The organism is Paraglaciecola marina, assembly GCF_004360155.1.
GTDB classification, from domain to species: Bacteria; Pseudomonadota; Gammaproteobacteria; order Enterobacterales; family Alteromonadaceae; genus Paraglaciecola; species Paraglaciecola marina.
Genome location: NZ_SAIS01000013.1, coordinates 1 through 57,671, shown reverse-complemented (window position 1 = coordinate 57,671; position 57,671 = coordinate 1). Strand labels below are relative to the sequence as shown.

Sequence of the window (57,671 nt, the reverse complement as noted above, 5' to 3'; positions counted from 1 at the left end):
TTCGCCGCAAGCAGGTTTAGCATATAAATCCAAATCCACACCTTTGTCGCGCCACTCAATGCCAAGCGTGACAGGCTGGTAAAAGTCGGTAATGGTAGGTGTTGCTTCACTAAGCGGCTCATTGAAGAGGCTGATATCTGCTTCCACTTCCCGCACCCGCTGCATTTCCAGCTTGCCACTCTTATCCAGTTCATAATTGGCCTTGATAGGCATTGCATTATCCAGCAGTCTTTTGAGTACGATGTCACGGCTATGCGAAAACGTGACTAGCTCACCACCTTGGCGGCGAATATAGATATGCCAGAATCGTTGCAACGCGTGACCGAGCAGGCTGTTATCAATGGTCTTGGGCAATAACCAGTGCACGCGCTTACCTTTTAATTGCGCCTCCAGTCCTTTAGTGCCAAATGGATTGGCGGCAGGACTTGCCAACAGGTAACTATCACTCGGCAGCAAGCCACCTGTCATATCAAGCTTGCCATGATGGGGGTTGGTGTAAAACGGACTACCCAGAATGACAATGTCGGTGATATTACCCTGATATTGCCCAATCTCACCTAATGTGGCGGGCACATCCAGCGCCCCTTGATTTGTCGTGTTTCCGTTGGCTTTTTCCTCGAAATCGTTAACCGGTTTAAGCTCTTTTCGTCTTAACTTCATTCTGGCTTTTGGGTGGTCGTATTTCGGGTTTTGAGGGACATCAAATGTGGTTAACACGCCACCATCCCCAAAGACCATCAGGCTGTCACCCAGAGGTAACCCCTTATATATATCTTTGGTAAACGCAACATGCTGGCTCAATGTCGATGCCTCTTGTTGAGAAGACAATAAAACAGCGGTGTCTGCTGCCGCTGCGTTAAACACAGCGGCAAAAGCTAATGATAAATATTTCACGGTAAGTACCCCTTATTAATTGAAAAATGTTTCGTGGCGCATAACCTCTAAAGCAAAGGCCGCTTCTTGTTCTTTTATAAAGGCCTCACGACTGTTTTTATGATGAGCTTCTGCCGCCACAGCTAACTTGTATCGCTCTTCCAGAGCAGCGACTTCTTCCTTGAGCGTGTTTACCTTCGCGAGTTGCACGCGATAGTGCGGATTAAGGAATTTAGGTTTAGGGAATTTCTCTTCAAGCAGGTCAAAAAGCGCGATGTAGAGAACACTAGTGGCAAGAATCTCAGTTAAAGTGTGAATAAACATGTAAAATTTAGCCGCTGCATCACTGGCGGGTGCTGCCTCTTCGCCTGTGCCGATACCATTGAATACATACGCCCATGAAATAAGCCAAAGAAGCGCTGTAACAGCACTGGTAAAACCCAAGGTGATTTTAAAGCGATACTTGCCTTGCTTTGTTTTGAAAAACTCCAAAATAGCCTTAAATGCCATAGCACTAATAGGTGCTAATAATGCAAGCAAATCCGCTTTGTATGGGGCGTCCAAGAACACTGGCTCGTAAGTTGCCATTAGGTTGCTTTCTAAATTCGCCCAACATGCGACCATAGCCAAAGGGGTTATGAATGCCAGCACTAAGAATTTTCCAAATTCTGGCGGCTCAAAACTGTCTAAAAATGATTTAATAGTCATCTTTGTTATCTCCATCCGGTAATTTAGGTAAGTATTCATCCATGCTCTCAAGCTCTTGCTCTTCGGCTTTGAGAGCCGATTGCGCTTTATCTAAAGCTGCTCGTGCATTCTCAACTTCAAGTGTTAGTGCCTCAATGGGTTGGTATTGTCGGTCATGGAGACTTCCTGCCAGATCCCTCACGAAAGCGGTTCGTTCGGTTTTGTCTAAGGCCACTCCAGACCGCAGAACGGTTTTCATTCGCGCTTCCAGCGCTTTATTTGCAATCAGCTCATCCTTGGCAGATTGTTTTCCTAGTCGGCTCATAATTAACCTCGTCTGTAGCAGTGGAAAGTAATAGGCGGCGGAATAAAGTCACCGCCTTTGTTTTAGCTTTTGATTAGCCTTTCGAGCTGCGGAAAATCTTCGACGGCAATCGCAATTTCTTCGGGATTAGCCGCCCATAGATTGCCTTGCCCAAAAATCTCATCGATAAGAATGTCGTCATCAAGCGGATAGTCGGAGTCCTCTAACTGCTCAATAATTCTGTCTAGATCTAGCTCTTTAATGGTGTAAGGGTCGTACATGATTTTTCCTCGCAATGTATTGATAGTGAGGGATTTATGCTGACGTCTTTTTAATATTTTTCAGTTCTTTAACGGTGTTAAATCGGTTTGATTTTGGATTGGGAATTTGGAGGTTTGAGCAAATAATATCGATATTTATTGAATATGGTTTGAAATCAGTATTAACGTTTGAATTTCGTCTCCCATAGGGATTTGATATCTACAGATAATAAATCAAAAGAGGCCATGATTTCTCATGGCCTCTTTTATTATCGTGAATAATTAAAATTTAATATCCTTTAAATTTAATATTCTGGTTTGAATTTATTATTAATTTAACTTTAAATAATTCAAACCTCCTTTGATAGCCAAGAGATGATGTCAACTATTAGCTTCTTATGTTTTGGAAGTTTTTTTCTATTTTCCATTTTCTCCCCAAGTTCGACAATCGAAGAAGCAGGTATATCAAAACAACTTTCGTATTTTTTTAACATACTCATAGTTATGTTTTTCTTTCCTCCTTCAATCTCGGAAACATAAGATTTGCTAACATTTAAACGATTTGCCAGATCATTTTGAGATAGCCTGTGAAATACACGAATTGATTTTAACGCTTCATTTAGCATACCAAATACCCTCTCTGTCTCATCAAAAAGTATATATTCGCTATCTAAAAACATACATGTACTCATATAATACCTCTTATTACTAGCGACCTGATAAGGCCCCGAAGGGCCGACACAGGACAAATCATTTAGTTACTAGAATCATCATCTAGCAGCCACCAAAGCAAAATTCTTAGTACTCTTGGGAATGTTAAAATTGACTTCAACTTTCCCAGAAAACTTTGTTCTTCCTCTTGCTTCTCTGAGTCCCGTTTTTTCTTTTCGTTAGACATAATGCCTCCAGTAAGATAAAACGACTCAACCCAAGGATAATTCGTGAGTTCGCATATGTCAATCTAAAGTTCGCAAATAGCGACCTTTAGGTTGATGGGTAAGTTTGAAAGAAGCGTGTGCGCTTCTCGGGAAAAGCTGATTATTCAAATGGAATGGTGGAGCGAATACAGAACGAAATATTTACTGGAGCGTATTTGAAAGCAAAACTCGTCCATGAGTGTTAACTAAAAATAAATTACTCTAAATTCAGGCTGCCCATCCGGTAATAGCATGGTGATTTTTTCATCCAGATGAGCCACGTCTTTTAGCCCTCTAATTTTTCTCCACATCTTCAAAAGTTGAGGGTAGCTATTTATATCTATCTTTTCAAAAATCGCGCGATTGCAAACTTGATATTCCCTCACAACACTGAAATTAGCATTATTCGAGCCTTGCATTAATACTACGTTACCTCGCATTTTCCCTACCAACAACATGTAATATTGTGAGTAGCCGCATTCATCAAATGCGTGTATATGCACCCCTGAATTAGTAACGAACGCCTCTCCCCTTAAGCAAAAATAAAGCTTATTATAGTTTTTTTTTGCGCCGGGGAGATGATAGCAAGTCGCTTCCGAATAAAGCAGCTTTTCACCACTATTGTCTAATTCCAACTTTGCTATTGTTTCTACAATCTTGTCGTTATCAATTGCAGAAAAACGTGAAATTGTATAAAAACCAACCAATTCAGATAGCTCAAAAATACAATCATTTGCCCCTTTAGCCCTATCTATTCTGCGAATTGCGCTGTCGGGGCGAGGAAAGGTTTCAAGGTATGCCGTCCTCTCTCTCAAGACAAAACAAATGACGTTAAATTGCAATCGCGTCATTCTCAAGTGTGCTTGTTCCGGATTTTTTCTCCAAAGAAAAAGCGCGTTTTTTGTCACCTCCCTGCACATGGCAGAGCTTATCTTTAATCTGTTTCTTGCATGCTCAAGGTAATAGTTTATATCGCGCCTAAATCCTACCTCAGTAAAGAGCCCACACTTCATTCCCTGAATTACAAATCCTATTTTTTCTGTTACTTGCTCTACGCTAAAGGGCAAGTCATTCTTTAAGAAATTCTCCACTGTCCTAACTCCAGCTTTATCAATTTTTAAGACCAAGCATTTTTAAATGCTAATGAGGTTCCATTTTTTTCTTGTAATTTTCCGTAAAACTATTTAATTGACAGGTAACCCGGTTACCACCCATAACAAGAAAGAAGAGCAGTGTCATATGGACAAAATCGATTATTTGGCTTCAGGAATATTAGAGAGGAAACTCGCTTTCTTTTAAGATGCGCCTCCCATTTTACCTTTTCAGATCCCACTCATAACTCAATCGTCCCGCATATCTTATGCAACTACATTAAGCTACACGTTAAAAATGCTGTTCTTCCTTCATTGAGCTGTAAATTCAACGCCCAACAGAAAAGTCACTTGCGTCTTCTTTTCCGACAAGCAGTATCCTTAAACGAGACCTACGATAGTCATTCGGCAGATAAAATACTTAATATATCCGCCTGCAAAATCATCGATGCACAAAGCCACTCCGGATTATCACGTCAACTCAAGTCGCGCTTTAAAAAACGCGGCCTTGCATCTTCTTCCCATGCTCTGGAAATATAGATTTAAAGGGGTTATCTGATTTTTGTAAAGTCAATTAGTAAGGTTTTGCCTGACTTCAGAACGATATTCATTTAGCATAAAAAACTTGCTGAATTCACCAAGTTTTTCACCAGAAATTAAGGATTTTTTTTATGTTTTGTGAAACGTTGAGAAGGAAATATGCGTTGCTCCAACATTATAACGCGTATTGGCATGCGGCAAAGGCAGGGATAGATAAAAACGCCAACCTAGCAACGAATAGAAGGACTTATTCTGATAAGTATTTTTCTCGTGCTTTTGGTATTACTTTGATTAAGGACTTAAGCCACAAAAAAAATCGGCCATCAGAAACTTCTATCAAAAAAATAATCAAATTCAGTGAAGACTTATATGAAGCAAAATGTATAGACGATAAAACCCCTAAATATCCATATCTAGCAGAACTAGACCAGCTAAGTAAAACAGACTTTTTAAATGAGCCAGGCACAGATGATGATGTCTACAGCTTCGCTTTAAAGTTGGGGTATTGCCTCATGAAAGATGGTAAAACCTATAGTGAGGGTTGTGATATTAGTGAGGATTGTTATGTGAGAAATGAGCATGGAGAGCTAGTCGTTGACCGTATTGCCGTTCTCAAAGCAATAGACGAAGTGCTCTGGTCTGCACCAAGTCAAGGCTCTGTCCACCTCAAAAGTTATGATGAAGCAGAGGAAAATTTAGAAGGCTATAGAGGTGTTTATGCGGTTTATTACCCTGTAAACATAGGAAAAAATAAACGCTACTTTTTTAAGTCGGCATTGAGAATTTCTCATGTTGTAGCCTCTGGTGGTAAAAAAGGAGTGATACGTGCCAAGCTTAATATGCGTAACCTAACAATGGGCGGTGGGGATTATTATCAATATCGCGGGAAGTTCATTCCAATGTGTGAGAACAAATTCGGATATTTCACATTTGAGCTTGATACAAAATCAATTAGTGGTGAAATGCCAGACCATGACTTAAATGAACAGGTGCAAAAAAAGATAACCAAGAAAACAATTAGGGAAGAAATGGAGATTGCTGAGGCTCGCTCAGATAGTGTTCTTATAATGTGCAATGGACTAGACAAAGATTTCGGTTTGACTGATTTTACCGGTGTCATTTCATCGTTAAATCAGCGCGAAAGTGGTAGGGAGTTCCGAAGCCCTTATTCGTCAGTAGCTTTGTTTATAAAGCAGGACTTTGAAGACATGTCTGAAATTGAAAAATCAAAAGCAGAATACAAATTTATGACAGAAGAGATGAACTGTTTTAAAAGCATTAATGAATTAAAGAAAGATAATAAAGCCGCAGCAAAAATATTTAATAGCCGTGATAATAGCTGGGTATTGAAACCACCTAAAAGAGCCAGATAAGAAACTAAAGCAGGCTGTTTCTGCGTTCCGCGCAAGCTGTCCCCTTGTCTTACATTCGTACCTCATTTCAGCCAAGGGGCGAGCTTGGGAGCAAACTCCGTTTACGTCCACTTTTGGTTTTTACTAATTTCAATCACGGGATCGCTCCCGTTCTTCAATAAGAAAAATGTGATGCTGCGCATCAAAAACTGTGTGGCGCAGTTTTATCATCCATCAAAGAAAGACTTCGCTCTCTCTTTGAAATCACATCGAACAACCTTCCGAAGATTGTATGCACGTAACCTCCTCAGAGGTTAATCATGACCAAGGACGTTCCTTGGATGCCATATTGTTAAAATGCAGCGATTTCCAAATTGAGCTTATGCATCATTGAATAGCATTGCTCACGCTGCTGCTTGCTCAAATTTTGGTTGCCAGCCTGATTGAATAATTCAGCATAGAGACCTTTAAGTTCACTTTGTGTTTTGGATTGCAAATTGAAGTGTGGTGACAGCGCCATGAAAATATTCCCGATTTTCTATAGGCTCGCAACGATTGTGAACCTCTCTCGCCCAGCACTGGGAGAGGTTCACAATTGTGGATAGTTCAAGAGTGGGATTAGCGAGGGCGCAATATCGCTAGGGATAAACTCAGGCTCACCAATGGATTGATAAATAGAAGGCTTATTACATTAAAGGGGAAGGCCTTCCCCTCACTGCAACCGCAAGCGTTTTCCGCTACCCCTTTTTAACGGGAAGTATCCCGTAACGCCCTCTGGAGCAGTCTTGTTTGCTCAAAATCAAGAATAATGACGGTTTCCCGCCAGCGTGACCCTCCGCAATTTTTCTTGATTTTTTCACCCCCGCCTTAGTCGCCCTAGTCGGCAGAGGAACATGCGCAGCGCCAAAAGCGCTCGATGAACCTCAAGCCAAGATTAGGAGCAAAAAACATGAAGATTACAGATGCAGCCAATTTATTGGGATTAAGCGGACACGTGACCAAGCAGGATATTAAAAAGGCTTATCGCGCAGCAGCCCTTAAATACCATCCAGACAAGAACCCTGCAGGCGCAGAGATGATGAAAATCATCAATGCCGCCTTTGATGTGTTGAAAGAGTTTAGCGGCGAAATTCCAACTGAAGACAGGCAAAGTGAAACTACACAAAACTACAGTGAGGCGTTAAGTGCAGCCCTCAACATCATTATTGACCTTGAAGGGTTAGCCCTTGAAATCTGCGGGGCATGGCTATGGGTATCTGGTGAAACCTTCAAGCATAAAACGTTATTAAAAGAAGCAGGTTTTAAATTCGCATCTAAGAAAAAATCTTGGTATTTCCGTCCTGAGAATTGGAAAAGCGCCAGTCGTGGCAGCTACAGCATGGATGAGATACGCGATACATACGGCAGTGCCAAGCCTGTTAAACCTTCTCGCCGCAGTCTAACCAGCGATAACGCATAGGAGGGGCAGCGATGAAAACCGTACTTAAAGAAAAGTGGCACAATAAGCGCGTTACAGTGTCAATTGATAAGCACTACCTACTGGATGGGTTCAACTCCTCGTTTACGATGCGTATTAAAGTTGACGAAACATCGGCTTTGCCCAGCCGCTTTATCAAAGGCGCTATTCATAAGGCAAACAAAGATATTGTAGAAACAATGGGCGGCTTACCTAACTTCATAGCGCAATTGCTAAATGATGCGGCAAAACAGGAATATATGCGTCGCACCATACCCATCAAGGAACAATTGAGTTTGTTTTAACCACTTCTTAATCCATTTTCCATACACTATAAGTGTCGATTTTTGGCTTTTGCTAATGGTCGGGCGGGACAAAGGGGCGATGGGGCGATATAGGATTAATGCACAGATTCAGACAACAGCAAGCTATTAAAAATATCCGCTTTAACTACGTTAAAGCGGATACCCCTATAGGGGTAGGTTTTTCAATGGCTATGAGGTGTTCTCATGGCAAGTGACTTAACGAAGCAGTTCGATGTATCCCGCCAAACGCCTTCTGGTCAAAGCATCGAAGAACTGCGTCAAAATTATTTCATTGAAGCCAGCATGAAAGGTGATGATTCCGCCAGTATTGGCGGCCTTCAAGTTAATACTAATGGTCGTAAAGATGCGGCCGCACTGGCACTGAGAAGGCAGCAACAAGCCACGAACGATATTTTGTTGCTTAGTGAGCTATCCAGACAATTAGACGCAATTTCCGACAGTATGAGACAGAAATACGGCCAACACTTTGCCGATGATTTTGCAGCTCAATTCTTGGACGAAGAAACTTGCAAAAAACTTGCACAGATTAAAGACCCGAAAGAGCGTGAAAAGGCCACCGCCAAAGCGATTAATGATGGCATCAAAGATGGCTCTATTGACCCTGCCGATGTGTATGCCAACCCTGACTTTAAACAGTGGTTAGATAAACATGAGGAAGTAGCCGCCACTCAGAGAGACAATGACATCAAACTTGCCAGCAATAGAACTGCGGAGTTAGCGCCAGAGCGTTCCGATATAAGTGAGCATGACATCACCGCAAGTGAATTAGATAACGCACTTGCTGGATTCAATCTAACATAGCTCTAACTTTTGAATATTCAGGCTCGGAACCTTTCACCCACTTGCCGAGTTGTTGCGGTGTGATTTGTTTGTTCTTTAGGTAGATTAACCTTGCTTCATTAGAGGTGTCTTGAACAGTATTCAGTGCGTCAACAATAGTCATCCAATTTGCTGTGTATGATTGACCATTAATAAAAAATGCAACAGCAGAGCCGCCTTTATGTTGCTGCTTTACAAACACCTTGGCGTTTATGAATTGTTCCTTAAACTTCATTTCTAGGGCTTGTATGATGTTTTCAGGTGTGTAACGCCCTAGATCACTTCCTGCATGAAATGTGATGCCTACCGCCAAGTTTCTGCACGAATAATCAATCGCCTGACCAAATGCCGCGTCTTTAAAATCAACGTAATCGTGAAGCATTTTACATCGGTGAGTTGAAAGTTTTTGCTCGTCAGACAATGATAGGTCTTGTTTCGCAGCGCGTAATATTTTTGCGCCAAGTTGCGTACGCATATCTGGTTTAGCTGTTCTCTCATTTGCATACACATCCCCCATATCCACAATAAAAAAGGCTAAAAACAGAAAATAACTGGTAAAAAAACTTAACTTATATTTAGCTGTTGGTATTGGTACACTGAGTGCGGGTTACAGATGGATTTGTGACACATAATACATGGATGGTGATAAGCCAAATGCCTCGTCAATTAAGGGATGTGAGTATTATGCAAACTTTTAAATAAAAGTTGGTATCGCGCCTTTTTTCTCGCAGATGTAAAGAAAGTTCAATGCCATGACGGCGCGTAACACCAACCACCCTCAAAAGGGCGCTGCTATTAAAGTTCACCCCATCCGTGAGCTGGCACAGATTGCAGCCATCAAAGCTAATCTTAAGAGCCAACCTCGCAATTACTGCCTCTTTGTTTTTGGTATTAATACCGCTTTTCGCGCCAATGAATTACTGTCTTTGAAAATAAAACAGGTTGCTAATTTAAAAGTCGGGAGCCGTTTAGAAGTTAAACAATCCAAAACAGGCAAGTACCGCGCAGTGACCATTAATAAAGCCAGCTATGCCGCCATTCAATTCTGGTTAAAACAACATCCCCGAAAGCATGAGCCTAAATGTGCTTTTTTCCTGTCTCAAAGAACACGTTCCGCTATTCGCGTATCAACATTGAACAGACTGGTAAAGTCATGGTGCAGACTGGTCGGTGTAACCGAAAACACAGGCTCACACACCTTACGCAAAACATGGGGGTACCAACAGCGTATGCACGGCAACGCATCAATTCCTGTCCTTATGGTAGCGTTTGGTCACACATCTGAGCATCAAACGCTGGAATATCTCTGTATTCAGGCAGACGAAGTACAAGCATTATACTTTACATTGGAACTCTAAAAGAAAGTCGTACGCGTCATGAATGATGAGCAAAAAGAGATTAAAAAATACAGGCAGCATTTGCGCTCAGTTGCACACTTCTTAATGGATTACGCAGAGGACGACAACTACATCCAAAAGCTCATCAACAATGACGACCTTCTACCAGTGGAGAAAGCTTTGCGGGATATGATTGAAGAAATGGCATTTTCTAGGACGAGGCACTAAGCAATTCAATTAAGTCAACTAAACTAAACTAAGCTCTGTTTACTTATTGTAACTGCTTTGGATTGTGAATAGCGGACATCGAGCTTCAATTAATCATTTAGCGTTTTCATGATTCCGCACCTTTCAACCGTATTGTCAGTGGAGCAAGCTTTCTTCATTAATTGAAGCTCCGTCTTTAATACTCTCAATTCCTTGATGCGTTTGTTGACTAAATCAAGCTGATTTGCGATTAGGTTATTGATTGAAGAACAGCTTTCTTCAGGCTTATTTTTAAGAGCAAGTAGGGTCTTAATATCCGATAAAGGTATATCAAGGCTTCGACAGTGTTTAACAAACTCTAACTCTTTTAGCGCCCTCTTGTCATATAGCCGAAAATTGCCCTCACTACGGTTAGGGGAATTAAGTAATCCTTCCTTTTCGTAGTATCTAATTGTTTGTATGGAACAGCCAGAAACCTTGGATAGCTGACCTATTTTCATATTTATTCAAACCTGACTTGACTCTATAGTAACTATAGATTCTATAGTTGTTTTATGAAAAGTAAAGCTGCGTAAGAGCAAGTAATTATGAACAAGAACCATTTATCAGAAACTAAGATACTTAACTCTAATGACGATACCATTCAGCGTTTGGTTACAGAAAGACGTTGGCTGAACTTAGACGATTACAGCAAGATAGGTGCTGCTTATAACTTTGTTAAAAATGAGATCAAGTTTGGCTACAACCGCAGTGATGATATCACTGCTAGCGAAGTTTTGGCCGATGGCTACGGTCAGTGTAATACCAAAGGTAACTTGTTGATGGCTCTACTACGGGCACTTAATATTGAATGTAGGTTTCATGGGTTTACGATTGACCAGCAGCTTCAAAAAGGCGCTATTCCTACTTACGTGTTTTGGCTAGCACCTAAATATATTATCCATAGCTGGGTTGAAGTTTGCTACGAAAATAGATGGATTAATCTAGAAGGTTTCATTCTTGATGATACATATCTTAGTGCAATTCAGAACCGCTTTCGTACATTCCAACAGTCTTTTTGTGGCTATGGCATAGCAACGAAATGCTTAGCAAAACCAAAGACTGAATGGACTGGAAAAGATACCTACATTCAAAAGGAAGGTATTCATGATGATTTTGGATTATATAACTCACCAGATGAGTTTTACAGCGACAAAGGCACTAACTTATCAGGGATAAAACGTTGGTTCTATCAGTCGATAATTCGCCATCTAATAAACATCAATGTCAGTAAGCTGAGAAACAGCAATTATCATGAGCAAGTTGAAAAAACACAGCGACAACTATAGCAGTCAACATAATTAGAGTTGGAGGAAACATAAAATGCATCAATTTATTAGTTATTTTTTGCTTGTTTATTTTTTACTGTTTTTTGGTATCGCCGTTATCTGGCGAAACTATAAGGTATCAAAGCAGATTGGAAGTAATGCATATAAACTAAACCAAAAATCTGGAGTAGAAGCAATTATTGCGACGTATTTTAAATACTTACCCCTGCTACCTATTGCTATCTATGTTGTTTACGTGCTTTTCCCCACACAATACTTATTGATGGGACCTATAGGTCTCGTTAACCATACTATTTTTAAATGGGTAGGCTTAGGGTTATTAATATTTTCGTTCATTTGGGTTGTGCTCGCTCAATCTCAAATGGGCGCTTCTTGGCGAATCGGCATCGATCACGATCAAAAAACTGACTTTATTCAAAAAGGTTTGTTTAAATACTCCAGAAATCCCATTTTTGTGGGTATTATTATTATCTCATTCGGCTATTTTTTAATTCTACCTAACGCAATCACTCTAGTAACGCTTGCTCTTGACATTCTGTTAATTCAGGTTCAAGTGACAATGGAAGAAGACCACTTAAATGAGCAGTACGGAAAAAGCTATATTGATTACTGTCAAGGGGTTAGGCGTTGGCTTTAGAGGATTTTACCATCATGCTCGTAAAAAGAGCAGGTGGATTGGCTGAATGCTTTTTCTAAATGTAACTTTTACCATTTTTAAGTTCATTGGCTGGACAACTCACAAATAGTACAGTAACCATGGTTGATACAGTAAGTGATATTGTGTAATGGTCTAATGATATTGCAGAGGTGATTAATACCAATGCTGAGAAACAAGCTTACATTTACACCGATAAATTTGTTATTTTACATCCGTCTAGTAATGAGAACAAAGTTTTGAACACTAACGTTGCAATAAAAATGCTATTGATAATATTGATTGTTTTACAATCGGTTGTTGCTGTATCTGCGACTTTAGAAACTCATCAGTTAGACGTTGAGCATTTGCAAAGCGTGCATGATCACAAAGCTGATCATTTAGTCCAGAGTGATCAAGAGCATGATTTAGATGATTGTCATCATTGTGGACATTGCAGTGGCAACCACACCAACTGGATTATGGCAACCGTATTTTTACTAAATTTGTCATTAAACCACTCACAAAATTTTGACAAGTTGACGCTGTCAACCCTTGGTATTTCAAGTAAATTGTATCGCCCCCCCATAGCTTAACTTTGCTTCGTACACGCACATTCTTGTGCAGTCACAATTTGGTCTAACAAAAAGTAAAGAGTAATTATGAATATTATTTTAAGAACCGTAGGCGCGACCCTAGTGGTTATTATTGGTGTAATTTCGATAAACACAGCTTTAGCTAGTGAAAGTCGAAATGCAACTACCCATAGCGAACATTCACACGAGCATGAATCAGAAAAGCCCGTCAAAGAAGATTCTCATACACATGAGCATTCTGAAAGTGAGCACACCGAAGACAAACATGAAGAAGGGGTTTCTTTAAGCGCTGAAAAAATTAAATTAGCGGGCATTAAAGTCAAAGCACTGCTTCCACATAAACACTTAAATACTGTTTACGCTCCGGGAGAAGTTAAAGCAAATGGCTATAAGAGTTACATTGTTTCTCCTCGTACTGACTCTGTGGTGATTGATCGCCATGCAATCTTAGGCGACCACGTAAAAGCTGGACAAGAATTGGTTACCTTGTTCAGTGAGACAATGGCGCAAGCGCAAGCGGACTTTTTAATTGCCTCATCAGACTGGAACCAAGCTAGAAAACTTGACAACAATTCAATCAGCGAGCGCACGCTTGTTGAAACCGAAAATACCTATAAGGCAGCGTACGGTAAATTGGTTGCGTTTGGTTTAACCACTAAAGCTATTAAAAAATTATCGCAGCAAGACATTTCAACTTTTGGACAGTATGCATTAATTGCTAAACGTGACGGTGTGGTTTTGCAGGACGACTTTATGCAAGGTCAGCGCATTGAAGCTGGTGAAACAATTATGTTACTTGCCGATGAAAGCGAGCTTTGGATAGAAGCCAACATCCCCCCAAACAAAAAACTAGAGCTTGGATTAGGGAGTCCAGCCCTCATTGATTTGAATGGCACCAAATATCAAGCCTCAGTAATACAAGAAGCTCACACGATTGACCCCATTACTCGTACCCGAATTGTAAGATTATCTGTTAACAACACTGGGCATACACTGCACTCTGGTATGTTTGCAAAAGTTTATTTTCAGTTTGAATCGAACAATGCAGTATTAGCTGTACCAGAAGAAGCGCTGATAAGGAGCAGTGATGGAGACTGGATGGTATTTATTGAAGACCACCCCAACGAGTTTAAACCTGTTGAAGTTATGCGAGGTCGAGCATTTGGAGAGTATCGAGAAATTTTTGGTATTGAGCTTGGCGCCAAAGTCGTAACACACGGCGCTTTTTTTGTTGCCTCCGAGATAGCTAAAGGCGGATTTGATCCGCACAACCACTAAGGAGGCCACTCATGTTAAATAGAATGATTGATTGGTCTATTGAAAACCGATTGCTTGTGTTAATCGCGTTGGTTGCACTGTTTACAAGTGCTGTTATGACCATACCTAAGTTGAATTTAGACGCCTTTCCAGACGTAACAAACGTACAAGTCGTTGTTAATACCGAAGCACCAGGCCTAGCTGCTGAAGAAGTGGAACAGCTAATCACCTACCCAATAGAAGCTGTGATGTATGCACTGCCAGATGTAGAACAAGTGCGCTCCATTTCAAAAACAGGTTTGTCAGGTGTAACGGTAGTCTTCAATGAAGGGACAGACATCTATTTTGCTAGGCAATTGGTTTTTGAGCGCTTACAGGCTGCAAAAGAGCTTATTCCTAGTGGAGTTGGAATCCCTGAAATGGGGCCTAATACATCAGGCTTAGGGCAAGTATTTCAATATCTTTTGATCTCTGAAGATACCAATAAATATGACTCTATGGCACTTAGAAGCATTAATGATTGGATTATTAAGCTGTTAATTATGCCTGTTGATGGCGTAACAGATGTATTGTCATTTGGTGGTAATGTTCGTCAATATCAGGTCAATATCGAGCCCTCCAAACTATTGTCTTACGACTTAACTCAAGAAGACGTCGTATTCGCCCTTGAAAGTAATAACACCAACGTTGGTGGTTGGTATGTGAATCGAGGGCAAGAACAACTTGTTGTTCGCGGTACTGGCTGGTTTGAAAGCGGTGAGAAAGGTATTGCTAATATTCAGCACGTACCTATAAAAACACTTAATGGTGTTGTCGTCACTGTATCTGATGTTGCTATGGTAGAACTTGGTGCTGAGATCAGACAAGGTGCTGTGACCATGACACGTAAAGCCGACAATGGCACCGTTGACAACTTAGGTGAAGTGGTATCTGGCATTGTATTAAAACGCATGGGGGCGAACACCAAAACGACGATAGACGGTATTAGAGCTAGAACCAATCTAATAAATCAGGCATTACCTGAAGGTGTAAGGTTTGAACCTTTTTATGACCAAGCAGATTTAATTGAAAAAGCGGTGGCAACCGTTGTTAAAGCACTTACCTTAGCCTTTATCTTCATTACCATTGTATTGGCTCTATTTTTAATGAACTTAAGAGCCACATTTTTAGTGCTTATTTCAATTCCAATTTCAATTGGTATCGCATTGATGGCCATGGCTTGGTTAGGAATTTCAGCTAACTTAATGTCACTTGGTGGAATAGCTGTCGCCATTGGGATGTTAGTTGATGGCTCAGTTGTCATGGTTGAAAACATGTTTAAACACCTGAATAGACAACTGGAAAATCACAGTCATGAAGCAAGTGATGCAACTAAGCAAAAGTTAAAACTTGCGGGTAAAGAGGTTGCTCGCCCAATATTCTTTGCGGCGTCTATTATTCTCGTTGTCTTTACACCTCTATTTAGTTTTGAGGGAGTAGAAGCAAAGCTATTTCAGCCAATGGCTGTCAGCATAATGCTAGCTGTAACATCAGCTATTGTGGTTGCTTTATTTATTGTCCCTGCACTTGCCACTTTCATGTTTAGAAATGGCATTAAAGAAAGAGAAAGTCTGATTTTGAAACCTATCGATATTTTTTATCGAAGGTTATTAAAAATTGCTTTAAAGCAAACTAGACTTGTTGTCTTAGTATCATTAGCACTAGTTGGTTCAGCAGTAGCTGTTCTTCCACACATTGGCTCTGAGTTTGTACCAGAATTGGAGGAAGGGACTATCAATCTTAGGGTAACACTCGCGCCTTCTTCCAGCTTAGAAACGGCACTCTCGGTTGCTCCTGTATTGGAAAGAAAGTTAATGGCATTTCCAGAAGTAACTTACGCTCTAAGCCGAATTGGTAGAGCAGAGATTGGGGGCGATCCTGAGCCAGTAAATAATATTGAGATTTACGTTGGCCTTAAGCCTGTTTCTGAATGGACAAGCGCATCTAATCGCTATGAGCTACAGGATAAAATGGAACGCTCTTTGGAAGAATTCCCAGGACTATTGCTTAATTTTTCGCAACCTATTGCCACTCGAGTAGATGAGTTGTTATCAGGCGTAAAAGCACAACTTGCAATTAAACTATTTGGTTCTGATTTGCAGGTGCTGGCTAACAAAGGGCGAGAGATAGAAACGGCTATTAAATCGATTAACGGAGCAAAGGACGTTGCGCTTGAGCAAATTGCAGGTGAAGCACAACTGGTTATAGCGCCTAATCGACTTGAACTTTCTAGATATGGTTTGTCGGTTGGTGATGTTATGGAAGTGGTTCAAGACGGAATTGGTGGTGTTGAGGCTGGTCAAATTATCAATGGTAACGAACGCTATGATATTTACGTGCGACTTCAGGAAGAATTCAGAGCGAATAGCGAAGCAATTGCAGATATAAGGCTTCGTTCCCCTACAGGAGCTTGGGTGCGAATTGGAGATGTCGCATCCGTATCCTTTGAGTCAGGCCCTCCGCAGGTTAGACGTGATGACGTGCAACGGAGGGTGGTCATTCAAGCCAACGTGCAAGGTCGTGATATGGGAAGTGTTGTTGAAGATATTCAAGCAACAATAGCTTCTGAAATTGACTTACCTGCAGGTTATTCCGTATCCATTGGAGGTCAATTTGAAAGCCAGCAGCGAGCGCAAAAGCGCCTTTCTATTGTTGTGCCACTATCTTTGGCTCTGATAGCGTTACTTCTGTACTTTGCGTTTGGCTCAGCAGGACAAGCGATGCTGATTCTGCTCAATGTCCCATTAGCGGTTATCGGCGGTGTATTTTCATTATACCTTTCAGGCCAATATTTATCGGTTCCAAGCTCTGTCGGCTTTATTACTTTATTTGGTGTTGCTGTACTCAATGGCGTTGTTATGGTGGAAAGTATTAATCAACGAATAAAAGGCGGACTTGCAATATCAGAAGCTATATTTGATGGAGCAACGTCGCGTTTACGGCCTGTTTTAATGACTGCTATTACCTCAGCATTAGGTTTGATTCCAATGTTGCTATCAGATGGGATAGGCTCGGAAATTCAAAGACCACTTGCTAGTGTAATTGTTGGTGGCTTATTAACCGCTACGTTACTTACTCTGTTTGTTGTGCCGAGCCTATACCGATTCTTTTCTAAGGGAAAAATAAAAGAGTTTACGTCATAGAAAATTCATGCAGCCCCATTCAAAATGTTTGGGGCTGTTCAAGTTGACCACCCAAAACATTTTGAACACCTAGGGTTTAATTCCTTGGCGCTAGTGGAAGATAAACTGAAGTTGAAAAATACGTAGCGCGCGAAAACACATTAATACCTCGCCCGCTTGCGGCAGTTATGTTTATTAGAAAGTTCCTTTAAGCCATCTGCAAGAATAAGATGATATAGCCCTCCTGCAACCAATTTTATTTTTTATATATATCTGCACAATTCAGTTCTAAATACTCATTCCACTCAGCTAAAATATCGAAAATTTGGTTCGAATTATTTCCATAACAGCCCGCCATATTAAGGTTCTGTAAGAACCGATAAGAAACCCGAAAGGCCTAAATTATGGCTTTATCGGGTTTTTTTGTGGCTTTTCGTTCGGTAACATTCATTGAAAGTCCGAATTATAGTGGTACATTTGGTGGTACAAAAGATTGGAGCTTTAGGTACAAGCACCTAAGTTTTGAAATATACCCAAAGGTTACGCTAGCTAATGCACGAATCTTACGTGAGGGAGCACACAAAAGTGTGCAAACGAGAAAGTAGGCTTGCTCTTTTGATATTAAAAATGATATCTAAATTCAATCTCTTATGGAGAGAAAGCCAGAGTTGTTTTTCACATGCAACCGCAAAGTAATCTTTAAATAATTAAGGCTTGCACTACTACGTACCTGTATGACAAACAAGCGCTTCAAAGTACCTAAGAGTTGGTTAATGAAACCTAGGGTCACAATCAACAGTATCGTAAACTCGACGATGTAAAATATTTTGCTTTAGTAAATAGTCACAACCACCAAATTTTTCGAAAATTAATAATGCTTCTTCCAAGTATTTTCTATGTCCAAACATATTATAATTTAAAATTAATATTATAAATTTATCTCTTGTAATTTGAGTGTTTCTTGTTTTTATCCAAGAGTCATCTTGAGCAATGTTTACACTTTCAGAATAGTATATAGTGATCATCTCTGAAGCTTTATTAATTGAATAGAGTGCAGTTAATAAACTTCTTTGATCTGCAAGAATATCCCCATGAATTAAAAACATTAAGGCTTGATGATGCCAAATCCACAATTTAAATTTAAAATCAGAGTCAAAGTCATGAGGTGAAGTAGATTCAAATAAATAAATAGCAGCTTCAATATTGTTTTTCAAAAACTCAACACCTTCAGTCTCAATTGTATGCTCACCAGAGTTAGAGAGTGGAGCATAACCAAGGTATTCATCGTAAGTTGAAATAACTTTTTTTATTATTGGATAAGTCTCAGCTATTTTTGTTTTCTTATCCTCAATGAAAGAGGTTTTGGGATCGAAGTATGACCCTAAGTATCCGTTAGCATAAAATAGGATTGTTATTATAACAAATGCAGAAACAGCTACAGATAAAATCCAAAAGCTTAAACCTTTTAGGGTCCCTACAGAGCCTTTAAACGTAAACCCTGTTGCGCCAATACCTAATTCAAGTTCTTTATCGGAAGGATCATTGGGAGGTCGTTTTGATATATTCATTGATACTGCAGTCTCTTACTCTATAGATCTAAGCAACATTAAGACTGCCGCATCATACAACTGTATTACAAATATTTTTTTAAGCTTTTCGAGAAGAAATTAACTTTTCCCAAAAACTTTTACTTGTTGGAGGGGGCCAACCACCTGAGGTATTACCAGCGGTTAGGCTTTTATCTATCATATTTTCAACGTTCTGGCTTTCACTGACAGCTATTACACTGAAAGATAAAACTGCTGCACCCAAAACTAAAACTCGAATCTTTTTTGAAATTAATTTCATATCCATATGTCCAAATAATGTTGTTTTAATATTAAAAAAGGTATTTAAACGCTCAGTCTAACGTGTAAAATAATTCACATAGTTAAACTGGAATGTGATATTACCCCTTTTTCTAAATAAATATAGGTGTTTTTTTATACAGTTTATAAATTTGTTTTCAAGTGATATTTTAAACTAGTTTAGTTTTAAAAATTTTTAAAGTTCAGTAACTTTTTGGCACTTCTCCGCCATATACCAAATGATCCGCTTAATGCGGTTTTTTTGTATATAGCAAAGAGAGAGCTTAGTTCGGAGCTTGGGTTCGACTAATTGTCAGGAACGATTTATTCACTACATCCATGTAGTTCACGCCCTTCGTGGGCTAACCAACACTATTCTAATTTGTTCCAACAAATTTTGGTGTACCGCCTTTGGAACCCGAAGGGGCAGATACATGGATGTGCCTAAGTACATCCCGAACGGCAAAACACCTATCAAATATCAGTATGCAGTTAATGCGGATGGGCCATTTGATAACGAGTTATTGGATCAAATTGATCTGCTCTTGTGCGGTGTCGGTTTGTAAACCAAAATGTCCGAGAGAGTAGGTGAAGCTAGCATCTTCATTCCAGATACTGCTGCTATGCACGCCATAAACAGTGCAGACCCCCGTTGCACAGACAACCTGGTCAGAATTACTCTTTATTGAATAAACCTTGTCACCAAAAGGGTCGCCATACAAGCCGTCTAAAAAAGGGCTTTGAATAGATAACCCGTAATAACCACAGGTGGAGCTCCACACATTAAATGGATAAATACCGCAGCTATATAACCCTCTAAACGCCCCTGCAATACCCACAAACGTATCAACAAATGACGCAGCAGCAAGTTTACTAATTTGTTGAGCTGCCAGGGTTGCGCCCATTGAATGCCCTATAACATCAATTTGGCCGCTACATGAATTGGCGATAGCGTCGTTGATTGCCTGCTTGACTGGCGTTTCTTCACTACCATTGTGATTGTTACATGAAGCGCAGTATTTCGAACCCCAGTCGGGCCGATAAATATCTGCACTTGTGTAACCCTGGCTTAACAGTAGGTTGTAGGTATTGTCCCAGCTGGCTGGTGTTGAGGTGTTGCCGTGTACTAACACCACAGGGTCTTTGCAGCTGCTAGCAAAAACAAAAGGCGAAATTACACTAAGAGATAAAAACACTGCTGTCACGATTACATTTTTCATAATGAACCTGTTGGTTGTTGAGGTAAAACAACCTTAGCTTAGCTTTATTAACAAATATCTAACACTTTAGTACAGACCTAAATTTTGCTTATTCACAAGCCAAGCTTTTGATAAAAATCGGTCGCCGCCAAAGGGCAAATATATTGAAGTTTTTCATTGTTAAATTTTGTGTGTATAGTTTGGTGTGTGTATTACATAAGTATAAGGATGGCCAATGCAAACTACGCAAGATAAATCCAGAGTAAATTTGTACATTGCGAAATCATTATCTGATGATGCTAAAAAGCTCGGTATTAATATGAGCCAATCCCTTGAACGTACATTGCGAGCCGAGATTGCTAGAAAATGGCAAGAGGTTAACAAAAGCAAAATAGAGCGTTACAACCAACATGTTGCTAGTAACGGCTTGCCATTTGATGATGAAGATATGGCAATCTAAGTATGAATCAATTTGATATTTATATTAACCCAATTGCCAAAGGACGTGGCTTATATCCCTATGTGTGCTGCCTGCAAAGTGAATTGTTGGATGGTTTGTCTACTCGAGTTGTATGTTTTGTGACAGGCGATGCAACCGTTGCTTTTGATAAAGTCAGTGTACCTATAATCATAGATAATACTGAATTTCATCTTTGTATGAATGTTGTAGCAACCATTGAAAGCAATAGGCTAAGTGGCCTTGTTTGTAATGTTATTGATTGGCGGAATGATATTGTTAATGCGTATGATGCTTTGTTGATGGGGATTTAAAAGCAGACTTCGCGCCATCCTCCTGATTGTTTTTAATCTTTTACGAAAAGTGTATTAAACAACTCTTCAGATTTTTTAAGCCCTTCATCTGTCAATACTATAGATTTAGTTTTACCAACAGGATCACAAATCAAGCCTTTTTCATGTAAACGATTCGTCACTTCCCAATCAATTTGTTTCCATGCTCGGAAGTGGTCGTGCAATGTGAGATACATTAAAGCGAGAGCTGCATCGTCTATTTTATCTTTATCAATATTCATAATTAACTCCAAAACTTAAAATGTATATAGAAATAATGGCTGTTTAACAGTCTGTTGCTGTATTTTATTATGATGAGTTGCTTACGTAAATATTGATGCTGCCAGATTTACTTTTTTGCAGCAGCTCAAGCAATAGATTCACTATTATGGCTGCCCCGATAAACTCGCGGTAATCAACTCGAATTTATTCACAGATCTTTATATACACAGTAGTAACAGTATGTGGCTAAATACTCAGGGGTAAGTTATGAAAATAGCAGCAAATTTTAACAAGCGAGAAGTTGTACACTGCGAATCTTTGCCTTGGCGGCGAAGTTGCCCATGCTACCAGCATTGTAAAATATGCCTCTAAAAGTAGTTTTTCTGAACATGTGCATACTCGAGGACAAGAATTTATTGTCCTTGATGGAGTATTTCAATATGAGCATGGGGATGTTCCAGCAGGCTCTTACGTGCGAAACCCTTCTCATTCACACCATCAACCAGGTTCAGAAGAAGGCTGAGCAAGATTTGTTAAGCTATGGCAGTTTCAGCCAAGCTACAGAACTCATGCCAATGTTCAAATGGATCATGCTGATACTCAAGTAGATAAGCACAACCCTGGAGTGACGATAGCCCCTTTGTTTAAAGATGAGTATGAAGAAGTTAGCATGTTGCACATACCGCCTAATACTAGGTTTAAAGCTGAAGTAGCAAACGGAGCGGAGTTATTTATCCTTAATGGTAGCTTTGTAAAAGCTGCCGATGTGCTACAAAAACACAATTAGTTACGCCTGCCATTAAGCTCAACTATAGATGGGCAGGCAGGACAAGAAGGTGCCAAAGTTTGGATTAAAACAGGGCATTTGTCAGACATCAACAAGCAAATCGATAGGCTGCAAAATGCATGATTATAAACATCAAAAATATAATGCCCATCTGCAGTAGCGCTAGAGTAAGCTTTTACCCGTCTTTTAAAACTTGTAGTTGACTCTAACTTTTAGTTAGGTAATATAAACTTATAGTTGACTATAAGTTTACCTCCATGAATACAAGCAAACGTGAAATTAATACAGCAAAAAACAAGCAGGCTATTCTCCAATGTTTACTCAAGAGAATGCACTTGGAGCCATTCGACGTAATAAAAATTACCGACTTATGTGCAGACTCTGCAGTTTCGCATGCAAGCTTTTATAACTACTTTCCGCAGAAGGTAGATATTTTAATTTACTACATACAGTTGTGGACCGTTGAGACGCACTGGAAAATTACAGTCAAAAGTAAGTTAACGGGGTTAAATGCCATTTTACAAATGTACTTTGATACCGCTGATATTTGCGCAAAGCAACCGCAACTTATGAGTGAGATCATAGCCCTGCAGGCAAAAGGCACCACAACGAAAAGCTCAAAACCACTCACAGTGGCAGATAAACTTATTGCCTACCCAGATTACGCCGGAATAGAAAACATAGAGTTAGCGAATTTAAGGGTATTGCTAAGCACAAATGTAAGTCAGGCTGTATCTGACAAAGAACTTCCCGAAAGGAGTGATGTTAATGGGTTAGTTGTAGCCTTTTCATCAGTATTTTTTAGTGTCCCTATTATGTTTAATGGCCAGCCACTTACAGAAATAAAATCTGCATACGAGCAACAGTTTAACTTAATAAAATCTGGTGCATTAGCCCTGTATTCACAACCCTAAAAACACCACTAATACAGTGATATTTGTAATAAAGAGAAGTAATGACTATGAGCACCATGAACACATATATGTACTTAGTAAAACCTAGGGTAAATGCGCTTAAAAACATGCTGCTAGTGTGCATTATACTGCTAAGCGTTTCGGCCTGCATTGAAATGCCTAAAACCGTTCAACATAATAAAAGCTTACCATTCACCGAGATTGCCGGATATAAATTCCATACCCCCATTATGGGAAATGAAGATGACCCTGTTGTGATTGTTATTCACGGTGGCCCAGGAGTTGATCATCAACCTCTAAAATATTTAAGCCCATTGTCAGATGATAACTACCTTGTGTTTTATGACCAAAGAGGAACTGGGTTATCGCCAAGGGTAGACCCCTCACAACTAACGGTGGAGCAAAACCTAGCAGACTTGAATTTAATAGTGGAGCATTTCTCACAAGGCCGTAAAGTAAAACTTATTGGGCATTCGTGGGGAGCTATGTTGGTGTCTGGATATATATCTAGCTATCCAGAAAAAGTATCCCATGCCGTTATTGTAGAACCAGGGATCCTTAACCCCGAATCAAGCCAAGCATTTGTTGACATTATGAGTGAATATCAAGATGTATCTAGGATATTCACCCTACTCAAATATATGAGTATGTACCCCTTTATTCGTAAGTACGATGGTGAAGAAGGGTTTGACTATGTGATGACAAAACTTATAAATCGTGAAAGTAGCGGGCCTCCTTATCAATGTGAAGGCCAATCAAAAGGGAACAAAAAATTTGTACGAGCAGGCTATGATGCTTTTAACCAAATGCTAAAACCCGTAATGGATGACCCAAGTATGTTTACCCATGATTTAACAGCTGGCGTGAACAATTACACGGGCAAACTAATGTTGATAAGCAGTGAATGTAGCCTGATAGGTTATGACTTTCAGGAAAAATATCACATTAATAAATTCCCCCCACAAGCCATTCACGTGAAAGCAGAAAACATGGGGCACAACATGCTTACATTAAACCCTAAGTGGAGCGTAAGCACCATAAGGCAGTTTTTAAACTAGGATAGCTGCCCGAATTTGCCTCCGTGCTTGTTAACTGAATAACTAGATTGAGGCTTAAGTACAGCCCACTTACAACGGCTCGCATTTATTTTTGTAAATTTTTCCGAGGGTAGTGCAAAAGCAGTGGCTGGGCCGCCAAAGAAAGTTTGTCCTGACTTAACAAGTCGAGTTTCAGTAATCATTATTGATCCTCCTTGTTTTTGCAGTCTGTTTTCTTACGCGGTGTACGAGTTTCCGATCTAACTATTTCGTTAAATCGGAAACTAGCTATTAATTTGGCATAAGGGTGACTTGGTAAGTTAATTAATTGCGTTTCATATTGTTCTTAATTGAGCTGAAATGACTATTTAGCATGGGCCTGCAGTCGATTGTAGTGGGTACTATGGAAATCTAAAGACCCCGGAGGATGTGCAGGAGGATACCCCGGTGGATAATGTGGGATAAATTAGCAGGACAGCCGCATAGCTAATTTTATTCTGAGCATCCGTGATTTGTAACTTCGAATTTGTTTCAGCTGTCTAAACAGCAGCCCTCATATATTTATGCTTTAAATTATTTTCTCAAAAGCTCTTAATTTTGAAACAAATACAGGTAACTTTTGACGTAATAAACAGTCAAGATAATCATCAGCTGTCATGGGGGGATTTTGAAGTGCTGCCCGTTGTTTTTGTGCTGCTTGAATTGCTGCACTGGGACTCAGCTCAAACATATCAGCCAAAAATGCATCTGGGTGTATCGCTGACAATTCATAATCAGTCAACTTATCATCAGGAAAGTCTTTTAAATTGAAGGTGATAATACCTTCAGCCTGCCCTTTAATTGCAGCCGCAACAACGTGTCTATCATCTACATCTGGCAACTCAATGCTTTGTACCAAAAACTCATAACCTTCGACTAAACAATCAGGCATATGAGCGTCCATAAGTTGACGAGTTCTTTCTAGTTTACTCTTGTCTAAAGTTGGGACATTTTTCACTAAGTTTCTTATCCATTCATCGTGAATTTGTGCTGTCCAGCGAGCTCTAAACAATCCAGTTTGTGCAAGATAAAGTAAATAACTGCGTAATGGTGCTGGGTACATAACACACGCATCCAGAATAACGGTGTAAGTTGCCATTTAAATTTTAATATCCTAATTCGAGTTCCTGATCGAGAGCAGTTAACTCATCTAAAGACGCAAGACGTTTATTGTCCATATTTTGTTTAAATGCCATCACATCCACAAAGGCTACTTTCCGACGATTCCCTTTTCTTGAATAAGGGATGTCACTGCCATCCAATAACTTGATCAAAGTCGGTCGCGACATATTTAGAATGTCAGCGGCTTCTTGTGTGGTCAGTTCTGCGTGGATCGGCGTAATGTTTACACTATTGCCTTGGCCAAGTTGTGTTAGTAACTCAATCATAAGTTTAACAGCGCTGGCTGGAAGTGTAAGTGGATGATTTTCTCCATCCTTTCCTACCACATTAAATTGTTGCACCTCGCCACTGGTTTCCATCACAGCAGAAAGCGCTTGGCTACTCAACTTTGCCAGCGCAACCTCTTCAGCATTTGGTAATGATTGTACGTTTAACATTGTCATATTCTTTAGTTATCCACTGTTTGGACTTATTCGAAGTATTCGCAATGTTAGTGGTTTTGTCAAGTATTCGAAATATTCGAAAGGGGGATGGCTTTGCCGATTAAGCATCTCGATAACTGCGTCCTGCGTTATTCTACCTTCTAACATCCATGTTGGTCGCTTGCCAATAGCCCCACTAAATTCACCTGATAATTGGCGAACATACATGCGAGGATGGTCAAAAGCAGTGGCGGTGCCACCAAAGCATGCGCTTTGCATACAAAAATAATGGAGAGTAAAAATAACCACTTTGCTTTTCGGGGTAAAAATAGTAGTCTCGTTTGTATAATAAAAATACTAAAAACAGTAGTTTACGTTCGATGGATATGAAGTTACATGGCAAGTGATTTGCAGTTAGTACACCTTGCGTTTAATCAGGTAAAGGAATTATCTAACTAGATTGACTCCCCTTTTTATAAAATATCCCCAAATTTCTCGGCTAAAAGGTAAAGAATGGAAAAAGTTACAGCTTCTAACTTGGCAAAAGCGATCGATGGATTAGATAAATCAGTAGCTTATGATTATCCTCATGAAAAAACGCATACAAAAATAAAAGTGGTTGATGTTAAAAGAGGTGAAGGTCCAGTAACTATTAAAAGATGGAACCCTTTAAAAGGGAGTTATGAGAATGCAAAGATTGTCACCATTTCTGTTCAAGCTCTGTGGAGAATGGCCAACGCAATAGAACCCGGGCGACCTATAAATGTCGATCGAGTCTTTGGTGCCAGTTACAACTCAAGATCGGCGCTAGAAGCGTTACTGTTACACACAGAGTTTTTTTACCTTTGCTATCCAGGACGACTCGAAAAAATGGGAGAAAATACAAAAGTTAAAACTGGACATAAACACCTGATTTATCTTCCAGATGAACCGCATAAAAAAGGTGTAATTACAGAGTTAGAAAAGTCAGAGATAGTTGTCACTCAAGTTGATAGAGAGCTACATTTCGACGCCCTTCATCTAACTGAAGGAACTAACAGAGATAAAGCAAAAGTAGAGATAGATCGAAGGCATGCTCAAATTCAATTAATGCTAATCAAGATAGCAGAATCATTTGGCTTGCATTCATGGGTTGCGAGAAATGATCAAGGAATAAAATATAATGGACAATCCTTTATTGAAATGAATAGTGTTGTAAAAAAATTAGTTGACGCTGCAGCATTACAAGGATATCGAAAGGCAGCAACTGCTGGCGACCTAATTGATTTAATCTGGTTATCCAAAGATGGTAAAAAAATTCCTGCGGTTATAGAGATAGAGCACAGTACAGGTGTTACCTCAGGTCTAACACGCATGAAATCTTTTAAAACCGAAGCGCCTGAACTGGCGCATATGACTTATATAATTGCGGCTCCAGATGAAATTAGATCACAAGTTGTTCGAAAGTCTCTTGATCCACAGTTTCAAGATATGGATATTAAATATCTTTCTTATTCATCAATTGAAGATATGTATCTTCTGAGTCGAAGAAAAATCCAAGGCATTGATAACATAAAGTTCCTCCATACTTTTTTAGAGCCTACAAAAGCCTAATTTAAACTTGAGGAGCTAATTCTGACAGTTTTCATCCAGAAAATCTTCTATAGTTCTTGCGAGTCCACTAGCCATTAGATACGGAACTCCATTGCCAATAGTTTTGAACATATTGCTCAAAGTCATATTTGCTGGCAGTGCAAACTCTGCCGGCAAGGATTGAATTGCGAGTGCTTCAGACGCACTTATTCTTCTTGGCAGATAAGGATGAATATGCACTTCATTATTGCCATAAGCTGCTGTTGGTGAGTATCTCCATCTATGAAGCCTTTTAGAGGATTTTTTTGAGTCATCGCCTTCAGAAATGGTTTGAAATTTTGGTAGTGCCGCTCTAGGAACAAAATGATGATTGGCATTTGGATGATTTCTGACGTCGTTCCTTTGAAACCAATATTCGACAGTTAATTCAAGTGGTACGCCATCTGGTGGTGGCGTTTCATTATTTTCCTCATAAACACTTTTTTCAGGCCAAGGATGCTGTAGTACCTGCTCTAGGTCGAACTGGATATGCTGATTCCAATTTAATGCGGACTCTAATTTTTTTTCACTTCTAATTTCAGTACTTTGAAGCAATGATTTGTGAAAACCTAAGAGTATAATTCGATCTCGATCTTGCGGTGCACCATATTCTAAACTATTTGTAAGCCTATCAAACATTACGTACCCAGCACGTTTGTATTTAGCTCTAATTTGATCATAAAACTCTCGGTGACGCGCCGTGCGCCAAAGACCTTTAACATTTTCGAATAGAAAAAAGTCTGGCTTTACCTTACATATTACATCGCAGTAGGTGCTTGTGAGTTTACCATTTTCTCCTTCTTTCCCTTTGTTTTTACCACCAACAGAAAAATCCGGACATGGCGGGCCTCCAACGAATCCAGTGATATGGCCTTGTGCTTTTTGTTCTTCTACATTCCCACTTAACCGATTCAAGAAATCCTTGGCTTTAGCTATTTCTTCAATGCTCGTATTATCAAAGCCATAATAAGGTGGCTCTATATTCATTTGCTCTCTTGAATATTGATACGCATCCAAAAACGGTTGATGATATTCGTTTACATATACCACATCGAAACCACTTCTTTCGAAGCCAAGATCTAAAAATCCACTCCCAGAAAAAAACGAAAATAGTTTTTTAGGCATAGTGTAGTCCTTATTATAAATATCACTGTTTAACATGCTGTATTCGCATACAGTATTTTGCCATATTTGATATCTATTGTCATGGGTTAAAGGCATTCCAATTTTCAATTTGTACGATGAGTTGGTCAGTCATTTGGTATTACTAGCCCTTTGAAAATATAAGGGGGAGTAGCCTTTTCAAATCGCAGGATATAGGTGTCATATTCCTTAAATAACCTGCAGGGCAGAGCAGTTGAAATCACAACCATCGGCTTCGCCGATAACCGTACTGGTGGCTCCGTTACTGCTTTACCCGCATTTAAAGTTTCAGCTAAACATGGCTTGTTATTGGGGCAAATGGCACGGACGCCATTTGAGTGGAGCTTGAAGGGATACATTCGTAACGACTCAAGAATAAGTCATTTTTTGCGGTTAAGAACTTTAGTAGCGAGCGGCTTCTTTAGCTTACTTTTCTTAGCTGTAGAAGAAAAGTAAGTCGGGACTCATGGATGAGGCTTGAAAAAATGCATGGATGCCAGTGTGCTGTGCACATGCTTTTACTTACCACGTAGAAAAGTATCTGGCTTGAAAGGATTCAAGTCAAAAACCATCATGGACGATGGTGCGAAGCGTGCTCTTCAATAACCTAAAATCAGAATCAATAACTACGCCCATAAATTATGCAAAGCTCGTTGAGAAAACGGAAACGAATCTCGACAGTGCAAGCCTAGTCTGATGCTTATAGCTGGCTAGCTTGGACCTGAATGGTTTTAAAAGTGGCAGTACTATTTGTGTAGGACAGGCTTTCAAGGTTTTTACACATTTAGTTATTTTTACATATGCTAATATTTTAAAAAAAGTAAATTTAACAAAAGGTAAAGCAAGTGAATAAATCAATGTTTAACTTAACTAAATTTGTCAGTGTTTTTATCCTATGCTTGACGCTAGGAGCTTGTAGTTCCGACTCATCTAATAACAATGATGATGACGATATTGCAATTGAAGAAAATACCTCTCCTGTTGTGGATGCTGGGGCTAATCAGACGGTAGATTCGGCGTCGTTGGTGACCTTAGCAGCAACGATTACCGACGATGACTCAGATTACACTGTTGCTTGGACCCAAACTGACGGAACAGATGTCACTTTAACTGATAGTGGCTCCGCCTCGACTACTTTTACAGCTCCCACTGTCACTGAAGATGAAACGCTTGTATTTGAAATCTCTGTAGATGATGGTGTAAATGCGGTGGTCACCGACTCAGTATCTATCACGGTTGAAGCTGAAACAACGACAGCAACACCTACAAGCGATATCTGGATAATCAATGAAACTGATGCAGTCTCAACTAATATTACTGATGCTAGTACGGGTGAAGGAGTCTTAGTTGATGTGCAGTCTGTTACAGAAGAAACTATTGATGGCATAACCTATACAGTCGTGTCGAGCCAAGGTATTCCAGAATACGATGTGACTATTACTCAAGACATGATTGATTCGTTAAATGCTCGCCCTAAAGCAAGTTCTGATTTCACTGACGGCGCGACGACAGCAGTTGCAGGTGAAATCGTTGAGTTTGGGGCTGATATTGGTTACATCAGCACTGGCGACAATTGTGACACTACAGGGGGTTATGGATACTGGCCCAAAGGCCCTGCTTGCCCACAAGCGGATGAGAGGGAGGTATATTTTCCTACAGAGCCTACACCTACAACCGAGGCATGCGAAAATGGTTTAGGTAAAGTTGGGCTTATGGTTAATGGTAGCTCTATTTATAACTGGGGTGACGGTATGAGTTGGGCGAATGATGGTACATGGTTGAACCTAGCCCCAGTTGCCGAGCAATATGATGTGGATGTTTGTGGGGGGCACTCGGCAAATGGCGATTATCATCATCATTTTTATACCAGCTGTTTAGCCACCTTACTAGGGGACGATGGTGATGAACATTCTCCGATTTATGGTTATGCAGCAGACGGTTATCCTATTTATGGTCCGTGGGAATCAGATGGCGTTTTAGCTGTTAGTGCGTGGACAACACGTGACTATTCGTCACCTACCTCTGAAACTGGATGTGCTGACGGAACACGAAGCTGCACCATGGTTGACCCATATGATGTATCTCTTGGCACAGAAACAGCTACAGACGGACCTGCTTTTGATGAAACCGTCACAACCTTATCGCAAAACGAGTTAGTTGCTACTAATGGTTACTATTATGAAGATTATTATTGGGACAGTGACTTAACTGCCTTAGGTGGCGAATATCTTGATCAATACAATGCTCATACTGATAGCGAGCGCGGTTATCATTATCATATTACTTTGAGTGATGATGGCGATGGTACATACTCACCGGCATTTCCATATGTGATTGGATTACGTTTTGCCGGCGAATTAGAAGACAACGCGGTTGCTTCTTGTGATACTGGTGATAGCGGTATGGGCCCTCCTCCTTAAGCTCTAGTACTCACAAAAGTGGCATCATTATTTTATGATGCCACTTTTGATATATTTCAGAATTTGTAACTTTTTAGTTTCTGCCCATAAAGAAAAAACAAATGAATACACTAAAATATGGTTGTCTGATTTCATTATTTTTTAGCTCTTTTTTATTCGCTGCAAACATTGAAATTCATCAACATCAATCAAGAGAAATTGGATCTGGCATTCCTATCCCTAAAATCGAGTTAACGGCTTTTAGAGACGTTATAGACGGGGTTAACATACATGTTTCAATTGCGAACTATGTGTTAAGTGCCCCAGATTTAGCAACAAAGTCTGTTGTTTCTAATGAAGGTTTTCTGCAAGGCCATGCCCATGTATTTGTTAATGGCTCTAAACGTCAACGTCTATATGGAAGCGATATCCATATCCCCCAAAGCTGGTTAAAAGATGGTGTGAATCAGGTGGCCATATCACTAAATAGTCACGCTCATGAAAACTGGGTATCGAATGAACACAACATAGTAGGCTCGATATTTTTAGATTTATCTAAAGAGCAATTTGTACTGCACAATTTCACCTCACAACCTATCAAAAGCAAACATGCTCACCATTAAAGATCGGTGGATTAGCTTCTTTGCTACTTTCGCTTTTAAACATCAAACCTAAATCACATCATCGACCCGTAAAGTCTTCTGTTTGACTTGATGGGTGATCCGTTTAATTTGTTCAAAGCTGAGCTGCTGCCCTTGTAATTTAGGGATTTGCTTTCTTAGTATTTTAGTAGCTATAACAGGGACTATTGGTTTAGATATTATTTTAACGAACCAACCAGGAATGGTAACTACTGGGGATACTACTATTTGCTCGGCTGTGGCTTCGCTCAACCAAGTGCCAGCCCATTTAGCTTGCCTTGTGGCTTGTTCGATAATGCTGGTGTCTGTGAAGTTAGGGAATTCTAGAATTTTGCCCTTAACATTCACGACGTGTTCTTGGGATTTTTCCTTTGCAGTTTTAGAGTTGGTGGGTTTTCTTCTACCTTTGGTTTCGATTGCGAATACGCCATTGGGGCCAACGACTAGATGGTCTATGTTGAATTTGTCACATTGAATGTCGTGGAATACTTTATATCCAGTAGTTTCAATACCATGTAACTCTGAGGAGACAAACCATTCTGCTTCCAAACCGAGTCTAAGGTTATTTTTGCTTTTTGTGGTTCTTATTGTTTTAACTAAAATGTAGATAATCCCTGCGGCGTAAAAGGGTACTAATAACCAAGGCATCACTTTTTCTATTCCTAGAAGTTTATATGCTCCGATATAAATAAATGGCAAATTAAATAAGAAAGTTAGCATAATTAAGTGCCCGAAAAGATCGGCCGACTTATCATTAAATTCTGACAGCACACTTTGGCCAGCGACTCTATGGCTAATACTTACATCAAATGGGTAGCGTTTATTACGACCTGCAGCAGCTAAAGTAAGCTTGATTACGCCAACAAAAATTAGCATCGGTAGTAAAACAGCTGCAGGCATTATTAATCCATCAAAAATATTCAAAGAAACTTATCCAAATGTATTTGCAGAATATAAAAATGATACAGCGAGCTAAAGGCTGTAATAAATATTTCTTTATATAACAATGGTTAAAATACTATCCGTTTTAAATGGTCTTGGTGGAATACTAAGGATTTACTTCGATAAAAAAATTAACAGGACAGACATGATAATTTAAAAAAGCTCTGTCCAAATATCCTAATCCCTATCTCAGATTGCTGCGTCACTGCTTTAAATTAATCAGGGTCGTAACAAAATTATTTTACGCTTAGGGTCTGCATTTATAGGTAGGTCGTTTAGCTCAAACACCTTAAATAGGCAACACAGAAATGAATACCATCCACAATTACTAGTCGGGGTTGCAGTCATCGGCGTATAGCTTGAATCAAACGCCGCGTATTAATTGCATAGCATTTATCACTCGCCTTCTTACCCATATGATGTAGCTAAGGGCAAACCATAAAACCAGCGCGCAGATACCAATGAGTATCCATTGGATTAATCGCCCCACTAGACCCACGATTTCGGTTACATTAGACAAAATATTCTGGTATTCAATAATCACAGCATCTAGATAAATTTCCATTTTTTGCATTTTTTGAATCTGCTCGGTTATCTTGACCATCTCCTGTTTAATTTCCCCAACAGAGCTACCCAAATCACCAAAGGAGTCACTTAATGGTCCAAAAGGTTTCGCAATAGCGTCGCCAATTTTCCCCATAGGTTTGGCCAGCACTTTGCCGAATTTAATGGGAACCACTTTTTTAATGACAGGGATTTTTATATCGAGTGATAAATTGCCTACAGCTTTTTCAAAATTTGGGCCGAAGTCATCAATGGTTGCATTAAATCCCTTAGTCATTTTATTCACATTCTTTACGACTTCTTGGCCGTTCTTTTTGATTTTTACCGCCATGGCAGCCAGCTCAATGGATGCGTTTTGCAATTCGACCTTAGTTACTTGTGCATTTTCAATTACGTTTTCTATAGATTCGGTGTATTGGGCCAGCGTTGATTCAGCACTTTTCCAAGTTAAATAAAACATGCTTGATAGTACAATAACGATAATAGCGGGCAAAAAAGCATTAATTAAAACAAACACTCCTTCAACTCTATTGAGAAATGATATTTGCATGATTATTTTCCTTGCTAAAGGCGAATTCATTGGCGATTTAATAACCAATAGTAATGGAGGACAGAGTATATTTGAATCATAATGTTGTGGGTTCTAAATAACTGGCATATCAAGCCACAGAATTAAAAGGATCAGTGTCATTTTAAATTAAAATTAACAGGACAGGCATGATAATTCTGAACTGTTAGTCCTTTAATCCCCATTTCTGCCGGCGTCACCATTGCCTTTCCCGTCTATAAAATTTGAGTAAGATGCAAAGTTGATAAGTTAACAAAAAACTGCCATTATGGGGGTATATTGTATAGATAGAGCTGTAAGTCTGATGAGTATATTTAGAGAGTTAAATAAGTTAACCATTCAGGCTATCAATAATGGCCATTGCGGAATATTTACCGCGAGTGATCTGTCTATGATGCTCAATCGAGAGGATAACAAAGCTTTTCGCGCCATTCTTACCAAGAGTGTTAGCAACGATACCCTTAAACGTATTACCAAAGGTATTTATGTTAATGCTCATCTACCTCCTAATCCTAAAGGTGCAATATACATAATTGCAAAACAGCTTAGATGGAAGTCTTTCAATTATGTGAGTCTCGAATCGCAATTGAGTCATTTAGGTGTGATATCTCAAATTCCCATGGGGTATTTGAGCGTAATGACCAAAGGGCGTAGTGGTCATTTTATAACTGATTACGGAACAATTGAATTTACCCATACCAATCGAGATATTAGCTTGTTGGAAGATGGAGTGTATTTTGATGAACAGAGCGGTATGTTTCGAGCTAATAAAGAGCGGGCAATAACTGATCTTAAACGTGTTGGAAGAAACATCAATATGATCGAGGAAATAGACGATGTTGGATAAGATTGTTCAAAATGCATTACGTAGAGACGATAAACTTTTGGGGCTGGATGATGTCGTTGAAAAAGAAATATTGCACCATGACATCCTGCAGGTTTTGCAATCTGAAGGTATTTTGCATCAATTAACATTTATCGGTGGTACATCTTTAAGGGTGTGCTACAACTCAAGTCGCTTGTCTGAGGATCTTGACTTCACTGCGGGACTTAATTTTAAAGCAAGTCAATTCGAAGGTATGGCAGAGCAATTACAACTGCATCTACATAATAAATATGGATTACAGGTAGATGTTAGAGAGCCAAAGCTAACTACTAGCGATACTTCTACGTGGAAAATTGCCATAGAAAAACATGCAGATAGACCCGATCTTCCATCGCAAAAAATGCATATCGATGTATGTGCTTTACCCTCATTTGACCGTCAGTTTCATCCTGCTATCGATCATTACGGGATCCAATCACCGATAGCAAGTTTACCTATCCCTGTTCAAAGTTTGTCTGAAATTCTTGCTGACAAAATGGTCGCATTTGCTTTTCGTCAGCGCAGAATAAAACCGAGAGATGTATGGGATATCATGTGGTTAAAGCAACGGGGCCTTATGCAAGATCCCGCGCTTATCCGTCGAAAGCTAGAAGTCAGAGAAAAGTCTATTCAATCATATATCGAAAACACAGAGCAACATTCCCAACTGGTAATGAAAGACAAAACAACCAAGTTAGATTTTGAACGAGAAATGAGCCGTTTTTTACCACAAGATATTCGTACCAACACACTTAACAATCCGAATTTCTGGGGAGCTGTGGGACAAGAGATAATGGATGACGTAACGCAAATCAACGATGTATTAAAAGGTAAAGGATCACCAAAATCAGCCAGATTTAAAATGTAGCGATAAAGGACTAACAGGACAGGCATGATAATTATTAGTTACCAACATTATTTATCGATTATAAATAGACCCCCTCGCTTGAGGGAGTCTTATGAAAAACTAGTCTAGACCTTCATACCAAGCTGTTATTTGAGGGACTGATTCCCATGTTCCGTCGCTGTAAAGTACGGTAGCACCAACATTTTTAGAGCTATATTGGCGAATATCTATGGAGCAAGTCATATCAGTGGTAGCACATTGTCCTGATGCGTCACCTGTCCAAATAATGCTGCTAATACTGTTGTTTGATGAAACTTTAAATACTGCAGATGTAACTCTAGCAGGAGCTGCGGATAAGCAACCGCCAGATGTAAACGTATCATATGCTAATGTATCTACAAAACATTGCATTTCACTAGATAAAGCTGACCCCGTAACGACTGTAGTTCCTATTAAAAATGTATTAATAATCATTCTTTTCATAATCATTCCTTATCAAATATTGTTTACACGGCAAAAATACCGTCATTTCATGGTAAATAAATTACCCGCAATGTAAAGTGGTTTTATATGAATAATCTCAATGAGAAACTTAGTGATTATTCTTTATGGAGTGATATAAACGTTAGAATCGTATTTTCAGTATTCGATTAATCTAGGGGTATCGAAATTTTTGGTGTGGTTACCGACTTGTTGTAGATGACATAAGCCCTATTTGTCAGGAAGACAAACAGTGTCTTTGGGCCTAGTTTCGGTGTTTAGCTTAGTTTGTCTAAAGTTAACATTCTCAAACCTTGCCTAAGAATATTTTTCAATATACTTTTGCCAGAGTCAGAGTGAGGGAACATATGAAAATAATCAGTGTTGCAATAATAAGTTTTATATTTGGTTTGGCCATAGCTGCCTTAGTAAGCTTTAAATTGCTGATGGGTCTAGGCTACGACGCAGTCATTGGAAAATTAACCGATAACGTTATCTTTTACCGTCAAATTGAGCAAGGCAATCCAGAGCTAACTCAAATGGCAATCTCGTCATCTTTAGATCGTTTCATTAGCCTTGCTGAAGAGGGGGAAGAGTCTTTTTGGGTTTCACCAGATAAGAACGACTTACAAGCGTTAATTAGAGCAAAAGAGTTACATGCTCAATTAACACTGCTGAATGATGAAAACCGTTCAACTAAGTAACACAATTCAGCACCAATAGTTTCAGGTTTAACCAAGCTTAAATTTAATGAAGTAGCATGCCAAGTTAGTGACAATTTATGTAATCTTAGCGAGCTAGGAAACTGAAGATTTCAGTGTCATCAATTAACAATAATTATCAAGGCAGCCATCATAGTTCGAAGAACTAAAAGCAATGGCTGAGCCACCAAATTAGCGCCCAGTTCTGCCACTGCCACTGCCTTGGTCTTGTCTGGAAACCTGTAGGTGCAGATTTTTTGAAACTTTAACTTTTTTAAATATCAAAACTAAATCAAATCATTCACTCGCACTGTCTTCTGCTTCACCTGATGCGTTTGTTGGCTGTTCTTTGTCTACAGTCAATAAACGGCAGGAACTCGACATCATACGTAAATGAGCCCATTCGGCGATGTAGAACGGGTCATCGAAGTCATCATACAAAAAGTACTTATGGCGCAACTTTCGTTGGTACGACAGCGATTGAATATTATCAATTTCAAGTAGGTCATAGCGAAATTTGTTTAGATGTAGTTCAACGTATTTTTTGTCTAGGTACATAGTGGGTAAGGTATCCTCTTCATAAGAGGAGCTATTATTTGTTCCGGGTGTAAATTTCTCTACTTTCTCTTTCGCTCTATCTTTTAACTTTTTTAATGCTCCGTCAATGAAGTCGATGGGTTCGCCAGTAGAGCTTATTAATTTACTCTGTGTGTTAACGTAATCGATTAATTCGGCTAGATTGAAATAGATGTGTGTTTTTGATGGGAAGCTATCAGGATCATCACTTCGAAAGGCTTTTTTGTAATCATCTAGTGCTTCAGATAATTGTTCAACAATGTTTGCAATGAGGTCAAATATAGTGTGTTTTTCAGTTTCAGACGGTTCTGACAACTTAAGCATCTCTTCTCTTAATTTATGCATATCAAACCTTGCACTCAACCAGCGGTATAGGGCATGGACTCTGGGTAGGTTACCTATTGGTACGGGAATGATATTGAAGTTAAAAGGTATCTCTGGTGTCGATGAAATCCAACCACCAATTGAGTATCTGCAGTAGTTTTCCCATATGCCAAAAATCAGTAAATAGTTACTAATATTCGAACGACACCACACCATAGTTGAATATTGTTCATGTGTTTCATATTTTTCATCTTTACTTAATGACTCGAGCACATCATAAGCTCTAAATGTATTGGTATGAAGTTTGTCATCAGTATGAAGTTTGTCATCAGTATGAAGTTTGTCATCGTTATTTTTATTTAACGCTTTATATCGAGATAATACGCCTTGTCGCAGTGCTACATTCGAGGACTTGTCTGCTTTTTCCACACAATTTTGAGCACATCCGATGATATCATTCAGCCAGTCAGTTCTGCTCTTTAACCTTGAAGTTAATCTGGAAAAGGCCCCAGGTTTTAATCTTTCCGTTAAAGCTTGATAGTCTTTATTGTTTGGCTCCAAATGCTTCCAAGGTATGATTTCTAGCAACGCAATCCAATTAAGTAGAATAGCGGTGTATTGATGGGCTGCTTCGGCGTAACGTCCGGCTTTCTTTGATTTATCTGCGGCTTTAAATATGTTTATAAAGCTATTAGCTAGTAAATTGATGTTGTGTTCTTCCTCGGATGTAAGAGGATGACTTTCGTGATCACTTAATTCTATTTTGGGCCCACTAGAAAACTTCGATAACTCGCCCTCTAACTTCAACATATATTCTACTAACACAAACCATTGGCGATAAAACTTAGAAGGTGCCAAGTTTTGAGTCTCTTTCATACCAGCTAACTTTTTTAAATTATGGGCTAAAGAAGAAAACTGAGATTGTCCCAAAATATATAGAATTGAACTAGCCGTGCTTCTTACATCAGATGAATCAAGGCTTCCTTTTAGAACATTATTAATGAGACGCGATAGGCTTTCGTTACCTTCTATCTCAGTATACATACCACTAAAATAGGCGGTAGTTAGGTATTTCGATAAAAACACATGACGATGCTCAGTTCCGCCCTGATCCCCACCGCCTACGCAATAGTGTCTTTGGTAATCGTCAATTCTGGTGAAGTTACCTGATTTAATATTGGCAAAGTTTATTGCTAATTTGGCAATGATTGACTGATTAACGAAGTGATGAGTATTTTCTTCTGAATTAAAGTTGGGCAAGCCGTCGCTTAGGTACTTGTTTGTTGTTTTGTAGCCAATTGCATTACTGCTTACTTCAAAGATAATTTGCGCTGTTTTTTGAGCTTCGTGGTAAAGGGAGATTGCCTTGGTGGTATTTTCTCTTTCTTCTTCTAACCGACCTTTTTTCAGTAAACTGCGGATCAGCATGTATTGTGCTTCAAGGGAAATACCGCCGTTTTCTCGCCATGCTTCTTCGTTGTCAGTTCTTAACACTTTTTTCAATAAATAGATTGTATTGCTATAGCTGCTCGATGCTAAATCGTAGCGATGTTCGCATACAAAAATATCGCCCAGTATGGCTTGAAGTTTGGCACTTGCTAGAAAGCTATTTAAAGAGCCATCGGGAGCTTGCCGCTGGGCTTCTCGTAAATAGAATTCCCTTACGGGTTCGGCAGAGTCAAGGGCAAACTCAAAACTTGACGACTTAGCTCCCAGTATTTTTGCAAAGTAACTAAATTCCATATCGGAAGACAGGTAATAGCGATAGGGGTAAATATTGTTTGAGGTTTGCCTGATCATTGATTGAAATGTTGAATGCACGTAATCATCGGCAATGTAAGAAAGAGATGACTCAGCGTGAACATCTATTCCCGCAATAGTGCGGTCTATCATTGCCCGTGAAAACCCTCGACTATGAAATCGAAAAGTATCAAGAATAGTGATAAGCCCTGAGACAGCTGCTTTATCATCGGTTTTTGATGTTGAGCGGCCTATATTAACGTCAAACATTGCGTACAATCGTGCACTGACAAACATGCGGCATATATCTGAGGGGGTAAAAATTAATACTTTTTGGTTTGGTATTGGTGCGAAAACTTTAGGTATTCCACGGGTATTCACTCTAGTTTCCATATGATCGTTATAGTATTCAATGTGATCGTTAAGCATGAGTTTGAGGCGTTTAAAATTGCCCCACGAATGTAAGGTCAAATACTTAATAAAGATTTCAAAATAAAAGAGGTAATCAAGGGTGATTTTTTGTTGCTCTTTGTCATTAAGGTCTTTGAAATCATCACCTGACGTAAGTGCGTTTTCTAATAGATTATCAAGGTTATCTGAGCCAGAACCAAATATCACTGTGTTGACATATTGTCTGACCATAGACGAATAGCAATCAGATTGGCCATCAGACCAATCTGTCAGTAGGGTAGGGATATAGAAAATATCATCAAATACACTCTCGTATAGCACGCTTGTGTATCCTGATTCAGAATAATAAGCATCAACGATCTCTCTGCCTGCCACTATGATAAATACGCAATGGGAATTGTTCATCAGTGCCTTGAGCCCTCCTAAAAGCTCATCCACTTTTTGTTTTCGAGATTTATTGTTAGTTGTGTAGCTTTCTGAGGTGGAGGGGTTAATTTTATCAACTTCATCAAAGGTAATGATGTAGCTAATACCCTTTTCTCGTTGTTTGTTAATATAGGTGATTAGACTTTGTTGAATTCTTCTTGCTGAAATGGGCTCTTGTGATAATTTTTGTCGGCTCTGGAATACAGCGCTTAGACCGCTTGGAAAAGCGGCCCCTGATGTATTGTCCCACTCTCTACTAAATCTAGACGCAAGGGCTAGTTCTTCAATCATCCCATGACAAGAGCATAGTTTTTTATAAACGAACTTGGCGCTTACATATACTAGGGCAACGCATGTTAGGTAGAAAATCAAATTCGCTTTGTAAGTTTGAAATAAACCTGAAAGGTCAGTTGCAAAGAAGTTTTTTAATTCAAAAGCTTGGTCTTGATAGAGTGTAAAACCAGTAAGCGCGATAAACACGACAGTCGAGAGGAGTAGCGACCAGACTTTAATTCTTCGATATGAACTTAGGCTAAGTGAGTACATAATTTCTACTAAGTCACAAAGAATATCTCGAGTAGACAAATCTGAATCTACGCCTATATCTAAACGAAGGTCATTTATTTCTAAGGTGCGGTACAAACTATCACTGTTTAAATCATGTGAAGACTTACATTTGTACAAAAATTTTCTAAACATTAGCCGTATGCAGGCAAACCATTTTTTACCTTTAATAAGTTCTTTCACAACAGTGTTAACCAAATGGGTTTTGCCGACACCTCTATATCCACCCACCAAGAAGCTACCACCACGACTCTTTTTTGAAAGCGCATTTGAAATTGACTGTTTGAGCTTGGTTTTAAATCTGTCTCTACCGACAAATACGTCTTTATCAGCTTGGTTGCTCTTGATGGGTAAAACCATGTATTGAATATAACTGTTGCTATTACTATTTGACTTATTGTTATGTGTAGAGTCGTTAGGTAAAGTGTTTTGCTTGTCGCCCGTCATAAATTCAACTCCCTGAATAGCTTATTATTTAAGCAATAATATAGAGTTACGAATGTAATGACCATATCGATAAAGTTATTATTTCAATTGGGCATTGGGATGTGAGCAAACACCCTCTTTTGGCGAGGTAAAAGAGCTTATTGTGGGAAGTTAGACTTAACACTACACGATTTAGTCATGGTAATTAAACACATCAGCCACCAAATTAGCGACCAACTCTGCTACTGCTTTGGTCTTTTGAGCTGCCCTTGTATAGATGTTGGAAGGTCGAATAACGCAGCAGCCGTTATCTAGGTTGATAGTTATTGATGTGTAATAGTGGATATGTAGCTAAATCACATTTCACATATTGGGGCATTATTTTCAGTTTTTTCTATTTAATCGCCTAAGTGCGGGTACCTAACAACCGCTTAGATGTATAATCTAGTGAACAGAATTGCGCTCAAATATTTAAATAATAGGTAGGCTGTCATCTGCTTGATTTACAACTAAAGGCTAATTTAAAGTGGTTTTAATACTAGCTATAATTTTTAGTTGGCTATCTTTTTCTGCGGGGTATATGTGGATCAATTTACTGCACTTCTATTGAATATAGCTTTGTATTCAATCGTTCCACTTTATTTAACAACATATAAATCCCAAACACGGCTTATCTCCTTTTATGTATTTAACGGTGTTGTGCTCTTTATTGGTAGCTTCGCTGGGAGTGTTTATTCTTTTTCTTTAGCTGAAAACCTAGTGGTATCTGGAGGGAATATTGCCTTCGGTGCATTTTTGATGAATACCGTAATGTTAATCATAATAGAGCGTAATGTGGACTCGTTACGAAACATGCTTAGGTTTGTTATTCTCATTGATACTTTTATCTTCGTTATTTTTTATTTTATTTATTGGGTAGTTTCTTCAGAAATTGGCATTAACACATTTAATTTACCGGCAGAACTATTCAGTATTTCCTTTAATATACTGCTGTTTGGAGGAGTGCTAATTATATTCGAACTCTTTGTGTTAATAGTTATTTTTACTCAAGTCAGCAAGCTGGTTTCCAACGTTGCCATTATCGCAATTATCTATACTTTAGCCTTTATCTTTGTGATGTGTTTAGACGGATTTTTATTCCCAATAATTGCTTTTAGTACATCTCCGCAATTAACTGAAATAATTGTAGGCAATGTATACAGTAAGTGGCTGTTAGCTATGTGTTATAGCGTGCCTTTATTGATTTTTTACACTGTGTTTAAGCATAAACTCGTACAATTTATAGAAGCACCATTACAAATTAAAGATTTTGTTTTTATGCCACGTAGAGTCTTATTAGAAAAGCTTCATCAATATGAAGAGCGAGATAAAAAGCTACAGAAAGAGAAAGAAGAGTTACTTGATGTGTCTATGCAAGACGGATTGACATGTTTATTTAATAGGCGAAAGTATGATCAGGAATTAGCAGCTGAATGGCAAAAGTGTGAATTGAACGCTTCTCCGTTAACTCTAGTTATTGGTGATGTAGATTTCTTTAAGGCCTACAATGATTTTTATGGGCATGGTAAAGGAGACGAGTGCCTAAAAGAGGTGGCCATTTTATGGAAGGGAATTTTCAAACGGCCATCTGATATTGGTGCTCGTATCGGTGGAGAGGAGTTTGCTTTTATTCTTCCAAATACCAGTGTACAAAGTTGTGTAAAAAACTTGGAAAAATTTATGCAAAAATTGCGTGAAAAACATATACCTCACGAAAAATCTTCTGTCGCTGCGCACCTAACTATGAGTTGTGGGGTTGCCTCTGTAGTCCCAAGTGAAGAAGGTTCGATTAAAGAGTTGTTTGCTATAGCTGATTTGCGATTATACAAAGCTAAAGAAATGGGGCGCAACACCATAGTGGCGATGTAGCCTGTGAACTAGATTCATTTTATAGGCCTAAATTAAGGCCTGTATACTTGCACTTGTTTATATCCTTGTTCGTTTAACAGCATAGCTTGTAACTGACTCATTACGCCCCGCTCGCAGTATAAAAAGTATTGATGGTCTTGAGGTAAAGCCGCGAACTGTGATGCCAATTTAAAAAACGGTATGTGTTGTACTTTGGTGTTTGCTAGCGTTAGAGGTGTTTGCTCTTGTTCTTCGGTAGTGCGTATATCTAGCACTATGGCGTTACCTGGGAGTACGTCAACTTCAGTCACGTATTCGGTTTGTTGTGCGGCTTCTTCAGCAATTGATAAGATATCTTGTATTTTGGCTTCTGCCACTACACGCTCGATAATGCCAAAGTCGAGTTTGCTTTCTTCGTGAGCTACTTGCTGAGGGTCTGCCTTAGTGGTGGGCTTTTTTGAAATTACGCCGCAGTATTCTGGCATCACTTTTGCGAACTCTTCAGTACCAATGTGAGTGGCCTGATCAATGATTTCTAGCTTGTCCATGCAGATCAATGGGCGCAGAACTAAAGCATCTGCTGCTTTATCTATTATGCTCAAGTTGACTAAGGTTTGGCTAGAGACCTGACCCAAACTCTCACCTGTGACTAAGGCGCTAATATTCATTTTGTGGGCTACTTTGCTAGCAGCTCGCACCATCATACGTTTTAGCACTACTCCCATTTGGCTGTTGGCTACGTTTTCAAGAATATCTGCCACCACAGGTTCAAAATCAACGGAGATAAATTTAACTCTGTGGGATTCACTGTAACGCTTCCATAAGTAGTAACTAACCTGCTTTACGCCAATTTCGTGTTCACGGCCACCTAGGTTAAAAAAGCAAAAATGAGTTCGGGCGCCACGGCGTATCATTTGATAAGAGGCCACACCTGAGTCATAACCACCAGATATAAGTGATAACACACTTTCTTGGGTAGGTAGGGGCATTCCACCTAAACATTTGATGCGGTGGTGGCTTTGTATCAAGGTGTTTTCGTTTACTTCAAACTCTATGGTCAGGTCGGGGTGTTTCAGCTCAACACCTTTGGTGTCACAATTTTGGTTAAGGTAACCGCCCACGTAGCGTGCAATTTCTAATGACGAAAACTCATGTTTTCCTCGTCGTCTTACTCGTACTACAAAGCTTTTATTTACTAGTAAAGGTTGCCAAGCTTGCTTAACTTGTTGGCATATGTCGTCTAAATCGGTAAACGTGCTTTTTTCAACCTGTATTATTTGATCGATACCAGGAATACGTTGCAGTAGTTCAATTACCTCATCAACTTTATCTAAGGACTTTTTGTTTACGATTAACGTAAATTTGTCCCAAGAAGCACGCACTTCAACAGATAGATGATTACTTTTAAAAATACGGCGAATATTACCCTCAAGTAAAAATGTAAATCGCTTACGTACTTGGCGGCTTTTAATGATGATTTCGGGGTGTAATCTGATGACAAACTGCATAATGAAGACGTAGGCTTTTTACTAAATAGAGTTGAAGCGCGGATTATAACGGGGCGCTAACATATTGCAAAGAAAGCAGGAAACTAACCAGTAACAAGGGCTATTGGCTACTATAGGGCTATCTACACTATAAATCATAAATATTTCACATAGCTTGTGATTTTTTTAAAGGTGCTGCGAATCATTACAGTGACACCGAAATTGGAAGGTGTTATGGACATTTTAACCAAACTACAGAAACCGAGAGCCAAGGTATGGAAAAGAGTAAAGCAAAGTGAGCTCACATAATGAACCACTGACCTTTGAGGCAATGATCGCTACTCATAAAGGTATTCTTTATAAGATAGCCCGAAGCTACAGTTATTGTGATGAAGAAAGGCGAGACTTGATTCAAGAAATCACATTGCAGTTGTGGCGTTCGTTTGCCCAATATGACCCAAAGTTTAAACTAAGTACTTGGGTGTATCGCGTGGCTTTAAACACAGCTATATCTTTTTTGAGGCGAGACTCCCTAAGAAAAGCACATATTGAGTTAACGGATATGAGTTTGTTAACTGAGCCAGTTGATAGTGCCAATACTGAGTTAATGCTAGAGGTAGAAAGGTTACTAAAGGTATTAAACAAATACGATAGAGCTCTATTTATCATGCATTTAGATGGTTTGGATTATGCCCAAATAGCAGACGTATTAGATATTTCGGCAAGTAATGTCAGTACAAAAATTTCACGCATTAAACAGCGTTTAAACACACTTTTTATCGGAGATGATAATGGATAACATAGAGAGAATGACCCAAGCATGGGCGCAGCAAAACGAAAAACTAGAACAAAGTATTGCGGTAAGTTCAGAGGCGTTGAAGCAGGTAGCTCTGCTCAAGGCTGAAAAAACAATGGGCAACTTTTTGATGGTCAATACCTTCACAGTCATTGTGGGGATTTTAATGAGTAGTTTTATGTTGCACTTTATTGTGAGCAATATGAGCAACATTAATATGCTACTAGCGGGCGCCGCCATTTTAATTTGGTCATGCTTAATAACAATGGGTGGTATAAGGCATTTGTTTATGCAGTTGACGTTAGATTATTCTAAACCTGTAATAGACGTGCAGCGGCAACTTAATAAAATAGGTTTGTCTGTACTTTATTATTTAAGGGCGTCTTTACTGATTCTACCTTTTTACTTTGCTTATATAGTGGTGGGTTTTGAGTTGTTTTTTGGCGTAGACATAGTTCAGCATGGCGATACCAATTGGTTAATCTCACAACTAGTATGCTCAGTGCTATTTGCTGTGTTGGCAATCTATTTATTTAAGCAACTTTCCCCAAATAATGTTGATAAGCCCCTGACTAAAGTGCTGTTAAGAGGTTGTGGCAATCAAGCATGGCGGGCTGCTCAAGAATTAAATGAGTTGCAACGATATGCGCTATAAACCAGATGATCACACCTAAACTAACTTTGAGGTGTGATGTATATTAAAGGGTGTAGGTAGCTTTTGAGACTGGGTAAAAATTAAAAACTCAGGCATAATTACTTTGGTAGTGTTTGATAGTGCATTGGCAAGGTGGAATAAATATTAGTGGATAAAATTAAGCTTACACAAGATGAGAATCTTTCCATTAACATTAGTTTTCCTTTGCTACCTAGTGATCATCAAAGGCTAGATGTGTATTTTTCTTTGCCTGAAGAAATGGGTATAAGCTCCAAAACCCTCACTGAAGAACACTATTTTCACAGTAGTATTCAAAGTCAAAGTGCTTATTATTCTGATCAGCTACATTTACCTCTAGTACGAAGCCGTTTTATCAGTCAAAAGAAAGGTGAACAAAGCGACTATCGATTAAATCTAAACTTGTTTTCTTATCAAATTCGCATCGCCTTAGATATCGATATAAAACAAACCCTTAAGCTTAAGACGCCAAAAAAATTCTATCCTCAAGCCATAGAAATAGCTGAACAAATTTCTGGGTTGCTTAAAAAACTACGACGCTACACGCCACCGGATAAAAAGTTTAAAGCGTATTTTGAAAATGCTGATAATTACTTGAGTTGGCAAGTGGAGCAGTCCTTTTTAAAGTTGATATCAAGGGCGCCTAAAAGTAGCGATTTCTCTAGCGAGCGAAACTTTTTGTTGGCCTTCTGCCGCCGCGAGAATGAATACAGAGCCAAGAATAACTACAACTCAGAAATTACCTTAAGTGATCCCAATCGCATTACCAATAAAATGCGTTTGCTACAAAGATTAATTGAATATGGTGTGGTGTTTAACAAAGATTTCAGAAACTTAAATACTAACTTAAACCGTATGGTGCGGGGTACGGTTACTGCGGTAATAATGGCCTTTGTTATGATGTTAGTCTTAAACGCCCGCACGAGTTTCACTGAGGTCACCATAGCTTTAGTGGGGATGTTAGGTGTGGTATATGGCTTACGGGAAATTTTTAAAGACGACATTACCCGTATATTATGGCGCTGGATCCAAAAAGGCTTACCCAAATGGCGCATCATTTTCAGCCACACAGCCACTAAGTCACGGGTAGCGACGCAAACCATTTGGTTAGAATACATTCGTAATAAAGACTTGCCCATTCGAGTAGACAGCTTGTTTCAAACCCGTCGCCAACAAAACAAACAAGCTGCACAATTGCTACATTTTAGAAGTGACACTAGGGTGAGCGCTAAAAGCTTTTTGCCAGGCTATGAAGCCATTCAACAACGTATTAATTTTAATTTAACGCCATTTATTCGCTTTTTAAGAAAAGGTGAGGGGCGTTTGTACTCACTTGAAGGCAGTAAAATATCTAAACAAGCGGTAGAGCGTAGATACCAAATAAATATGGTGTTAATGCATACCGACAAAGAAGATGAACAACAAGTGCAACGGTTCAAAATCACGCTTAATCGCTCCAATATTATTAATATTGAAGCCATGGATTCAGATATAGGTGAAGTTTAGTGGGATTCTTGCCCCTTATTACACATAGGTGAGTTGCCTTTACATAAACTATCCATCACTTGGGCTGTTTCTAGCTCTACGTTTTTGCTGATGATTCTTTTGAAATGCTCACGTAACCAAATTAAGCCTTGGTCTCTGTCTTGCCGTTTATGCCAAATGCTAGAGACTTGTTGCGGCATTAAATCTAATGGCGGTTTGGTTGCAGCAATGTCTCCATTAATAATTTCTTCTGCCACAGCTGAAATAGGTACCACACAAATCAAGTCGCTATGTTTTATCAAACATGCCACCGACGAAAAGTGATTAACAGTGACCGCTATACGCCTAGATAAACCGTGTTGCAGTAAAACTTGGTCTGTGTAACCTGTAATATCTCCGGATAGAGACACTAGAAGATGATCGGCTGCAGCAAATTCTTCTATATTGAGATTGGCTTTCGCTAAAGGGTGGTCATGATTCATTACACAAATAAATAGAGGGGAGAATAAATATTCGGCTCTAAAGGTATTCGAAATAACCCCTGAAGTGCCTATCACCATATCGACTTCTGCATCTTCCAAAATTTGCTCGGTATTCACTATTGTGTAGGGCACCGCATGAAGATTTACCCCTGGGGCTTCTTTCTCTATGACCTCACGTAACTCTGCCCACACCATGTCTACGACTATATCGGTTACCGCTACTCGGAAGGTACGTTTTGCCGTAGCTGGGTCAAATGCCTTAGGGTCGACCGCTTCGGTTAGGGATGAAAGAGGATCTCGAACTTGATTCCATAAATTCTGGGCATGTAAAGTGGGCTGAATATTTCGACCATCTTTTACAAATAACTCATCTTTCCATGCAGCGCGCATTCTACTTACTGCATTAGATACCGCTGGCTGAGTCATCGCCAAGCGGTTAGCGGCTCGGGTGATCGAACGCTCGGTCATTATGGCGTCGAAAACCATTAATAGGTTTAATTCTTGTGGCCGCATGGGTTACTCACTAGTAAAAATTGTTTGCATACAATACATCACAAAATAAAATGTGTCACATATAAATATATAATTATTTTTATGTTTTTTAAGTCTTCATAATTCACACTCGAGAAATGACAAACAATGAGGATTAAGAGGGTGAGGGTTGGTAAACGTTTTGGTGTAGCTATATGGTTGGCTGTTTTCACCATACTTACAAGTCAGCATTCATTTGCAAGCGAACAGGGGGTAGCGATTGACTATCTTCATGGAGAGCAAGAATTAACAGGTATCCGGTTGGCGTATCGTCCCTATTATACAAATTTAGCAAAATTTGAGTGGTTAGGTGATTTAGATGTGTATTGGGAAATGAGCCTGAATTTCTGGGAATTTGGCGATCAAAATCAACATGAAACAAATTATGCCGTAGCGCTGTCCCCTGTGTTCTCAAAGCAATTTGATACTTTATATGGCAAATACCCCCTTAAATGGGAGTTTGGAATTGGAGTTTCATTGATAACAGACACTCGCTTTGCGGGTAAGAATGTTGGGTCACATTACCAGTTTGAAGACAGGCTAGGGGTTATTATGGAGTTTGGTGAGGAACTCAAAAGCTCGGTAGCTGTGCGCTATATGCATTACTCAAATGGTGGTTTAAACGACCATAACCCAGGTTTGGATTTTTTAAATGTTTCGTATGCTAGGCGCCTTTAATACCTAGTTAAGCATGATTGTATTCGTTTTATTTTAATTATTAATTTTAAGCTCAAAGGAGCGCACACACATGAACACACCCTTGTCTAAAATCATAAAGAATGTGAGCTCAGTTACGCTCTTTCTTGTGACAACACTTGTTGCCAATGCAAGTTATGCTGAGCAAAATAACCCACAGCTATTGTTAGAAAAAGTCACTAACACTACCTTTGAGCGCATTGAAACAGAGCAGCAAACTATTGGGTCTAACCCAGATCATTTGCGCACTATAATTGAAGAAGAGTTAATGCCTCATATTGATTACAAATTCGCTGCATTTAAGGTATTGGGTAAACACTTTAGAGCGGTCCCTAAAGAGCAAATCCCTGAGTTTGTTGAAGAGTTTAGACAGTACTTAATCTCTAACTTTGCGGTAGCTTTAGCAAGTTATGGTGGCCAAGAATTAATATTTGAACCCACTAGAAATTCGGAAGAAGCTAAAAGTATAACTGTGAAAGCGATCATTAGAGAAGCTGAACGCCCAGACATTCATATTAACTTTAAACTACGTAAAAATAAGAAAACCCAAGAGTGGAAAACCTATGACCTGGTAGCTGAGGGCATTAGCTTGTTATCTAGTAAGCAAAGTGAATTTGCACCTATGATCCGCCAACAAGGCATACAAGCAGTAATCGACGTTATGAAAAGCCAAAATAGCGAGCCGTTATCTGTGGCTGTTAACTAGACTCAGTTAATTAATCTTACTGTCTGCTGGGAGTGTTTTTGAGCTTATCAAAATACTCCCACAGAGTTATTCCTCTAATCTACTCTGTTTTTAGACCACTGTTTGGGGTCTACTAAATAACACTGTTTAAATTGTTCATAGAGTTTTGGGTGGTGGTTTTCTAAGGGGTGAGGTTTTTCAAAAAATGTCTCTGTGACTACAGCAAAAAACTCCGCCGGTGACGTTGCCCCATAGGTATCAATCACATCATCTACACCTTCAGCCCATTTTTGTTGCTGTACTTTGAATTCTGCATTTAATACCTCTGACCAGGCTTTATATTGGGCTGCAGTTGGCAGCATAGGTAGCCCATCCATTGCAGCATTTTCTTCATCTAATTTGTGGGCAAATTCATGCATCACCACGTTACGGCCATCGCGGCTGTCCCTAGCACCTTGTATTACATGACTCCATGCTAAAACGATTGGCCCTCTGTGCCACGATTCGCCAGCGCGTGTGCTGGTATCTGTAATGTGTAACATACCGTCGGTGCGGGTGCTGTCTGCTTGGTAGGTATCTGGATAAACCAAAATACTTTGAAATCCAGGGTAGTAGTTGCCGGGTCGTTTTAAGATAAGCACACAAGCCTGGGCTGCAATCAATACTCTGACTTGGTCGGTTATGACAAAGCCATCACGGCCCACTATCTCTTTTTCGTCTAAAAATATCTGAATATGTTGTTTTAATGTCTGCTGTAGTTCATCAGGTAAGCGGCTGTAAAGGGGGAAATCAGCTTCTAATATCTGTGAATAGGCCGCAGAAAATGGCTGGGCTCGCAGTTCAGCGCGTCTTTGCTGCTGTTTTTGAAGTGTGCGCTTATCTCGATAAAACCAATAGAACAGTATTAAAAGAGGAATAGATAACAAGCAGTAAATCATAATGTGAACCTTAGCATGGCGGGTACTGATGAAAAGTCGGTGTTTAGTTTATCAAGTAATCGCTTATCAAGTAATCTTGCTTGGTGGGAGAATAAAAAACCATGGGATTTTATAAAGGGTAAGCACGGTGACCACAGATTTTGCGATACAATAACCCCTATTACTTTTTCTCGTACTCGTACCATTTTTTATCAAACAAGGCTCAAAATGAAGATACTGCACACCTCTGACTGGCATCTAGGACAAAGCTTCTTCACCAAAAGCCGTAAAGACGAACATCAAAAATTTATTGAATGGTTATTGCAGCTAGTTGCAACAGAGCATATCGATGCCGTCATCATAGCCGGTGATATTTTTGATACTGGCACCCCTCCTAGCTATGCTCGAGAAATGTACAACCAATTTGTGGTCGACATGCAAAAACTCAATTGCGTGTTAGTGGTGCTGGGGGGGAATCATGATTCGGTATCTACCCTAAACGAATCTAAACAAATATTAGCCTGCTTAAATACCTTTGTGGTCGCAAGTACTGGGGTCGCAGCCAGTGAACAAGTGTTTAGCATTCCCGATAAACAAGGCCAACCTGGGGCTATTTTATGTGCTGTCCCCTTTATTCGCGCCCGAGATGTGTTGCAAAGCACGGCAGGTGAAACCGGCCTACAAAAACGCCAAGCCTTGGGCGAAGCCATTAAGCAGCACTATCAAGAGCTCTATCAATTAGCCTTAGCTCAAAAGCTGCAGACAGGGCGAGATATACCTATTATCGCCACTGGTCATTTAACTGCATTAGGGGTAACGCAATCAGAAAGTGTGCGAGATATATACATAGGCACACTCGACGGCTTTGCTGCAGATGGCTTTCCGCCGGCAGATTACATTGCACTGGGGCATATTCATAAACCACAAATAGTGGCTAAGTCTGAACATATTCGTTATTGCGGCTCGCCAATACCATTGAGCTTTGATGAGCTGGGTAAGCCCAAACAAGTGATGCTGGTGGAATTTTCTGGAGCGACAGTCAGCCAGTTACAGCCAGTAGAGGTTCCTAATTTTCAACCTATGGAAGTCATTAAAGGTGACTTGGCTGCTATTACTGCTAGGTTGCAAGCTTTTGAGCAATCAAATGCAACTTCGCTAACTTGTTGGTTGTGCCTTGAGGTAGACAGCCAAGATTATTTGTCTGACCTGCAAGAGCGCGTTCAAGGGTTAACTGCAGACTTAAATGTTGAGGTGCTGCAACTGCGCCGTTCTCGTAATCAGCGCCGTCAACTCTTGAATCAAGCGAGCAACGAAACCCTAGCCGAATTAGCCCCTGAAGAGGTGTTTGAAAAACGTTTAACCATGGAAACCTTCGAAACAGAACACGAGCAAGCCACCCTAAATAAGGTACGTCTAAGGTTTAACCAAATACTCTCAGAGGTACAAGTGCAAGGGAGTGAGCAATGAGAATTTTAAGCATACGTCTTAAAAATTTAAACTCATTAAAGGGCGAGTGGAAGGTAGATTTTACCCAGTCCCCTTTTATTGATAATGGACTGTTTGCCATTACCGGCCCCACTGGAGCAGGTAAAACTACCTTGCTTGACGCCATTTGTTTAGCCTTGTATCACCAAACCCCAAGGCTTGGGCAAATTACTAATTCAGCCAATGAGATCATGACCCGTGGTACAGCCGAATGTTTGGCTGAGGTGGAGTTTGAAGTAAAAGGTAAGGCTTATCGTGCGTTTTGGAGTATGCGCCGCTCTCGGGGTAAGGTAGATGGCAATTTACAGCCCGCAGATACAGAGCTAGCCGAAGTCAGTACGGGTAAGGTCTTAGCCACGCAAATACGCCAAAAAAGTGAAGAAATCGAAAATATCACAGGGTTAGATTTTGGCCGCTTTACTAAGTCTATGATGTTATCTCAAGGAGACTTTGCCGCATTTTTGAATGCCGACGAAAAGCAACGAGCCGAGCTTTTAGAAGAGCTAACAGGTACCGAGATATACGGTAAAATCTCTATTCAGGTGCACGAACATTACAGCCAAGCCAAACAACATTTAAAAGAATTACAAGCGGGAGCCAATACCTTCGCCTTACTCAGCGCTGAGCAAAAACTCGGATTGCAAAACGAGCTTGCTGAATTGCAAAGCAAACAAAAAAGTGTCGAAAAGCAAGTTAACATTCATGAAAATCATATTAAATGGTGGGACAAACAGCAAAGCGCTCAAAAAGGTCATGACAATGCAACCACCCTTTGTTTACAAGCGAAGCAGGCAATTGCAGATGCCCAAGATGACTTGGCTTTATTGCAAAAAAGTGAACCAGCAGAACGACTACGCCCTAATTGGCAGCGCCTAGTTGAGATCACAAGCCAGTGCCAAAATACCGAAGAACAGGTAAATGAGCATCAAAAAACAGAGTTAAGTCTGCAAAAACAGTTATCAGCGGCAAGCGAAATACTCGCAGCTGCGACGCTCGCTTTGCAAACGGCTAAGAATAATCAGCTTGCCCAAGAAAAGCTCATCACCGAGCAAGTGATACCGTTAGATAATCAAATTACTAACCTTCAAGAAAACCTAAATAAACAGCAGCTACACATTACAGAGACACAGCAGCAACAACATGTGTCGGAAGGTAATAAAGAGAGGCTAAGTAAAGACTTAGCCGAATTAACCGAGCAGCAGACCCAAGTACAAGATTACTTAAATAAACATGCAGCTGATAGCCAAGTGGCTGAATATCTCAGTGGCTGGACTACGGCCCTTGAACAAATTAATCGAGACCAACAAAGCGCACATAGGCTACAACAGCAAACTGTTACCTTAGAACAGCAGGTTAGCGAGAACAGCCAAGCCCAGAAGCTAATTAACCAAAAATGGCAAACCCTTAATGAAGGGGTAACTCAGCAACAAGCGGCCTTTGCTGCTAAACAAGCTGAGTATCAAGCATTAAGCCAAAGCTTAAGTGCGGCAGAAGCTGAGCAACAACAAATACAGCTTAATAATGTGTGGCCTGAGTTGCTTAAAGCTCAAGATATACAGCGCCGGGCACAACAGCTAATAACTGCTAAACGTGACGACCAGCAAAAGCTATTATCGAGTCAAGCTAATGCAGACTCGCTAGGTAGCGAGCGCACCTCGTTACTTCAAACATACCAAGAGCAAGTTCAGCACTGTAAAGACCTAACGCTATTAGTGAATCAAGAAGAGCAGTTAGCCGAGTACAGAAGACACTTAAAAGGCGGCGAGCCTTGCCCTTTATGTGGTGCCTTGGCGCACCCTAAGGCCGCTGACATGCAGCTGGATATTCCTGAAACGGTTACCAGAAAAAAACAGGCCGAAGCTCTGCTTAGTCAATTAGAAACTGAGGGCAAAGGGGTACGTGAAAAACTAGACTTGTTACACCTCAATATTCAGCAATTACAAAAGCAACTATCTGAACACGACACCCAAGAAGCGCAACTCAATACGCATTGGCAACAATGCCAGCAGGCCCTGCAATGCGACCTTGCCATTAGTGACCAAGTAGGTTTGCAAAGCTTCGAGCAAAACCTCAAAAATCAGCTCGATAAGCTATCAACTCAGATCAATAACCTGAAACAAGCTGATAAAGCATTACTTAGCTGCAAAGAATCACTTAGCCATAGCGAAAGAGAAGCAGATAAACTCAATAGTGAGCAAAAATTGCTTGAGCAAAGTCAACAAACCCTTGAGCAAAATCGGCAACAAACCGCTACAGATTTAAATAAATTAAATACACTCGTAGAACAGGCTCAAACTAGATTAATGAGCAGCATTGAGGCTTTAAATTACACATTGCCAGCGGAGCAAGAACTTGCACAATGGCTACAAGTTAAAGTGTCTGATGTAAAAGTGTACCAAGATAAAAGTCGTCAAAATGAACTGATAAATAATAAATTTGTAGCTAAAAGTGCTGAATTGTCTGGATTTGAGCGAGCTTTGATTGAGCTGGGTAAGCAATTAAGTTCGATGCAAGCAGAAGAAGTTCGCCTTAAAGAAGAGTTAGCTAATGCCAACCAACAGCGACACCAACTATTTGGTGAACAATCTGTATTTAATGCTAGAGAAAACGTCAATGGGCGATTAACTCAAGCCGAGCAGTCTTATCAAGTTGCGCTTGATTCTCATAAGCAAATAGAGCGACAACATGGCGACCTATTAGCCGCCATAAAAGTTAAATTACAACAGCAAACTGAGTTGCAGCAGTTACGTAAAGAGCTAGCTGATACGTGGCATGAGTTACTGACTAACAGCCCATTTACGAGCCAAAGTGAATTTGAAGATGCACTATTACCTGAGCAACAACGCAGTGGTTTACTCACTAAAAAGCAAAGCCTAGACAGCCAATTGCAAAAGGCCAATACCTTATTAGAACAATCAAAAATCGAGCTCAATGCCCTCAATAATGAACCCCAAGCAAGTACTTGGCAGCAAACACAGCCGCAACAAGTGCAACTCTTACTAGCGCAACTACAAACTGAAAAAGACGCCTTAGTTGAGCGCAAAGGTGGCATTAGCAGCCAACTGCAAAAAGATGAAAACGAAACCGCGCGACAACAAACCTTGTTAGATCAAATCGCCGAGCAACAACAAGAGTACGACCAATTGAGCTACTTGCACGGCTTAATTGGCTCGGCCAATGGTGATAAATTTCGCCGCTTTGCTCAGGGACTAACCCTAGATAACCTAGTGTACTTAGCCAACAAACAGCTAGACAGAATACACGGCCGTTACTTACTTAAACGCAAAGAAGAGCAAGGTTTGGCGCTTACGGTACTCGATACATGGCAAGGTGATGTAGAGCGCGACACCAAAACCTTATCGGGGGGCGAGAGTTTTTTAGTGAGCTTAGCGTTGGCCCTGGCTTTGTCTGACTTAGTGAGCCATAAAACTAGTATCGACTCGCTGTTTTTAGATGAAGGGTTTGGCACTTTAGATGCTGAGACCTTAGATATTGCGTTAGATGCCCTAGATAACCTTAACGCCTCTGGCAAGATGATTGGCGTGATTAGCCATATCGAAGCCATGAAAGAGCGCATTCCAACTCAGTTACGGGTGACCAAGAAGAGTGGGCTAGGGGTCAGTGAGTTAGAACGAGAGTTTGCAATTGTGTAACCGCTTTGTTGGCTTATGGGCTTTGCCCACAGAAAAAAGAAACCTACAGAAGCTCTAGGTCAAGCTTTAGCCCGTCAGCTCATCTAGCGGCGGCCATTAATTGGCTTCGCTCAATTCTCAACTTCGTTAACGTTATTAATGATTAAATCACGCAACCATTTATGCCCTGAATCTTGTTCAAAATGTTTATGCCATAGTAATACATAAGCCCCGGATTCAAAGTCGATAGGTATGGGTAAGGTGCGTAGCTTAAAATGCGACGCCATTTGGTTGGCATGCCTAGCAGGGGCGCATAACATTAAATCACTTTGCTCACATAGGCTCATTGCGCAGTAGAAATCAGGCATTTCTATCGCAATACCACGATATATGTTCTGCTCTGTCAACACATCATCTAACAACCATTGATCTAACCCGCCCATAATGACTTGGATATGCCTGTATTGTAAAAAACTCTCTAAGTCCCAAGTTTTGTGTAGTGCTGGGTGGTCCTCTCGTACTAAACATAAAGAGTGTTCGCGTATTAATGTGGTCTGATTTAAGTCATCAGGGATGAAGCGCATATGCAGTGGCGAGCGTTGGTCCAATTCGCGACAAGCAATGCCTAAATCTATCTCACACTTAAGTAATTTATCGAGGCTTTGGGGCTCCCATGTTTGCGTAAGTAATCTTACATTTGGGGCTGTAGACAATAAGTTGGGCATAAAATGCGGGAAGGTCAAAGAATATGCTGTATTCAACAAATCGATGCGAAAGCTACGATCGCTCACTTCAGGCTCAAAGGCTTTGGGCCTTGTAAGTTGATCAAATTGGGATAACAGTTGTCGCAATTGAGGTAATAATTCGATGGCACGGGGCGTCGGTTTTAAACCTTGGCCTGTACGCTCAAATAATGGATCTTCAAATATATCTCGCAGTCGCGCTAGATGCTTACTAACAGCTGACTGACTCAAATGTAAACGCCTAGCCGCAGAAGTCACACTGTGTTCTTCAAACAAGGTGTTTAGAACATGTAATAGCTTTAAATCAATATTTATCACAAATGCATTCCATTATAGAATAGTTTCAATCACAACAATTCATTTTTACTCATAATGCTAATGTCTTATACTTGCGCTGTCTATAGTGGCTGCCTAATCTTCAGAGCAGTCCAATTTTCGGAGCAATGAATGACACGCACAAGCTTATTACCCCTATTGATATTAATGGTGTTATTCAGTCCCTTAGCGATTGATATATTTTTACCAGCGCTGCCGATTATGGCGCAAGAACTTTCAGTGTCATTAGTTACCATGAGTTGGAGCGTTACCATTTTTTTACTGAGTTTGGGGCTTGGGCAACTAGTAACTGGCCCATTAGCTGACAAATACGGCCGAAAACCAGTAGCTTTGGCAGGTGTAATTGTTTATGGCCTATCGTCAGCGCTCATTGTCATCGCATCCAGTATTGAGTTGGTACTCATTTCTCGTTTACTACAGGGGTTTGGGGCTTGTGCCATTGTAGTGGCGGCCTTTGCGTGTGTTCGGGATCGTTACGATGCCGTCCAAAGTGGTGTGATGTATAGCTACCTAAATGGCGCTATTTGCTGCATTCCGGCACTCGCCCCACTTTTAGGTAACCTACTAACTGAATATTTTGGCTGGCGCAGCAATTTTGAATTTATGACTGGGTACGCCGTTTTTGCAGGGCTGATTATTGTGTTTTCCCTAACTGAAACTCAGCTTAAAAAACCGGCAACTGAAACAAAGCTAATCAACATAAATGCCTATGCAGATATTGTAAAACATCCTGTTTTTTTATTTAACGCCGTAGTTGTGATGCTAGCCATGGCAGTGATTATTGCTTATGTCACGGCTGCACCGGGCTGGTTGATGGTACACCTTGGGCTAGACAGAGAAGGCTTTGTGTTTTGGTTTAGTTTAAATGCAGTGTTAAATGTAGCTGCCAGTGTGTTAGCGCCAAAAGCGTTAATCAAATGGGGGCCACGAATAACTATTGGTTTTGGTATGTTAGTGCTCATTGTATCTGGACTGTTAATGCTAGTGTTTTTGTCATGGCACCATCCAGCTGGTTTTATGTTGCCCATAATGCTTAGTTCAGTGGGTTTTTCATTGATGATGGGGGCATGTGCTGGCCAAGCATT

General features: G+C 39.9%; 58 protein-coding genes (1 of these 58 running past the window's edge). 33 read left to right on the top strand and 25 right to left on the bottom strand.

What is annotated here, in order from left to right; translation table 11 throughout:
* From EOK74_RS17115 to EOK74_RS17090, 7 genes are all read right to left on the bottom strand, one after another.
* Positions 1 to 894, bottom strand: the 5' portion of a protein-coding gene (locus EOK74_RS17115; RefSeq protein ID WP_133471329.1) for a hypothetical protein. The gene continues 354 nt to the left of window position 1, outside the view; 894 of the gene's 1,248 nt are visible here — the first part of the coding sequence; its start codon is at positions 892 to 894; its stop codon lies beyond the left edge, outside the window.
* 15 nt (positions 895 to 909) lie between these two features.
* Positions 910 to 1,581 carry a hypothetical protein gene (locus tag EOK74_RS17110; protein WP_133471328.1) on the bottom strand — a complete coding sequence of 224 codons (672 nt, stop codon included), beginning with the start codon at positions 1,579 to 1,581 and terminating at the stop codon, positions 910 to 912.
* The gene (locus EOK74_RS17105) at positions 1,571 to 1,885 is read right to left on the bottom strand and encodes a hypothetical protein (RefSeq protein WP_133471327.1); all 315 of its coding nucleotides are present in this window, start codon (positions 1,883 to 1,885) and stop codon (positions 1,571 to 1,573) included. The genes EOK74_RS17110 and EOK74_RS17105 overlap by 11 nt, the downstream gene beginning before the upstream one ends.
* A 62-nt stretch (positions 1,886 to 1,947) precedes the next feature.
* On the bottom strand, positions 1,948 to 2,145 hold the full coding sequence (locus EOK74_RS17100; protein WP_133471326.1) for a hypothetical protein: 198 nt from the start codon (positions 2,143 to 2,145) through the stop codon (positions 1,948 to 1,950).
* 329 nt (positions 2,146 to 2,474) lie between these two features.
* On the bottom strand, positions 2,475 to 2,804 hold the full coding sequence (locus tag EOK74_RS17095) for a helix-turn-helix domain-containing protein (RefSeq protein WP_239024149.1): 330 nt from the start codon (positions 2,802 to 2,804) through the stop codon (positions 2,475 to 2,477).
* Between the two features lie 74 nt (positions 2,805 to 2,878).
* Positions 2,879 to 3,022: a hypothetical protein gene (locus EOK74_RS20875; RefSeq protein ID WP_166638797.1), complete on the bottom strand. Its 144-nt coding sequence runs from the start codon at positions 3,020 to 3,022 to the stop codon at positions 2,879 to 2,881.
* Between the two features lie 225 nt (positions 3,023 to 3,247).
* Complete coding sequence (locus EOK74_RS17090; RefSeq protein WP_133471325.1) at positions 3,248 to 4,132, bottom strand: hypothetical protein; 885 nt, start codon at positions 4,130 to 4,132, stop codon at positions 3,248 to 3,250.
* Between the two features lie 671 nt (positions 4,133 to 4,803).
* Between EOK74_RS17090 and EOK74_RS17085 the strand changes: the two genes are divergently transcribed.
* The 4 genes from EOK74_RS17085 to EOK74_RS17070 all read left to right on the top strand — a co-directional run bounded on the left by EOK74_RS17085 (position 4,804) and on the right by EOK74_RS17070 (position 8,607).
* The gene (locus tag EOK74_RS17085) at positions 4,804 to 6,045 is read left to right on the top strand and encodes a hypothetical protein (RefSeq protein WP_133471324.1); all 1,242 of its coding nucleotides are present in this window, start codon (positions 4,804 to 4,806) and stop codon (positions 6,043 to 6,045) included.
* Between the two features lie 928 nt (positions 6,046 to 6,973).
* Positions 6,974 to 7,483: a J domain-containing protein gene (locus EOK74_RS17080; RefSeq protein WP_133471323.1), complete on the top strand. Its 510-nt coding sequence runs from the start codon at positions 6,974 to 6,976 to the stop codon at positions 7,481 to 7,483.
* 11 nt (positions 7,484 to 7,494) lie between these two features.
* The gene (locus tag EOK74_RS17075) at positions 7,495 to 7,785 is read left to right on the top strand and encodes a hypothetical protein (RefSeq protein WP_133471322.1); all 291 of its coding nucleotides are present in this window, start codon (positions 7,495 to 7,497) and stop codon (positions 7,783 to 7,785) included.
* 204 nt (positions 7,786 to 7,989) lie between these two features.
* Positions 7,990 to 8,607 (top strand): hypothetical protein, encoded by a 618-nt coding sequence (locus EOK74_RS17070; RefSeq protein WP_133471321.1) that lies wholly within the window; start codon positions 7,990 to 7,992, stop codon positions 8,605 to 8,607.
* On the opposite strand, the gene EOK74_RS17065 is transcribed toward EOK74_RS17070, so the two are convergent.
* A complete protein-coding gene (locus tag EOK74_RS17065; protein ID WP_133471320.1) occupies positions 8,594 to 9,133 on the bottom strand; it encodes a hypothetical protein in 540 nt (179 codons plus the stop codon). The two genes, EOK74_RS17070 and EOK74_RS17065, sit on opposite strands and share 14 nt — an antisense overlap.
* Before the next feature lie 244 nt (positions 9,134 to 9,377).
* On the opposite strand from EOK74_RS17065, the gene EOK74_RS17060 reads away from it, so the two are divergent.
* Together EOK74_RS17060 and EOK74_RS17055 are read left to right on the top strand one after the other, a co-directional pair.
* Positions 9,378 to 9,983: a tyrosine-type recombinase/integrase gene (locus EOK74_RS17060; protein WP_133471319.1), complete on the top strand. Its 606-nt coding sequence runs from the start codon at positions 9,378 to 9,380 to the stop codon at positions 9,981 to 9,983.
* 18 nt (positions 9,984 to 10,001) lie between these two features.
* Positions 10,002 to 10,190 (top strand): hypothetical protein, encoded by a 189-nt coding sequence (locus EOK74_RS17055; RefSeq protein WP_133471318.1) that lies wholly within the window; start codon positions 10,002 to 10,004, stop codon positions 10,188 to 10,190.
* 89 nt (positions 10,191 to 10,279) lie between these two features.
* Here the strand turns inward: EOK74_RS17055 and EOK74_RS17050 are convergent, their stop codons facing one another.
* Positions 10,280 to 10,669: a Cd(II)/Pb(II)-responsive transcriptional regulator gene (locus EOK74_RS17050; RefSeq protein WP_133471317.1), complete on the bottom strand. Its 390-nt coding sequence runs from the start codon at positions 10,667 to 10,669 to the stop codon at positions 10,280 to 10,282.
* Between the two features lie 87 nt (positions 10,670 to 10,756).
* Here EOK74_RS17050 and EOK74_RS17045 point away from each other — a divergent pair, with 87 nt between their 5' ends.
* The 5 genes from EOK74_RS17045 (at position 10,757) to EOK74_RS17025 (ending at position 17,166) form a co-directional block, all read left to right on the top strand.
* Positions 10,757 to 11,497: a transglutaminase-like domain-containing protein gene (locus tag EOK74_RS17045; RefSeq protein ID WP_133471316.1), complete on the top strand. Its 741-nt coding sequence runs from the start codon at positions 10,757 to 10,759 to the stop codon at positions 11,495 to 11,497.
* A gap of 34 nt (positions 11,498 to 11,531) precedes the next feature.
* Entirely contained in the window at positions 11,532 to 12,134 is a 603-nt protein-coding gene (locus tag EOK74_RS17040; protein WP_133471315.1) for a methyltransferase family protein, read from the top strand.
* Between the two features lie 257 nt (positions 12,135 to 12,391).
* The gene (locus EOK74_RS17035; RefSeq protein WP_133471314.1) at positions 12,392 to 12,727 is read left to right on the top strand and encodes a hypothetical protein; all 336 of its coding nucleotides are present in this window, start codon (positions 12,392 to 12,394) and stop codon (positions 12,725 to 12,727) included.
* Positions 12,728 to 12,793: 66 nt separating this feature from the next.
* Positions 12,794 to 14,005 (top strand): efflux RND transporter periplasmic adaptor subunit, encoded by a 1,212-nt coding sequence (locus tag EOK74_RS17030; RefSeq protein WP_133471313.1) that lies wholly within the window; start codon positions 12,794 to 12,796, stop codon positions 14,003 to 14,005.
* A gap of 11 nt (positions 14,006 to 14,016) precedes the next feature.
* On the top strand, positions 14,017 to 17,166 hold the full coding sequence (locus tag EOK74_RS17025) for an efflux RND transporter permease subunit (RefSeq protein WP_133471312.1): 3,150 nt from the start codon (positions 14,017 to 14,019) through the stop codon (positions 17,164 to 17,166).
* Positions 17,167 to 17,915: 749 nt separating this feature from the next.
* On the opposite strand, the gene EOK74_RS17020 is transcribed toward EOK74_RS17025, so the two are convergent.
* The 3 genes from EOK74_RS17020 to EOK74_RS17010 all read right to left on the bottom strand — a co-directional run bounded on the left by EOK74_RS17020 (position 17,916) and on the right by EOK74_RS17010 (position 20,212).
* Positions 17,916 to 18,713, bottom strand: a complete 798-nt coding sequence (locus EOK74_RS17020; protein ID WP_133471311.1) for a hypothetical protein — start codon at positions 18,711 to 18,713, stop codon at positions 17,916 to 17,918.
* A 79-nt stretch (positions 18,714 to 18,792) separates the two neighbouring features.
* Positions 18,793 to 18,993, bottom strand: coding sequence for a hypothetical protein (locus EOK74_RS17015; RefSeq protein ID WP_133471310.1), 201 nt, complete (start codon positions 18,991 to 18,993; stop codon positions 18,793 to 18,795).
* Positions 18,994 to 19,513: 520 nt separating this feature from the next.
* Positions 19,514 to 20,212, bottom strand: a complete 699-nt coding sequence (locus tag EOK74_RS17010; RefSeq protein WP_133471309.1) for an esterase/lipase family protein — start codon at positions 20,210 to 20,212, stop codon at positions 19,514 to 19,516.
* Positions 20,213 to 20,426: 214 nt separating this feature from the next.
* On the opposite strand from EOK74_RS17010, the gene EOK74_RS17005 reads away from it, so the two are divergent.
* Together EOK74_RS17005 and EOK74_RS17000 are read left to right on the top strand one after the other, a co-directional pair.
* Positions 20,427 to 20,651: a type II toxin-antitoxin system CcdA family antitoxin gene (locus EOK74_RS17005; RefSeq protein ID WP_133471308.1), complete on the top strand. Its 225-nt coding sequence runs from the start codon at positions 20,427 to 20,429 to the stop codon at positions 20,649 to 20,651.
* A 2-nt stretch (positions 20,652 to 20,653) separates the two neighbouring features.
* Complete coding sequence (locus EOK74_RS17000) at positions 20,654 to 20,962, top strand: CcdB family protein (RefSeq protein WP_133471307.1); 309 nt, start codon at positions 20,654 to 20,656, stop codon at positions 20,960 to 20,962.
* 32 nt (positions 20,963 to 20,994) lie between these two features.
* On the opposite strand, the gene EOK74_RS16995 is transcribed toward EOK74_RS17000, so the two are convergent.
* Positions 20,995 to 21,222 carry a DUF6429 family protein gene (locus EOK74_RS16995; RefSeq protein ID WP_133471306.1) on the bottom strand — a complete coding sequence of 76 codons (228 nt, stop codon included), beginning with the start codon at positions 21,220 to 21,222 and terminating at the stop codon, positions 20,995 to 20,997.
* A 281-nt stretch (positions 21,223 to 21,503) separates the two neighbouring features.
* Between EOK74_RS16995 and EOK74_RS21305 the strand changes: the two genes are divergently transcribed.
* The 4 genes from EOK74_RS21305 (at position 21,504) to EOK74_RS16980 (ending at position 23,961) form a co-directional block, all read left to right on the top strand.
* Positions 21,504 to 21,725 carry a cupin domain-containing protein gene (locus EOK74_RS21305; protein ID WP_420818937.1) on the top strand — a complete coding sequence of 74 codons (222 nt, stop codon included), beginning with the start codon at positions 21,504 to 21,506 and terminating at the stop codon, positions 21,723 to 21,725.
* A 60-nt stretch (positions 21,726 to 21,785) separates the two neighbouring features.
* A complete protein-coding gene (locus EOK74_RS21300) occupies positions 21,786 to 21,989 on the top strand; it encodes a cupin domain-containing protein (RefSeq protein ID WP_420818936.1) in 204 nt (67 codons plus the stop codon).
* A 257-nt stretch (positions 21,990 to 22,246) separates the two neighbouring features.
* On the top strand, positions 22,247 to 22,903 hold the full coding sequence (locus EOK74_RS16985) for a TetR/AcrR family transcriptional regulator (protein ID WP_133471305.1): 657 nt from the start codon (positions 22,247 to 22,249) through the stop codon (positions 22,901 to 22,903).
* Between the two features lie 41 nt (positions 22,904 to 22,944).
* Positions 22,945 to 23,961 carry an alpha/beta fold hydrolase gene (locus EOK74_RS16980; RefSeq protein WP_133471304.1) on the top strand — a complete coding sequence of 339 codons (1,017 nt, stop codon included), beginning with the start codon at positions 22,945 to 22,947 and terminating at the stop codon, positions 23,959 to 23,961.
* Here the strand turns inward: EOK74_RS16980 and EOK74_RS16975 are convergent.
* The 3 genes from EOK74_RS16975 to EOK74_RS16965 form a co-directional block, all read right to left on the bottom strand.
* Positions 23,958 to 24,143, bottom strand: coding sequence for a hypothetical protein (locus tag EOK74_RS16975; RefSeq protein WP_133471303.1), 186 nt, complete (start codon positions 24,141 to 24,143; stop codon positions 23,958 to 23,960). The two genes, EOK74_RS16980 and EOK74_RS16975, sit on opposite strands and share 4 nt — an antisense overlap.
* 365 nt (positions 24,144 to 24,508) lie before the next feature.
* Positions 24,509 to 25,078 (bottom strand): PIN domain-containing protein, encoded by a 570-nt coding sequence (locus tag EOK74_RS16970; protein WP_133471302.1) that lies wholly within the window; start codon positions 25,076 to 25,078, stop codon positions 24,509 to 24,511.
* 7 nt (positions 25,079 to 25,085) lie between these two features.
* A complete protein-coding gene (locus EOK74_RS16965) occupies positions 25,086 to 25,538 on the bottom strand; it encodes a helix-turn-helix domain-containing protein (protein WP_205964680.1) in 453 nt (150 codons plus the stop codon).
* 498 nt (positions 25,539 to 26,036) lie between these two features.
* Here EOK74_RS16965 and EOK74_RS16960 point away from each other — a divergent pair, with 498 nt between their 5' ends.
* Complete coding sequence (locus EOK74_RS16960; RefSeq protein WP_133471300.1) at positions 26,037 to 27,116, top strand: restriction endonuclease; 1,080 nt, start codon at positions 26,037 to 26,039, stop codon at positions 27,114 to 27,116.
* 15 nt (positions 27,117 to 27,131) lie between these two features.
* Here the strand turns inward: EOK74_RS16960 and EOK74_RS16955 are convergent, their stop codons facing one another.
* Positions 27,132 to 28,259, bottom strand: a complete 1,128-nt coding sequence (locus tag EOK74_RS16955; RefSeq protein WP_133471388.1) for a DNA cytosine methyltransferase — start codon at positions 28,257 to 28,259, stop codon at positions 27,132 to 27,134.
* A gap of 195 nt (positions 28,260 to 28,454) precedes the next feature.
* Between EOK74_RS16955 and EOK74_RS16950 the strand changes: the two genes are divergently transcribed.
* The 3 genes from EOK74_RS16950 to EOK74_RS16940 all read left to right on the top strand — a co-directional run bounded on the left by EOK74_RS16950 (position 28,455) and on the right by EOK74_RS16940 (position 31,299).
* A complete protein-coding gene (locus EOK74_RS16950; protein ID WP_133471299.1) occupies positions 28,455 to 28,733 on the top strand; it encodes a hypothetical protein in 279 nt (92 codons plus the stop codon).
* Between the two features lie 401 nt (positions 28,734 to 29,134).
* On the top strand, positions 29,135 to 30,697 hold the full coding sequence (locus EOK74_RS16945; protein WP_133471387.1) for a YHYH protein: 1,563 nt from the start codon (positions 29,135 to 29,137) through the stop codon (positions 30,695 to 30,697).
* A 101-nt stretch (positions 30,698 to 30,798) separates the two neighbouring features.
* A complete protein-coding gene (locus EOK74_RS16940; protein ID WP_239024148.1) occupies positions 30,799 to 31,299 on the top strand; it encodes a hypothetical protein in 501 nt (166 codons plus the stop codon).
* 48 nt (positions 31,300 to 31,347) lie between these two features.
* Here the strand turns inward: EOK74_RS16940 and EOK74_RS16935 are convergent, their stop codons facing one another.
* The gene (locus tag EOK74_RS16935; protein ID WP_133471298.1) at positions 31,348 to 32,217 is read right to left on the bottom strand and encodes a nuclease-related domain-containing protein; all 870 of its coding nucleotides are present in this window, start codon (positions 32,215 to 32,217) and stop codon (positions 31,348 to 31,350) included.
* 406 nt (positions 32,218 to 32,623) lie between these two features.
* The gene (locus tag EOK74_RS16930; protein ID WP_133471297.1) at positions 32,624 to 33,373 is read right to left on the bottom strand and encodes a hypothetical protein; all 750 of its coding nucleotides are present in this window, start codon (positions 33,371 to 33,373) and stop codon (positions 32,624 to 32,626) included.
* A gap of 322 nt (positions 33,374 to 33,695) precedes the next feature.
* Here EOK74_RS16930 and abiEi point away from each other — a divergent pair, with 322 nt between their 5' ends.
* Together abiEi and EOK74_RS16920 are read left to right on the top strand one after the other, a co-directional pair.
* Positions 33,696 to 34,238 (top strand): type IV toxin-antitoxin system AbiEi family antitoxin, encoded by a 543-nt coding sequence (gene abiEi / locus EOK74_RS16925; protein WP_133471296.1) that lies wholly within the window; start codon positions 33,696 to 33,698, stop codon positions 34,236 to 34,238.
* Positions 34,228 to 35,124: a nucleotidyl transferase AbiEii/AbiGii toxin family protein gene (locus tag EOK74_RS16920; RefSeq protein ID WP_133471295.1), complete on the top strand. Its 897-nt coding sequence runs from the start codon at positions 34,228 to 34,230 to the stop codon at positions 35,122 to 35,124. Before abiEi ends, EOK74_RS16920 begins: the two co-directional genes overlap by 11 nt.
* Positions 35,125 to 35,223: 99 nt before the next feature.
* Here EOK74_RS16920 and EOK74_RS16915 read toward each other — a convergent pair whose 3' ends face one another.
* Entirely contained in the window at positions 35,224 to 35,586 is a 363-nt protein-coding gene (locus tag EOK74_RS16915; protein WP_133471294.1) for a hypothetical protein, read from the bottom strand.
* 365 nt (positions 35,587 to 35,951) lie between these two features.
* On the opposite strand from EOK74_RS16915, the gene EOK74_RS16910 reads away from it, so the two are divergent.
* The gene (locus EOK74_RS16910) at positions 35,952 to 36,287 is read left to right on the top strand and encodes a hypothetical protein (protein ID WP_133471293.1); all 336 of its coding nucleotides are present in this window, start codon (positions 35,952 to 35,954) and stop codon (positions 36,285 to 36,287) included.
* Between the two features lie 294 nt (positions 36,288 to 36,581).
* Here the strand turns inward: EOK74_RS16910 and EOK74_RS16905 are convergent, their stop codons facing one another.
* The gene (locus EOK74_RS16905) at positions 36,582 to 40,772 is read right to left on the bottom strand and encodes an ATP-binding protein (RefSeq protein WP_133471292.1); all 4,191 of its coding nucleotides are present in this window, start codon (positions 40,770 to 40,772) and stop codon (positions 36,582 to 36,584) included.
* 561 nt (positions 40,773 to 41,333) lie between these two features.
* Between EOK74_RS16905 and EOK74_RS16900 the strand changes: the two genes are divergently transcribed.
* Positions 41,334 to 42,659, top strand: a complete 1,326-nt coding sequence (locus EOK74_RS16900; RefSeq protein WP_133471291.1) for a GGDEF domain-containing protein — start codon at positions 41,334 to 41,336, stop codon at positions 42,657 to 42,659.
* A gap of 32 nt (positions 42,660 to 42,691) precedes the next feature.
* Here the strand turns inward: EOK74_RS16900 and thiI are convergent, their stop codons facing one another.
* Positions 42,692 to 44,149, bottom strand: a complete 1,458-nt coding sequence (thiI, locus tag EOK74_RS16895; RefSeq protein ID WP_205964684.1) for a tRNA uracil 4-sulfurtransferase ThiI — start codon at positions 44,147 to 44,149, stop codon at positions 42,692 to 42,694.
* A 271-nt stretch (positions 44,150 to 44,420) separates the two neighbouring features.
* Between thiI and EOK74_RS16890 the strand changes: the two genes are divergently transcribed.
* From EOK74_RS16890 to EOK74_RS16880, 3 genes are all read left to right on the top strand, one after another.
* The gene (locus EOK74_RS16890) at positions 44,421 to 44,924 is read left to right on the top strand and encodes an RNA polymerase sigma factor (RefSeq protein WP_133471289.1); all 504 of its coding nucleotides are present in this window, start codon (positions 44,421 to 44,423) and stop codon (positions 44,922 to 44,924) included.
* Positions 44,917 to 45,576 (top strand): hypothetical protein, encoded by a 660-nt coding sequence (locus EOK74_RS16885; protein ID WP_133471288.1) that lies wholly within the window; start codon positions 44,917 to 44,919, stop codon positions 45,574 to 45,576. The genes EOK74_RS16890 and EOK74_RS16885 overlap by 8 nt, the downstream gene beginning before the upstream one ends.
* 147 nt (positions 45,577 to 45,723) lie before the next feature.
* On the top strand, positions 45,724 to 47,100 hold the full coding sequence (locus tag EOK74_RS16880; protein ID WP_133471287.1) for a hypothetical protein: 1,377 nt from the start codon (positions 45,724 to 45,726) through the stop codon (positions 47,098 to 47,100).
* Here EOK74_RS16880 and EOK74_RS16875 read toward each other — a convergent pair.
* Positions 47,097 to 48,074, bottom strand: coding sequence for a LysR family transcriptional regulator (locus EOK74_RS16875; protein ID WP_239024147.1), 978 nt, complete (start codon positions 48,072 to 48,074; stop codon positions 47,097 to 47,099). The genes EOK74_RS16880 and EOK74_RS16875 overlap by 4 nt on opposite strands.
* Before the next feature lie 171 nt (positions 48,075 to 48,245).
* On the opposite strand from EOK74_RS16875, the gene EOK74_RS16870 reads away from it, so the two are divergent.
* Entirely contained in the window at positions 48,246 to 48,770 is a 525-nt protein-coding gene (locus tag EOK74_RS16870) for an acyloxyacyl hydrolase (protein ID WP_239024154.1), read from the top strand.
* Positions 48,771 to 48,840: 70 nt separating this feature from the next.
* Positions 48,841 to 49,494 (top strand): MlaC/ttg2D family ABC transporter substrate-binding protein, encoded by a 654-nt coding sequence (locus EOK74_RS16865; protein WP_133471285.1) that lies wholly within the window; start codon positions 48,841 to 48,843, stop codon positions 49,492 to 49,494.
* 74 nt (positions 49,495 to 49,568) lie between these two features.
* Here EOK74_RS16865 and EOK74_RS16860 read toward each other — a convergent pair whose 3' ends face one another.
* Positions 49,569 to 50,411: a M90 family metallopeptidase gene (locus EOK74_RS16860; protein WP_133471284.1), complete on the bottom strand. Its 843-nt coding sequence runs from the start codon at positions 50,409 to 50,411 to the stop codon at positions 49,569 to 49,571.
* Positions 50,412 to 50,618: 207 nt separating this feature from the next.
* Here EOK74_RS16860 and sbcD point away from each other — a divergent pair, with 207 nt between their 5' ends.
* A complete protein-coding gene (gene sbcD / locus EOK74_RS16855) occupies positions 50,619 to 51,857 on the top strand; it encodes an exonuclease subunit SbcD (protein ID WP_133471385.1) in 1,239 nt (412 codons plus the stop codon).
* Entirely contained in the window at positions 51,854 to 55,528 is a 3,675-nt protein-coding gene (locus EOK74_RS16850) for an AAA family ATPase (RefSeq protein WP_133471283.1), read from the top strand. Before sbcD ends, EOK74_RS16850 begins: the two co-directional genes overlap by 4 nt.
* A 110-nt stretch (positions 55,529 to 55,638) precedes the next feature.
* Here EOK74_RS16850 and EOK74_RS16845 read toward each other — a convergent pair whose 3' ends face one another.
* Positions 55,639 to 56,568 (bottom strand): LysR substrate-binding domain-containing protein, encoded by a 930-nt coding sequence (locus EOK74_RS16845; RefSeq protein WP_133471282.1) that lies wholly within the window; start codon positions 56,566 to 56,568, stop codon positions 55,639 to 55,641.
* Between the two features lie 129 nt (positions 56,569 to 56,697).
* Between EOK74_RS16845 and EOK74_RS16840 the strand changes: the two genes are divergently transcribed.
* A partial coding sequence (locus EOK74_RS16840) for a multidrug effflux MFS transporter (protein ID WP_133471281.1) occupies positions 56,698 to 57,671 on the top strand: 974 nt, incomplete at its 3' end.

Coding starts and splice junctions, on each gene's coding strand:
- EOK74_RS16955 (WP_133471388.1), bottom strand. CDS start 28,259: ATGCCTAAAAAACTATTTTCGTTTTTTTCTGGGAGTGGATTTTTAGAT.
- EOK74_RS20875 (WP_166638797.1), bottom strand. CDS start 3,022: ATGTCTAACGAAAAGAAAAAACGGGACTCAGAGAAGCAAGAGGAAGAA.
- EOK74_RS17095 (WP_239024149.1), bottom strand. CDS start 2,804: ATGTTTTTAGATAGCGAATATATACTTTTTGATGAGACAGAGAGGGTA.
- EOK74_RS16915 (WP_133471294.1), bottom strand. CDS start 35,586: ATGAAAAGAATGATTATTAATACATTTTTAATAGGAACTACAGTCGTT.
- EOK74_RS17045 (WP_133471316.1), top strand. CDS start 10,757: ATGAACAAGAACCATTTATCAGAAACTAAGATACTTAACTCTAATGAC.
- sbcD (WP_133471385.1), top strand. CDS start 50,619: ATGAAGATACTGCACACCTCTGACTGGCATCTAGGACAAAGCTTCTTC.
- EOK74_RS17040 (WP_133471315.1), top strand. CDS start 11,532: ATGCATCAATTTATTAGTTATTTTTTGCTTGTTTATTTTTTACTGTTT.
- EOK74_RS17080 (WP_133471323.1), top strand. CDS start 6,974: ATGAAGATTACAGATGCAGCCAATTTATTGGGATTAAGCGGACACGTG.
- EOK74_RS16905 (WP_133471292.1), bottom strand. CDS start 40,772: ATGACGGGCGACAAGCAAAACACTTTACCTAACGACTCTACACATAAC.
- EOK74_RS17100 (WP_133471326.1), bottom strand. CDS start 2,145: ATGTACGACCCTTACACCATTAAAGAGCTAGATCTAGACAGAATTATT.
- EOK74_RS17010 (WP_133471309.1), bottom strand. CDS start 20,212: ATGAAAAATGTAATCGTGACAGCAGTGTTTTTATCTCTTAGTGTAATT.
- EOK74_RS21300 (WP_420818936.1), top strand. CDS start 21,786: ATGGATCATGCTGATACTCAAGTAGATAAGCACAACCCTGGAGTGACG.
- EOK74_RS16970 (WP_133471302.1), bottom strand. CDS start 25,078: ATGGCAACTTACACCGTTATTCTGGATGCGTGTGTTATGTACCCAGCA.
- EOK74_RS17030 (WP_133471313.1), top strand. CDS start 12,794: ATGAATATTATTTTAAGAACCGTAGGCGCGACCCTAGTGGTTATTATT.
- EOK74_RS16985 (WP_133471305.1), top strand. CDS start 22,247: ATGAATACAAGCAAACGTGAAATTAATACAGCAAAAAACAAGCAGGCT.
- EOK74_RS17105 (WP_133471327.1), bottom strand. CDS start 1,885: ATGAGCCGACTAGGAAAACAATCTGCCAAGGATGAGCTGATTGCAAAT.
- EOK74_RS16860 (WP_133471284.1), bottom strand. CDS start 50,411: ATGATTTACTGCTTGTTATCTATTCCTCTTTTAATACTGTTCTATTGG.
- EOK74_RS17055 (WP_133471318.1), top strand. CDS start 10,002: ATGAATGATGAGCAAAAAGAGATTAAAAAATACAGGCAGCATTTGCGC.
- EOK74_RS16930 (WP_133471297.1), bottom strand. CDS start 33,373: ATGCAAATATCATTTCTCAATAGAGTTGAAGGAGTGTTTGTTTTAATT.
- EOK74_RS17110 (WP_133471328.1), bottom strand. CDS start 1,581: ATGACTATTAAATCATTTTTAGACAGTTTTGAGCCGCCAGAATTTGGA.
- EOK74_RS17000 (WP_133471307.1), top strand. CDS start 20,654: ATGAATCAATTTGATATTTATATTAACCCAATTGCCAAAGGACGTGGC.
- EOK74_RS16980 (WP_133471304.1), top strand. CDS start 22,945: ATGACTATGAGCACCATGAACACATATATGTACTTAGTAAAACCTAGG.
- EOK74_RS16960 (WP_133471300.1), top strand. CDS start 26,037: ATGGAAAAAGTTACAGCTTCTAACTTGGCAAAAGCGATCGATGGATTA.
- EOK74_RS16875 (WP_239024147.1), bottom strand. CDS start 48,074: ATGCGGCCACAAGAATTAAACCTATTAATGGTTTTCGACGCCATAATG.
- EOK74_RS16920 (WP_133471295.1), top strand. CDS start 34,228: ATGTTGGATAAGATTGTTCAAAATGCATTACGTAGAGACGATAAACTT.
- EOK74_RS16995 (WP_133471306.1), bottom strand. CDS start 21,222: ATGAATATTGATAAAGATAAAATAGACGATGCAGCTCTCGCTTTAATG.
- EOK74_RS17070 (WP_133471321.1), top strand. CDS start 7,990: ATGGCAAGTGACTTAACGAAGCAGTTCGATGTATCCCGCCAAACGCCT.
- EOK74_RS16965 (WP_205964680.1), bottom strand. CDS start 25,538: ATGTTAAACGTACAATCATTACCAAATGCTGAAGAGGTTGCGCTGGCA.
- EOK74_RS17020 (WP_133471311.1), bottom strand. CDS start 18,713: ATGAATATATCAAAACGACCTCCCAATGATCCTTCCGATAAAGAACTT.
- EOK74_RS16910 (WP_133471293.1), top strand. CDS start 35,952: ATGAAAATAATCAGTGTTGCAATAATAAGTTTTATATTTGGTTTGGCC.
- EOK74_RS17060 (WP_133471319.1), top strand. CDS start 9,378: ATGACGGCGCGTAACACCAACCACCCTCAAAAGGGCGCTGCTATTAAA.
- EOK74_RS16945 (WP_133471387.1), top strand. CDS start 29,135: ATGTTTAACTTAACTAAATTTGTCAGTGTTTTTATCCTATGCTTGACG.
- EOK74_RS16850 (WP_133471283.1), top strand. CDS start 51,854: ATGAGAATTTTAAGCATACGTCTTAAAAATTTAAACTCATTAAAGGGC.
- EOK74_RS16885 (WP_133471288.1), top strand. CDS start 44,917: ATGGATAACATAGAGAGAATGACCCAAGCATGGGCGCAGCAAAACGAA.
- EOK74_RS17050 (WP_133471317.1), bottom strand. CDS start 10,669: ATGAAAATAGGTCAGCTATCCAAGGTTTCTGGCTGTTCCATACAAACA.
- EOK74_RS16935 (WP_133471298.1), bottom strand. CDS start 32,217: ATGCCTGCAGCTGTTTTACTACCGATGCTAATTTTTGTTGGCGTAATC.
- EOK74_RS17075 (WP_133471322.1), top strand. CDS start 7,495: ATGAAAACCGTACTTAAAGAAAAGTGGCACAATAAGCGCGTTACAGTG.
- EOK74_RS16940 (WP_239024148.1), top strand. CDS start 30,799: ATGAATACACTAAAATATGGTTGTCTGATTTCATTATTTTTTAGCTCT.
- EOK74_RS16865 (WP_133471285.1), top strand. CDS start 48,841: ATGAACACACCCTTGTCTAAAATCATAAAGAATGTGAGCTCAGTTACG.
- abiEi (WP_133471296.1), top strand. CDS start 33,696: ATGAGTATATTTAGAGAGTTAAATAAGTTAACCATTCAGGCTATCAAT.
- EOK74_RS16975 (WP_133471303.1), bottom strand. CDS start 24,143: ATGATTACTGAAACTCGACTTGTTAAGTCAGGACAAACTTTCTTTGGC.
- EOK74_RS17015 (WP_133471310.1), bottom strand. CDS start 18,993: ATGAAATTAATTTCAAAAAAGATTCGAGTTTTAGTTTTGGGTGCAGCA.
- EOK74_RS17025 (WP_133471312.1), top strand. CDS start 14,017: ATGTTAAATAGAATGATTGATTGGTCTATTGAAAACCGATTGCTTGTG.
- EOK74_RS17005 (WP_133471308.1), top strand. CDS start 20,427: ATGCAAACTACGCAAGATAAATCCAGAGTAAATTTGTACATTGCGAAA.
- EOK74_RS17085 (WP_133471324.1), top strand. CDS start 4,804: ATGTTTTGTGAAACGTTGAGAAGGAAATATGCGTTGCTCCAACATTAT.